Source organism: Cellulomonas sp., assembly GCF_017744555.1.
Taxonomy (GTDB): Bacteria; Actinomycetota; Actinomycetes; order Actinomycetales; family Cellulomonadaceae; genus Cellulomonas.
In genome coordinates this window covers 1-44,424 of sequence record NZ_JAGIBD010000028.1, presented here as the reverse complement: position 1 = coordinate 44,424, position 44,424 = coordinate 1, and the positions used below count along the sequence as shown (strand labels likewise).

40 protein-coding genes, 1 other RNA gene and 2 pseudogenes are annotated in these 44,424 nt (G+C 72.3%); 23 read left to right on the top strand and 20 right to left on the bottom strand.

Features of this window, described 5'->3' with window-relative positions; genetic code table 11:
• Positions 1–263 (bottom strand): annotated as a pseudogene (locus J7523_RS15940) (hypothetical protein); the annotation flags it as partial.
• 176 nt (positions 264–439) lie between these two features.
• Between J7523_RS15940 and J7523_RS15935 the strand changes: the two are divergent.
• From J7523_RS15935 to J7523_RS15920, 4 genes are all read left to right on the top strand, one after another.
• Positions 440–2,206 (top strand): trypsin-like peptidase domain-containing protein, encoded by a 1,767-nt coding sequence (locus J7523_RS15935; RefSeq protein WP_291888737.1) that lies wholly within the window; start codon positions 440–442, stop codon positions 2,204–2,206.
• A 184-nt stretch (positions 2,207–2,390) separates the two neighbouring features.
• Positions 2,391–2,759, top strand: a transfer-messenger RNA (tmRNA) gene (gene ssrA, locus J7523_RS15930).
• 110 nt (positions 2,760–2,869) lie between these two features.
• Complete coding sequence (locus J7523_RS15925; protein ID WP_291888739.1) at positions 2,870–4,252, top strand: ATP-binding protein; 1,383 nt, start codon at positions 2,870–2,872, stop codon at positions 4,250–4,252.
• The gene (locus tag J7523_RS15920) at positions 4,245–6,260 is read left to right on the top strand and encodes a VWA domain-containing protein (RefSeq protein WP_291888734.1); all 2,016 of its coding nucleotides are present in this window, start codon (positions 4,245–4,247) and stop codon (positions 6,258–6,260) included. Before J7523_RS15925 ends, J7523_RS15920 begins: the two co-directional genes overlap by 8 nt.
• Positions 6,261–6,269: 9 nt before the next feature.
• Here J7523_RS15920 and J7523_RS15915 read toward each other — a convergent pair whose 3' ends face one another.
• The 3 genes from J7523_RS15915 to J7523_RS15905 are packed head-to-tail and all read right to left on the bottom strand — an operon-like array spanning position 6,270 to position 8,297.
• The gene (locus J7523_RS15915) at positions 6,270–7,043 is read right to left on the bottom strand and encodes an SCO1664 family protein (RefSeq protein ID WP_291888731.1); all 774 of its coding nucleotides are present in this window, start codon (positions 7,041–7,043) and stop codon (positions 6,270–6,272) included.
• A complete protein-coding gene (locus J7523_RS15910) occupies positions 7,040–7,588 on the bottom strand; it encodes a DUF3090 domain-containing protein (protein ID WP_291888729.1) in 549 nt (182 codons plus the stop codon). Before J7523_RS15910 ends, J7523_RS15915 begins: the two co-directional genes overlap by 4 nt.
• 10 nt (positions 7,589–7,598) lie before the next feature.
• A complete protein-coding gene (locus tag J7523_RS15905) occupies positions 7,599–8,297 on the bottom strand; it encodes an MSMEG_4193 family putative phosphomutase (RefSeq protein ID WP_291888726.1) in 699 nt (232 codons plus the stop codon).
• Between the two features lie 113 nt (positions 8,298–8,410).
• Here J7523_RS15905 and J7523_RS15900 point away from each other — a divergent pair, with 113 nt between their 5' ends.
• Positions 8,411–11,170 (top strand): LuxR family transcriptional regulator, encoded by a 2,760-nt coding sequence (locus J7523_RS15900; RefSeq protein WP_291888724.1) that lies wholly within the window; start codon positions 8,411–8,413, stop codon positions 11,168–11,170.
• Here the strand turns inward: J7523_RS15900 and J7523_RS15895 are convergent.
• The gene (locus J7523_RS15895) at positions 11,130–11,864 is read right to left on the bottom strand and encodes an alpha/beta hydrolase (RefSeq protein WP_291888722.1); all 735 of its coding nucleotides are present in this window, start codon (positions 11,862–11,864) and stop codon (positions 11,130–11,132) included. The genes J7523_RS15900 and J7523_RS15895 overlap by 41 nt on opposite strands.
• Before the next feature lie 20 nt (positions 11,865–11,884).
• Entirely contained in the window at positions 11,885–12,661 is a 777-nt protein-coding gene (locus J7523_RS15890; protein WP_291888718.1) for an SDR family oxidoreductase, read from the bottom strand.
• Between the two features lie 143 nt (positions 12,662–12,804).
• On the opposite strand from J7523_RS15890, the gene J7523_RS15885 reads away from it, so the two are divergent.
• From J7523_RS15885 to J7523_RS15875, 3 genes and pseudogenes are all read left to right on the top strand, one after another.
• Positions 12,805–13,617 (top strand): alpha/beta hydrolase, encoded by an 813-nt coding sequence (locus J7523_RS15885; RefSeq protein ID WP_291888715.1) that lies wholly within the window; start codon positions 12,805–12,807, stop codon positions 13,615–13,617.
• Positions 13,618–13,753: 136 nt separating this feature from the next.
• Positions 13,754–14,467: pseudogene (locus tag J7523_RS15880) on the top strand (SDR family NAD(P)-dependent oxidoreductase); the annotation flags it as partial.
• 7 nt (positions 14,468–14,474) lie between these two features.
• Positions 14,475–14,648: an SDR family oxidoreductase gene (locus tag J7523_RS15875; RefSeq protein ID WP_291888712.1), complete on the top strand. Its 174-nt coding sequence runs from the start codon at positions 14,475–14,477 to the stop codon at positions 14,646–14,648.
• A gap of 62 nt (positions 14,649–14,710) precedes the next feature.
• Here J7523_RS15875 and J7523_RS15870 read toward each other — a convergent pair whose 3' ends face one another.
• Positions 14,711–15,652 carry a patatin-like phospholipase family protein gene (locus tag J7523_RS15870; protein WP_291888709.1) on the bottom strand — a complete coding sequence of 314 codons (942 nt, stop codon included), beginning with the start codon at positions 15,650–15,652 and terminating at the stop codon, positions 14,711–14,713.
• A 301-nt stretch (positions 15,653–15,953) separates the two neighbouring features.
• Between J7523_RS15870 and J7523_RS15865 the strand changes: the two genes are divergently transcribed.
• A complete protein-coding gene (locus J7523_RS15865) occupies positions 15,954–17,384 on the top strand; it encodes a glycoside hydrolase family 18 protein (RefSeq protein ID WP_291888706.1) in 1,431 nt (476 codons plus the stop codon).
• Between the two features lie 54 nt (positions 17,385–17,438).
• Here J7523_RS15865 and J7523_RS15860 read toward each other — a convergent pair whose 3' ends face one another.
• On the bottom strand, positions 17,439–18,263 hold the full coding sequence (locus tag J7523_RS15860; protein WP_291888703.1) for an alpha/beta hydrolase: 825 nt from the start codon (positions 18,261–18,263) through the stop codon (positions 17,439–17,441).
• 215 nt (positions 18,264–18,478) lie between these two features.
• On the opposite strand from J7523_RS15860, the gene J7523_RS15855 reads away from it, so the two are divergent.
• From J7523_RS15855 to J7523_RS15835, 5 genes are all read left to right on the top strand, one after another.
• On the top strand, positions 18,479–19,219 hold the full coding sequence (locus tag J7523_RS15855) for a type IV toxin-antitoxin system AbiEi family antitoxin (protein WP_291888700.1): 741 nt from the start codon (positions 18,479–18,481) through the stop codon (positions 19,217–19,219).
• Positions 19,220–19,297: 78 nt separating this feature from the next.
• Entirely contained in the window at positions 19,298–20,785 is a 1,488-nt protein-coding gene (locus tag J7523_RS15850; RefSeq protein ID WP_291888697.1) for an amino acid permease, read from the top strand.
• Positions 20,786–20,913: 128 nt separating this feature from the next.
• Entirely contained in the window at positions 20,914–21,477 is a 564-nt protein-coding gene (locus J7523_RS15845; protein WP_291888694.1) for a type IV toxin-antitoxin system AbiEi family antitoxin, read from the top strand.
• 29 nt (positions 21,478–21,506) lie between these two features.
• Complete coding sequence (locus J7523_RS15840; RefSeq protein ID WP_291888691.1) at positions 21,507–22,232, top strand: nucleotidyl transferase AbiEii/AbiGii toxin family protein; 726 nt, start codon at positions 21,507–21,509, stop codon at positions 22,230–22,232.
• A 40-nt stretch (positions 22,233–22,272) separates the two neighbouring features.
• Positions 22,273–23,166, top strand: a complete 894-nt coding sequence (locus J7523_RS15835; RefSeq protein WP_291888688.1) for an HNH endonuclease — start codon at positions 22,273–22,275, stop codon at positions 23,164–23,166.
• A 15-nt stretch (positions 23,167–23,181) separates the two neighbouring features.
• On the opposite strand, the gene J7523_RS15830 is transcribed toward J7523_RS15835, so the two are convergent.
• From J7523_RS15830 to J7523_RS15800, 7 genes are all read right to left on the bottom strand, one after another.
• Positions 23,182–23,910 (bottom strand): nuclease-related domain-containing protein, encoded by a 729-nt coding sequence (locus tag J7523_RS15830; protein ID WP_291888685.1) that lies wholly within the window; start codon positions 23,908–23,910, stop codon positions 23,182–23,184.
• Positions 23,911–24,009: 99 nt separating this feature from the next.
• Positions 24,010–24,132: a hypothetical protein gene (locus tag J7523_RS15825; protein WP_291888683.1), complete on the bottom strand. Its 123-nt coding sequence runs from the start codon at positions 24,130–24,132 to the stop codon at positions 24,010–24,012.
• Positions 24,133–24,184: 52 nt separating this feature from the next.
• Positions 24,185–25,009, bottom strand: a complete 825-nt coding sequence (locus J7523_RS15820; protein ID WP_291888680.1) for a CoA ester lyase — start codon at positions 25,007–25,009, stop codon at positions 24,185–24,187.
• Positions 25,006–25,485 (bottom strand): MaoC family dehydratase, encoded by a 480-nt coding sequence (locus tag J7523_RS15815; RefSeq protein WP_291888677.1) that lies wholly within the window; start codon positions 25,483–25,485, stop codon positions 25,006–25,008. The genes J7523_RS15820 and J7523_RS15815 overlap by 4 nt, the downstream gene beginning before the upstream one ends.
• Complete coding sequence (locus J7523_RS15810) at positions 25,482–26,657, bottom strand: acyl-CoA dehydrogenase family protein (RefSeq protein WP_291888674.1); 1,176 nt, start codon at positions 26,655–26,657, stop codon at positions 25,482–25,484. The genes J7523_RS15815 and J7523_RS15810 overlap by 4 nt, the downstream gene beginning before the upstream one ends.
• The gene (locus tag J7523_RS15805) at positions 26,654–28,666 is read right to left on the bottom strand and encodes a biotin carboxylase N-terminal domain-containing protein (RefSeq protein ID WP_291888672.1); all 2,013 of its coding nucleotides are present in this window, start codon (positions 28,664–28,666) and stop codon (positions 26,654–26,656) included. Before J7523_RS15805 ends, J7523_RS15810 begins: the two co-directional genes overlap by 4 nt.
• A gap of 5 nt (positions 28,667–28,671) precedes the next feature.
• Positions 28,672–30,276: a carboxyl transferase domain-containing protein gene (locus J7523_RS15800; protein ID WP_291888668.1), complete on the bottom strand. Its 1,605-nt coding sequence runs from the start codon at positions 30,274–30,276 to the stop codon at positions 28,672–28,674.
• 106 nt (positions 30,277–30,382) lie between these two features.
• On the opposite strand from J7523_RS15800, the gene J7523_RS15795 reads away from it, so the two are divergent.
• A complete protein-coding gene (locus J7523_RS15795) occupies positions 30,383–30,991 on the top strand; it encodes a TetR/AcrR family transcriptional regulator (protein ID WP_291888667.1) in 609 nt (202 codons plus the stop codon).
• Here J7523_RS15795 and J7523_RS15790 read toward each other — a convergent pair.
• Genes J7523_RS15790 through pdhA form a run of 3 tightly spaced genes read right to left on the bottom strand, consistent with a single transcriptional unit; the run spans position 30,988 to position 34,582 of the window.
• Positions 30,988–32,433, bottom strand: coding sequence for a dihydrolipoamide acetyltransferase family protein (locus J7523_RS15790; RefSeq protein ID WP_291888665.1), 1,446 nt, complete (start codon positions 32,431–32,433; stop codon positions 30,988–30,990). The two genes, J7523_RS15795 and J7523_RS15790, sit on opposite strands and share 4 nt — an antisense overlap.
• Entirely contained in the window at positions 32,433–33,440 is a 1,008-nt protein-coding gene (locus J7523_RS15785) for an alpha-ketoacid dehydrogenase subunit beta (RefSeq protein WP_291888663.1), read from the bottom strand. Before J7523_RS15785 ends, J7523_RS15790 begins: the two co-directional genes overlap by 1 nt.
• A complete protein-coding gene (pdhA, locus tag J7523_RS15780) occupies positions 33,440–34,582 on the bottom strand; it encodes a pyruvate dehydrogenase (acetyl-transferring) E1 component subunit alpha (RefSeq protein WP_291888661.1) in 1,143 nt (380 codons plus the stop codon). The genes J7523_RS15785 and pdhA overlap by 1 nt, the downstream gene beginning before the upstream one ends.
• 187 nt (positions 34,583–34,769) lie before the next feature.
• Here pdhA and J7523_RS15775 point away from each other — a divergent pair, with 187 nt between their 5' ends.
• From J7523_RS15775 to J7523_RS15745, 7 genes are all read left to right on the top strand, one after another.
• Positions 34,770–35,543, top strand: coding sequence for a CoA transferase subunit A (locus J7523_RS15775; protein WP_291888659.1), 774 nt, complete (start codon positions 34,770–34,772; stop codon positions 35,541–35,543).
• The gene (locus tag J7523_RS15770; RefSeq protein ID WP_291888657.1) at positions 35,540–36,196 is read left to right on the top strand and encodes a CoA transferase subunit B; all 657 of its coding nucleotides are present in this window, start codon (positions 35,540–35,542) and stop codon (positions 36,194–36,196) included. Before J7523_RS15775 ends, J7523_RS15770 begins: the two co-directional genes overlap by 4 nt.
• A complete protein-coding gene (locus tag J7523_RS15765; RefSeq protein ID WP_291888653.1) occupies positions 36,193–37,380 on the top strand; it encodes an acetyl-CoA C-acetyltransferase in 1,188 nt (395 codons plus the stop codon). Before J7523_RS15770 ends, J7523_RS15765 begins: the two co-directional genes overlap by 4 nt.
• Before the next feature lie 221 nt (positions 37,381–37,601).
• Entirely contained in the window at positions 37,602–38,633 is a 1,032-nt protein-coding gene (locus tag J7523_RS15760) for a hypothetical protein (protein WP_291888650.1), read from the top strand.
• Position 38,634: 1 nt separating this feature from the next.
• On the top strand, positions 38,635–39,168 hold the full coding sequence (locus J7523_RS15755) for a hypothetical protein (RefSeq protein ID WP_291888647.1): 534 nt from the start codon (positions 38,635–38,637) through the stop codon (positions 39,166–39,168).
• A gap of 7 nt (positions 39,169–39,175) precedes the next feature.
• Positions 39,176–39,565 carry a hypothetical protein gene (locus J7523_RS15750; protein ID WP_291888644.1) on the top strand — a complete coding sequence of 130 codons (390 nt, stop codon included), beginning with the start codon at positions 39,176–39,178 and terminating at the stop codon, positions 39,563–39,565.
• A gap of 461 nt (positions 39,566–40,026) precedes the next feature.
• Positions 40,027–41,463 (top strand): dicarboxylate/amino acid:cation symporter, encoded by a 1,437-nt coding sequence (locus J7523_RS15745; protein WP_291888641.1) that lies wholly within the window; start codon positions 40,027–40,029, stop codon positions 41,461–41,463.
• Positions 41,464–41,544: 81 nt separating this feature from the next.
• Here J7523_RS15745 and dinB read toward each other — a convergent pair whose 3' ends face one another.
• Entirely contained in the window at positions 41,545–42,744 is a 1,200-nt protein-coding gene (gene dinB, locus J7523_RS15740; RefSeq protein ID WP_291888639.1) for a DNA polymerase IV, read from the bottom strand.
• A gap of 52 nt (positions 42,745–42,796) precedes the next feature.
• Positions 42,797–43,156 carry a VOC family protein gene (locus J7523_RS15735; protein WP_291888636.1) on the bottom strand — a complete coding sequence of 120 codons (360 nt, stop codon included), beginning with the start codon at positions 43,154–43,156 and terminating at the stop codon, positions 42,797–42,799.
• 154 nt (positions 43,157–43,310) lie between these two features.
• Here J7523_RS15735 and J7523_RS15730 point away from each other — a divergent pair, with 154 nt between their 5' ends.
• Positions 43,311–44,027 (top strand): alpha/beta hydrolase, encoded by a 717-nt coding sequence (locus J7523_RS15730; RefSeq protein WP_291888634.1) that lies wholly within the window; start codon positions 43,311–43,313, stop codon positions 44,025–44,027.
• The last annotated feature ends 397 nt before the right edge of the window (positions 44,028–44,424 follow it).

Here is a 44,424-nt window from a genome sequence, read left to right as displayed (position 1 = left end):
TACATGTACAGCTCGATGAAGTAGCGCGCAGTCGCCGCTGCCCCGTCGGCACTCGGTTGCGCCATCTCCGGGGTCGGGGTCGGCTCGACCACTCCCGGCGTGGTGGGGCTTGGACTGATCGTCGGCGACGCCGACGCGCCAACGGTCGTCGACCCGGTTGCCGACGGTGAGGCCGTGCTCGTTCCCGGCCCTGTGCAGCCCGCGGCCGCCAGCCCGATCACGGCCAGCGCCATCACTCCCGATGCCCCCTGGCGAATCCGCATGGCGGGGAACCTATCGAAACCGGACACGGCGGCGCTGGCGAATCTCACCGCCTGTGGACAAGCTGGCCGAGCGCACATTCACAGCGGGCTCTCTGTCTGCGTCCGGGGTGCGTCCGGGTTCGGGGCGTTGCCTAGGTGCAGGGGCGCCAACCAGGCGCCTGGAGGAGGCGACAGAGATGGACGACCAGACGACGCCGAGCGCAGCGCCCGAGCCCACGAGGCCCGCGGGCGAGTCGGCCGACGCGACGACCCCGACCCCCGTCGCGCCACAGCAGCAGCCCGCCGAGCAGGCAGATGTGGCTGCGACCCAGCCGCTCCCGCCGACGACCGACGCGCCGACCGCCGCGCTGCCGCAGCACCCCGCCGCGCAGACGGTCCAGAGCCAGGCTCAGACCCCGGCATCCACCCAGCCGCTCCCCGCTGCGGGCGTGTCACCGGCGGCCGCCCCGCATCAGCCCGCCACGCCGCCGGCCGCGCCCCACCCGCAGGCACCCGCCCCGTCGGCCGTGTACCCGTCGGCCCCGATGCCCGGCGCGCCGTACCCGCTGGGCGCGCCGCACGCCCCGTACCCGGCACCGAGCCACGGGCCGCAGCACTACGGCCCGTACCCGGTCGCGTCCACCCCGCAGGGCCACGCGCCCCACCAGGCCGGCCCGCAGGGACACCCGGCCGGCGCACCGCAGGGCCACTACCCGCCCGGCGCGAGCTTCGGCCCGTACGGCCCGGCGGCGACCGCACACGCCCCGAAGGCCCCCAAGCCCCCGCTTCGCGTCAAGCGTGGCGCGGCGGCGGGTGCCCTCTCGGGCGCGCTCGCGCTCGGCCTCCTGGTCGGTGGCGGCGCGGCGTGGGGCATCGCGTCCCTGCACGACGCGTCGAACGACCGCTCCGGGGTCCAGGACGCCGACTGGCCCGACGGCCAGACGTGGCAGGGGCCGAACGGCGAGCTGCCGAACCCGGGTCAGGGCCCGCAGCGCGGGAACGGCTCGGACGGGTCAGACGGGCAGAACGGCCCGGGCACGACGAGCAGCCAGACGACGAGCCCGGCGACCGACGCCCAGCAGGTGGGTGTCGTGACGATCGCAAGCACGCTCGGGTACCAGGGGGGCGAGTCGGCGGGCACGGGCATGGTGCTGACGTCGGGCGGCCTGGTGCTGACGAACAACCACGTGGTCGAGGGCGCGACGGCGATCGAGGTCACGGTTGAGTCCACGGGCAAGACGTACGAGGCGAGCGTGGTCGGCTACGACGCGACGCACGACGTCGCGCTGCTGCAGCTCAAGGACGCGTCGGGCCTCAAGACGGTCACGCTCGACGACGACGGCGGCGTGTCCACGGGCGACACCGTGACAGCCGTCGGCAACGCCGAGGGCGGTGGCGATCTCGTCGCCGCCTCGGGCGACGTCACGGGCACCGACCAGACGATGACGGCGCGGACGTCGTCGAGCTCGGGGGAGACCCTGAGCGGGCTCATCGAGTTCTCGGCGGCGGTCGTCTCCGGTGACTCCGGCGGGCCGCTGGTGGACGACGAGGGCGAGGTCGTCGGCATCACGACGGCCGCGTCGGTCGGTGGCACGACGACCGTCGGCTACGCGATCGACATCGTCGACGCGATGGCCGTCGTCCACCAGATCGAGTCAGGCACCGAGACCGGCACCGTGCAGATCGGTCTCCCGGCGTTCCTCGGCGTCGGTCTCGCGCAGGACAACGGCTCCGGCGCCGTCGTGCAGGGCGCGCTCGACGGCACCCCGGCCGCGACCGCCGGGATCGGCGCGGGCGACGTCATCACCGCCGTCGACGGCACCGCGATCACGTCGGGTGACGACCTGCAGAAGGCTCTGAGCTCGCACCAGCCGGGCGACTCCGTGACGCTGACCTGGACCGATGCGCAGACCGGCTCCAGCCAGCAGGCCACGGTGACGCTCATCGAGGGACCGGTCGGCTGACCCGCCTCACCCCCTGGGTGGGTCCGACCCCCTCTGCGGCCGCCGGTCGACCCCTGCGTCGGCCGGCGGTCGCCCGCGCCCACGAGCCGGGGGAATCATCGCGACCGGCTGCTCGTTGGGAGGTATGCTGCCGAGGCTGTCCGCGGGCGAAAGCGCGCACGGCAGCGGCTTGAAAACTGAACATGGGGGTGATCGGTTTCGACGGTGATCGTCGAGCCAGGAGAAGCGGGTCGAGGACGCACGGTTATCTCGTCAACGCTCCGTGCAAATCATAGGTGCCGATAACACGCGCACCGACTTCGCCCTCGCCGCCTGAGCGAGCCTCGAAGTCCGTCGGCCTAAGTACGCTCTCGACTTAGTTCCCGGCGTCATCTAGAGAGCCACTGCTGGTAATCCTCGTCAGTGGGGTTATCGGGACTTCTAGCTGACTGGGCCTGTCCACCTTCTCGTCCGTGGGAGTGGTGGGGGCCGAGAAAATCCATCACGGACTGCACCCGGAGAATCCCTGGTTCCACGTCATCGGACGCGGGTTCGATTCCCGCCACCTCCACGTCGACGACGAGGCCCGTCCCGCTGCTGCGGGGCGGGCCTCGTCGTTCTCCGGGGGGCTCCGCGAGGCTGCCGCAGCGCATCGGCCCGGCCAGGCTTACGCTCGACCGGGTGATGCGTCCCACGGCGAGAACTGTCGGCGAGCTGCGCGAGTCGGGCCACGTGCTCCGGTCCGTGCACGAGGAGATCCGCGCCAACCTCCTCGCGTCCCTGAGAGCAGGGCGAGACCCCTGGCCGGGCATCCACGGGTTCGACGACACGGTCGTCCCGCAGCTCGAGCGTGCGCTGATCGCCGGGCACGACGTCGTGCTGCTCGGGGAGCGAGGGCAGGGCAAGACGCGCCTGCTGCGGACCCTGGTCGGCCTGCTCGACGAGTGGTCGCCGGTGATCGCGGGGTCGGAGATCGGGGAGCACCCGTTCGCGCCGATCACGGTGGTCAGCAGGCGCAGGGCCGCCGAACTGCACGACGGCCTCCCCGTCGAGTGGCGGCACCGCGACGAGCGGTACGTCGAGAAGCTCGCGACCCCGGACACGAGCGTCGCGGACCTCATCGGCGACGTCGACCCGATGAAGGTCGCCGAAGGGCGGGCGCTCGGCGACCCGGAGACGATCCACTTCGGACTGGTCCCGCGCGGGCACCGGGGCATCGTCGCGATCAACGAGCTGCCCGACCTGGCCGAGCGGATCCAGGTCGCGATGCTCAACGTGATGGAGGAGCGCGACATCCAGATCCGCGGCTACGTGCTGCGGCTGCCGCTCGACGTGCTGGTGGTGGCGACGGCGAACCCGGAGGACTACACGAACCGCGGTCGGATCATCACGCCGCTCAAGGACCGCTTCGGGGCCGAGATCCGCACGCACTATCCGACGGAGCTGGCCGACGAGATCGCGGTCGTCCGACAGGAGGCCGCGCTCGTCGCGGAGGTGCCGGACCATGTCGTCGAGGTGCTGGCGCGGTTCACGCGGGCGCTGCGGGAATCGGGTGCCGTCGACCAGCGCAGCGGCGTGAGCGCGCGGTTCGCGATCGCGGGGGCGGAGACGGTCGCGGCGTCGGCGCTGCACCGGGCGGCGCGGCAGGGCGAGGAGCACGCGGTCGCCAGGCCCGTCGACCTCGAGACGGCGGTCGACGTGCTCGCGGGGAAGATCGAGTTCGAGTCGGCCGAGGAAGGGCGCGAGGACGAGATCCTCGACCACCTGCTCCGCACGGCGACGGCCGAGACGGTCCGCGCCCACCTGCGCGGGATCGACTTCGGGATCCTGGTGGACGCCATCGGCAACGGTGCGGTCGTGTCGACCGGGGAGCAGGTCACGGCGCGCGACGTGCTGACCGGCCTCCCGGCGCTCGGCGAGTCGGAGCTGTACGACGAGATCTGCGCGCGGCTCGGCGCGACCAACGACGGCGAGCGGGCCGCCGCGATCGAGCTCGCACTGGAGGGGCTGTACCTCGCGCGCCGGATCAGCAAGGAGTCGGGGGGCGGCGAGACGATCTATGGCTAGGCGCAACCGTCGCCTGACCCGGCGGTCCCGATACACGCCGTACGTCGACGGGCCCGACCCGCTCGCGCCGCCGGTCGACCTGGCGGAGGCGCTCGACGCGATCGGCGAGGACGTCATGGCGGGCTCGTCGCCCGAGCGTGCGATGCGCGAGTTCCTGCGGCGCGGGGGCCGCGACCGGACCGGGCTCGACGAGCTCGCGCGCCGGGTCGCCGAACGGCGCCGCGAGCTGACCCGCACGCACCGCCTCGACGGCACCCTGCAGGAGATCAAGGAGCTGCTCGACCGCGCTGTGCTGGCCGAACGCAAGCAGCTCGCGCGGGACGTCGACATGGACGACGGCGACCGGGCGCTCCGGCAGATGCAGCTCGACAACCTCCCCTCGTCGCCGGCGGCGGCCGTCACCGAGCTCAGCGGCTACGACTGGCGCAGCACCGAGGCCCGGCAGGAGTTCGAGAAGATCAAGGACCTGCTGGGCCGTGAGGTCCTCGACCAGCGCTTCGCCGGGCTCAAGCAGGCGCTCGAGAACGCGAGCGACGAGGACCGCGCGGCCCTCAACCAGATGCTGGGCGACCTCAACGACCTGCTCGACGCCCGTCGGCGCGGCGAGGACACGCAGGAGCAGTTCGACGACTTCATGGCGAAGCACGGCGACTGGTTCCCCGAGCAGCCCGGCACGCTCGACGAGCTGCTCGACACCCTCGCCGACCGGGCCGCCGCCGCGCAGCGGATGCTCAACTCGATGAGCCGCGAGCAGCGCGACGAGCTCGCTGCGCTCATGCAGCAGGCGTTCGGCTCGTCGGCGCTCGCGGACCAGCTCGGCCGGCTCGACGACTCCCTGCGTTCCCTGCGACCCGGCGAGGACTGGGGCGGCGCGGAGCGCATGCAGGGGGAGAACGGGCTCGGGCTCGGCGACGGCACCGGGGTGTTCCAGGACCTCGCCGACCTCGACGCGCTCGCGGAGCAGCTCGCGCAGTCGTACGAGGGCTCGCAGCTCGACGACCTCGACCTCGACAAGCTCGCACGCCAGCTCGGCAAGGAGGCGGCCGTCGACGCCCGCACGCTGCAGCGGCTCGAGAAGGCGCTGCGCGACTCCGGCACGCTGCGACGGGGCTCGGACGGTCGTCTGGCGCTGACCCCGAAGGCCATGCGACAGCTCGGCAAGGCCGTGCTCCGCGCCGTCGCCGACACCATGTCCGACCGACCGGGCGGCCACGACGTCCGCCGCTCGGGCGCCGCGGGGGAGCCCTCGGGGTCCACACGTGCGTGGCAGTACGGGGACACCGAGCCGTGGGACGTCACCCGGACGATCAGCAACGCGCTCACACGGCGCGCCGCGGAGGGCCGGACCGACGGCGCCGTGCGGATCCTCGTCGACGACGTCGAGATCCAGGAGACCGAGGCCCGCACGCAGGCGTGCGTCGCGCTGCTCGTCGACACGTCGTTCTCGATGGCGATGGAGGGCCGGTGGGTGCCGATGAAGCGCACCGCGCTCGCCCTGCACACGCTGGTGACGAGCCGGTTCCGCGGTGACGAGCTGCAGCTGATCGCGTTCGGGCGCCGTGCGTCCGTCATGCAGGTCGACGAGCTCGTCGGGCTCGACGCGCTGTGGGAGAAGGGCACCAACCTGCACCACGCGCTCCTGCTCGCCAACCGACACTTCCGCAAGCACCCGAGGGCGCAGCCCGTGCTGCTCATCGTCACCGACGGCGAGCCGACGTCCCACCTGGAGCCCGACGGGGAGGTCTTCTTCGACTACCCGCCGCATCCGCGGACCGTCGCGCTCGCGGTGCGTGAGCTCGACGCCTCGACGCGGCTGGGCGCCCGCACCACGGTCTTCCGGCTGGGCGACGACCCGGGCCTCGCGCGGTTCGTCGACGGCTTGGCGCGCCGGGCCGGGGGCACGGTCGTCACGCCGGAGACGGACGACCTCGGCGCGGCGGTCATCGACTCGTACCTGAGCGCGCGCCGCAGCGCGTTCGGTGGGTGGGGTCGCGACGAGGAGTGGTGACGGGTCCCGTCAGAAGAACGGCCACGGGAACGCCGGCATGTCGCCTGACGGTCCGGGGAACGTCCCCCGGCGGAGCAGACGGTCGCAGCGCGCCGCCAGTGCCTCCACCTCGGCGTCGGTGAGCAGCTCGGCCAGCGCCCGACCGAGGTCGCCGTCGACGGCGCCCCGCACGCGCTCCACGCCCGCGAGCTCGTCGGCGTCGAGCTCGTCGCCCCGCCATCCCCACAGGACGGTCCGCAGCTTGTGCTCGACGTGGAACGTGACGCCGTGGTCGACCCCGAAACGGTGACCGGCGGCCGTCGGCAGGATGTGGCCGCCCTTGCGGTCGGCGTTGTTCACGACGACGTCGAGCACGGCCATCCGGCGCAGCGCGGAGGAGTCCTCGTGGACCAGCACGACGGGCCGGTCACGCTCGTCGCTGCCGTGGAACACGGTGCGCCACCCGTCGGACGGCACGGCTCGCGCCGGCACGACGTCCACGGGGTCCTGCGACGCGTCCGGCTCCTGCCAGCGCTGCACCATGCCGGGGCCGAGCGGCCCGTCGCGCAGGAACGTGAGCGGCACGACGTCCCACCCGAACGCCTCCGAGACCAGGTAGGCGGCCACCTCGCGGTGTGCGAGCGTCCCGTCGGGGAAGTCCCACAGCGGCCGCTCGCCGGCGACGGGCTTGTAGACGACGTCGACGCCTCCGACCCGCGCGAGGAACGTCGCGTTCGAGGCGGTCGTGACGCGGCCGACGAGCTCGAGCTCACCGGCGACGAGGTCGACGTCGGCGGCCGTCACGCCTGGTCGAGCACCCCGCAGACGTGGCCGTCGGCGTCGACCGGCCGACCGCACAGCGGGCACAGCGGACGGCCCGACGCGACGACCTGCCGGGTCCGCTCGACGAACGCGCGCGCGGTGCCGACCGGCATCCGCACCAGGAGCATCTCGTCGGGCTCGACCTCGGTCCCGTCCGATGCCTCGTCGTCGTCCTCGACGAACGGGAACGCCTCCACGACGACCTGCGCGGTGGCGGGGTCCCAGCCCAGGCGCACCAGGCCCGCGCGGAACTCCTCCTCGACGGGCTGGTCCAGCGGCTCGTCGTCGACGAGCTCCGCGGCGGTGCCGGCGGGGACGCTGTACCGGTTGCCGTCGTCGGCCATGAGCGCGTCGAGGATCTCGTCGATCTTCTCGGCGAGCATCGCGGACTGCTCCTTCTCCAGCAGGACGCTCGTGCGCCGGGCGCCGTCGCGGACCTGCAGGTAGAAGGCGCGCGACCCGGGGGCGCCGACGGTGCCGACGACGACGCGGTCGGGCCAGTCGTACTGGTGGACACGGGTGGGCATGTCACCCACCTTACGAGTCGGCGGCGGCGTCGTCCGGGCCGGCGCCGCCCCCGACGGGCGCGTCGTCGGCCGGACCGAGGCTGCGCAGCCACGACAGGTCGCCCGCGTCGGTGTTCGTGGCCACGACGGCGGGGCGGGTGGTCCCGTACCGCACCACCGAGACGGACCCGGGGTTGACGACGATCCGCTGGAACAGGTCGAGCCCCAGGCCGAGCGCGTCCGCGAGGAGCGACTTGATGACGTCGCCGTGCGTGACCGCGACCCACACCGCACCGGCGCCGTGCTCGGACTGCACCGCGGCGTCGTGCCGCCGGACCGCCTCGACCGCGCGCGCCTGCATCGCTGTCAGCGACTCGCCGCCCGGGAACACCGCGGCCGAGGGCTCGTCCTGCACGACCGACCACAGCGGCTCCTGGGCGAGCTCGCTCAGCGGCCGGCCCTGCCACTGCCCGTAGTCGCACTCGGTGAGGCCGTCCTCCAGCCGGACCTCGTGGCCCCGGCCCTCGGCGATGATCGTCGCCGTCTCGCGGCAGCGCTCGAGCGGGCTCGAGACGACGGCGACCAGAGGTACCCCGGCGAGCCGCTCCGCGACCCCGGCCGCCTGGCTGCGACCGACCTCGTCGAGGCGAACCCCGGGGGCACGCCCGGTGAGGATGCCCGCGACGTTCGCGGTGCTGCGGCCGTGCCGGACGAGGACGACGGACGGCACGTGGTTCCTCCTGGGTCAGGCTGGCTACAGCGGACTGTATCCGCACCGGAGGACGGCACCCAGTTCCGGGCTGCCCATGGACGGATCACCGCTCTGAACTGGATGCTCACCGTGTGACCACCACGAGCGAGCCGCAGCTCATCGGGCGTGACGAGGAGCTGGCCGCCCTTCGGTCGCGCCTCGACGGCGTCGGCACCGGGCCCGCCGTGACGGGGATCGTCGGCGCACCCGGCACGGGCAGGACGGCGCTCCTGGTCCGCGTCGAGCAGGACGCACGCGACCGCGGCTTCACGGTGCTGGCCGCGCGCGGCGTGGACTCGGAGGCGCACCTGCCGTTCGCCGCGCTGCACCAGCTGCTGCGGGCGCGGCTCGGCGACGTCGACCAGCTGCCCCTGCAGCAGCGCGAGGCGCTCCTCGCGTGCTTCGGACAAGGCGACGCGGTGGCGGTCAACCCGTTCTTCACGTCGCTGGCCACGCTCGAGCTCGTCGTGGAGCGCTCGGTCGAGACACCGGTCCTGTTGTCGCTCGACGACGTCGACCGGATGGACCAGCCCTCGGTCGACGTCCTGGCGTTCGTGGTCCGCCGCCTCGCCGGCGAGCGCGTCGCCGTCGTCTGCACGGCGGGCTCGCCCGCGGTGGTGCTGGGTGACCCGGCGCCCCTCGTGCTGGACGGGCTGGACGAGCCGTCGTCGACGACCCTGCTGCGCTCGCGGGCGCCCCTGCTCGCACCCGCGCTCGAGGAGCGCGTCGTGCGGCAGGCGGGTGGGAATCCGCTCGCGCTCGTCGAGTTCGCGGCGGCGCTGCAGGACGGCCGGCAGTCGTGGACGGAGCTCGACGAGGACCTGCCGATGACGACGCGCCTCGAGCGCGCGTTCGCGGCGCGTGCCGCTGACCTCGACGCCGCGGGACGTGCGCTCGTCGACGTCGCTGCGGTGGACGACGGCGACAGCGTGGCCGACCTGCTCGCCGCGGCCCAGATCCTGCACGGCTCGCCCGTCCGGATCGACGACGCCCACCGGCTGGGCCTGGTGGCCGTCGTCGGCGACCGCTATCGGGTCGCGAGCCCGCTCATCGGGCCGGCGCTGCGTCGGGCGATGCCGGCCGACCGGCGGCACAGCGCGCACGCCGCGCTCGCGCAGGTCCACGCGTCCGACCGGGACCGGGCGACCTGGCACCGGGCCGCCGCCGCGCCCGGCCGGGACGAGCAGGTGGCCGCGGACCTGGAGCGGGCGGCCGCGGACGCACGACGACGCGGCGCGGTGACGACCGCGGTGGCGTGGCTCGAGCGCGCCGCCGCCCTCAGTCCCGATCCTGGGGCGCGTGCCTCCCGGCTCCTCAGCGCGGCCGAGCTGGCCTACGAGCTCGGCCGGTTCGGCAAGGTCGAGGAGCTCAAGCAGCGCGTCGCGGGGACGGCACTGCGGGCGCGCGACCGGTCCCGGCTGACCCTGCTCGACGGCGCGTTCCACGACGGGGCGTCGAGCGAGCCGTCGGAGATCCGCCGCATCGTCGGCCTCGCGCAGGACGCCACCCGCGACTCGGACGCCGACCTCGCCGTGCAGCTGCTGTTCGGGGCCGCCCGGCGGGTGTGGTGGCGCGACCCCGGACCGGAGATCCGGTGGGAGATCGTGCGGTCCGCGCGCCAGGTGCCGCTGCCGCCGCATGACCCGCGGATGCTCGCCACGTTCGCGCTCGCCGAGCCCTTCGAGCTGAGCGCCACGATCGTCGCGGACCTCGGGCGCTGGCCCGCGGACGCCGACGGGCGTCCCGACCTGGCCGGGCTGCTCGGCATCGCGGCGTTCTGCGTCGGGCAGTTCGACCGGGCGGACACGTTCCTGACGGCCGCGGTCCAGGAGCTGCGCGCACAGGCCCGGCTCAGCCTGCTGGCCGAGGCGCTGGCCATCCGCTCGTGGGCCGAGCTCAACCTGGGGGTCTTCGACCCGGCGCGCTCGGGCGAGGAGGCCGTCCGGCTCGCGGACGAGACCGGCCAGGCCGTGTGGGCCGCGAGCGCCCGGATCGCCGTCGCGTTCGGCGATGCGGTCGCCGGTCGGTGGGACGCGCGGCACGTGCTGCTGGGGGAGGCGGAGCAGACGGCGGTCCGCACGCCGAACGCGAGCTCGTCGCTGCTCTCGGCCGTCCAGCTGGTCCGGGGGCTCGGCGAGCTCGGCTCGGACCGTCCCGGCCAGGCGTACGACGAGCTGCACCGTGCGTTCGAGGAGGCCGACCCGGCCTACCAGCGCGTGCAGCAGCTGTGGGCCGTCGGCTACCTCGCGGACGCGGCGGTGCGCGCCGGACGCCGCGAGCCCGCGCGACACCTGCTCGACGTCTGCGCGGAGCTCGCCGGACCGACCCCCGCGCTCGGCTCGCAGATCGCGCTCGAGTACGCCGGAGCCGTGCTCGCGGACGACGACACCGCCGACGACCGGTTCGCGGCCGCGCTCGCGGGTGCCGCGCACGCCTATCCGTGGCACCGGGCGCGCCTGCACCTCGCGCAGGGGGAGTGGCTGCGCCGGCAGCGTCGCGCCGTCGAGTCGCGCGACCCCCTGCGCTCCGCCCGGGACGCGTTCGCAGCGCTGGGGGCCGGGTCGTGGGCCGACCGGGCCGACCAGGAGCTGCGAGCCACCGGCGAGCAGGGCACGCGACCGGCGTCGTCCTCGGGCGAGGAGCTCTCGGCGCAGGAGTCGCGCATCGCGCAGCTCGCCGCCCAGGGGCTGTCCAACCGGGAGATCGGCCAGCGCCTGTTCCTGTCGCACCGGACCGTCGGCTCGCACCTCTACCGGGTGTTCCCCAAGCTGGGCATCACGAGCCGCAGCCAGCTCGCCGGTGCGCTCGGCGTCACGCCACGGACTCTGCCGCCGCCAGCACCGTCGCGGTGACCGCCTCGGGTCGGGACACCATCACGGCGTGCGACGACGTCGTCGAGCTGACGGTCGCGCCCGCCCGCTCCGCCATCCAGCGCTGACCGGCCGGCGGGATCGCGTTGTCCTCCTCGGCGACGAGGGCCCACGACGGGAGGGTCTTCCACGCGGGCTCCGCGGCCGCGGTCCCCGTGAAGGCGCTGAGCGAGAGCGGTCGCTGCTCGAGGAACATGAGCCGGGCGCGCGCGGCCCCGACGTCGGCGGCGAACACCTTCGCGAAGTCGGCCTCCGTGATGAACAGGTCGGCGTCGTGGCCGTCGGGCGCGGCGGGGTTCGCGAACGGGCGGGCGACGGTCGTCTCCGGGCCGAGCAGACCGCCCGGGAAGCGGACCGGGTCGAGGACGGTGGCGATCGACTCGCCCTCGTCGAGCACGTACGCCGCGACGAAGACGAGCGCCCGGACGTTGGCGGCGCCGCGCGCCGCCTCGCCGATCACGGCACCGCCGTACGAGTGCCCGACGAGCACGACGGGACCGTCGATCGTCGCGAGCACCGACCGGACCTGGTCGGCGTCGGCGGCCAGGCCGCGCAGCTGGTTGGGGACCGCGAGGACGCGGTGGCCGCGGCCGTCGAGGTCGGCGAGGGTGCTGGACCAGCCGCTGGAGTCCGCGAAGGCGCCGTGGACGAAGACGAGGGTCGGGCGGGTGCTCATGAGGGGTCCTTCCGGTCGGGTCAGAGCGTCGGGATCAGGCCGCCGTCGAGGTCGATCGCGGCGCCGGTGAGGTTCGGCCATCGACCGGACGCGAGCACGACAGCGAGGTCGGCGACCTCCTGCGGAAGGGTGAACCGTCCGGTCACCATGGCGGCGGCCGCACCCTGCTGGACCGCGGCGGGATCCTGCCCGGTCGCCGCGCCCACGACGTCCGCGACCCCGCCGGACCCGAGCCACAGGTCGGTGGCGACCGGACCCGGGTTGATGGTGTTCACGCGGATGCCGCGGCCGCCGAACTCCTTCGAGACGGACTTGGCCAGGTTGACCTGGGCGGCCTTCGCGGCCGAGTAGTCCACGACCAGCGGGTCGGGCAGCTGGGCGTTGACGGAGCCGATCGTGACGACGCTGCCGCCGCCCCGGGCCACCATCACCGGCAGGGCGGCGCGCAGCGTCCGGACGTGGCTCAGCAGGTCGATCTCGAGCGTCTGTCGCCACAGGTCGTCGGTCACGCTGCCGAACCCGTCCGGCCGCGGGTGCACGGCCCCGACGTTGTCGACGAGGACCGCGAGGTCGGCGCCGGCCGCGGCGACCAGCTCCGCGGGACCGTCGGGCGTCGCGAGGTCGACGAGCACCACCTCGACCCCGTCGTCCGCGAGCGCCGTGAGCTCCGCGGTCGACGACCGCGACCCCGCCACGACGCGGGCGCCCTCCGCCACGAAGGCACGGACGGTCGCGAGCCCGATCCCTCTGCCCGCACCGGTCACCACGACGGTCGTCCCTCTCAGTCCCAGGTCCATGCCGGTGACGCTACGAGCGGGGCCGGCAGCGCGGCTTCGGTCAGATGACTGAGTCGGGCCGACGTCAGTCATCTGACCGAAGCCCGGCACGGGCGACGAGGCCACGATCGGACCGATCGCCCCATCACCGCTGGAGGAGCACCATGACCGACGCCCGACGCCCCGTCGTCTTCATCCACGGCCTCTGGTTGCACGCGACGTCGTGGCAGCCCTGGGTCGACCTCTTCGAGAAGGCCGGCTACGCCGCCGTCGCCCCCGGCTGGCCCGGCATCGCCGACACCGTCGAGGGTGCCCGGGCGAACCCCGACGACATCGCCGACAATGGCATCGACGACGTGGTCGACCATTACCTCGCCCTGTTCGCCGACCTGCCGCGCAAGCCGATCCTCGTCGGCCACTCGTTCGGCGGGATGATCGCGGAGAAGCTGCTCGGTCTGGACGCCGCCGAGGCGGCCGTGGCGATCGACGCCGCGCAGATCAAGGGCGTCCTGCCGCTGCCGCTGTCGTCGCTGCGCGCCACGCTGCCCGTCTTCAAGAACCCGGCGAACAAGCACCACGCCGTCTCCCTGACCAAGGAACAGTTCCGGTACAGCTTCGGCAACGCGGTCTCCCAGGAGGAGTCGGACCAGCTGTTCGACCGGTGGACGATCCCGGCGCCCGGCAAGCCGCTGTTCGAGGCGGCGGCGGCCAACTTCTCGCTGCACTCCCCGGCGAAGGTCGACACCGACAACCAGGACCGTGGGCCGCTGCTGCTCATCACGGGTGCGCAGGACCGCACCGTCCCCGAGGTGATCACGCGGTCCACGCTCCGGCAGTACCGGCACTCGAACGCGGTGACGGAGCTGCTCGAGTTCGCGGACCGCGGGCACTCCCTCGTGATCGACAGCGGGTGGGAGGAGGTCGCGACGACGTCGCTCGACTGGCTGGCGAAGCAGGGGCTCGGACCGCAAGTCTGAGGCGTCGACTGCGCCCGAGGCACCATGTCGCGTCGGGCGCAGTCAGAGAACGTTCTACTTCGCGGCACGTCGGTCGTCTCGAGCGCGAGCCTGTGCGGGGAGACTGTGTCCCGCCGGTACCCGCGAAGGAGATCCGATGTCTGATCAGCTCACGTTCGACAACCCCGTCGAGCGCCACTCGCACATCAAGCCGCACGCCTCGTGGCAGCCGCTGCCCGGGCTCGACGCCGAGCTCGACCCCAAGGCCGACCACGGCGAGACGTCGTACCGCGGCACGGGTCGCCTGCCCGGTCGCAAGGCGCTGATCACCGGGGGCGACTCGGGCATCGGCGCGGCAGTGGCCATCGCGTTCGCCCGCGAGGGCGCCGACGTGGCGCTCAGCTACCTGCCCGAGGAGCAGGTCGACGCCGAGGCGATCGCGGAGGTGGTGCGCGCCGAGGGCCGCAAGGCGATCCTGCTGCCCGGCGACATCCGGGACCGGGAGTTCTGCCGGACGCTCGTCGCGGACGCGGTGGAGGGGCTCGGTGGGCTCGACATCCTCGTGAACAACGCGGCGCACCAGGTGTACCACCAGACGTTCGACGAGCTCGACGAGGACGACCTGCACCGCACGATCCAGACGAACATGTACGCGATGTTCTGGATCACGCGCGACGCGCTGCCGCACCTCGGCCCGGGCGCGACGATCATCAACAGCACGTCGGTGCAGGGGTACAACCCGTCGCCGATGATCGTGAACTACGCGTCGACGAAGTTCGGGATCATCGGCTTCACGAAGGCGCTCGCCGCCGACCTCGCACCTCGCGGCATCCGCGTGAACGCCGTCGCGCCCGGGACCCGTCTGGACGCCGCTGCAGGTGTCCGACGGGCAGCCGCCCGAGAAGCTGAACGGCTTCGGCGACTCGTCGTGGCTCGGCCGGACGAGCCAGCCCGTCGAGCAGGCGCCGGCCTACGTGTTCCTCGCGTCGCCGGAGTCGAGCTTCGTCGTCGGTGAGGTCATCAACGTCAACGGCGGGGCGCACGTGCCCTGACGGGCCGTCGACGTCTCCGGGGTGGTCGTCCGCGCCACGCGGACGACCACCCCTGTCTCGCGTCAGCGCCAGAAGGTCGTGAGCCGGGCGGCGAGGGCTCGGCCCTGGTCGAAGCCGGCTCGTGCGGCGGGCGGGCGCGTCGCCGGGTTCATCATGTTGTCGCCGAACGCCTCGAGAGAGGCCTCGTCAGGCAGGATCGACTCCACCGTGCTGCCGCTCGCGCGGAGCTCGTCGACCTGCGTCGCGAGCTGCTGACCCCAGTCCGGCGGCGTCAGGGTCCTGCCACCGAGCGGCGACAGCACGAGGACCCGCGCGTACCCGGCCGCCAGGTCGGCGTTCTCGTTGCGCCGGTAGCCGCCGTCGAGGTAGCGGTGGTCGCCGATCCGGTAGGGGCCGGATCCGAGGCCGTTGGACGTGCTGGCGGCGACGGCGTCGACGAGGTCGACCCCGCTGTGCCGGTCGAGGACGACCGGTGTGGCGGTGTCGGCGTCGATCGCCGTGAGGAGGATCGTGCGGTCCGGCCAATCGAGGCTCGGCAGCCGCGGTGTGACGATGGCGCGCCACCGGTCCGTGCCGCCGCCGTCCGATGCGCCCTCCAGCTCGAGCGTTGCCGCGCTGATCCGCCTGCGGTAGTCGGCGGGGTCGTCGGAGGCGGCGATCAGACGCTGCAGCGTCTCCAGCGGGTTCGCGCCGGACCCCGCGATCGGGCGACCCCGACGGACGCCGGTCTGGAGCGGGGTGGCGTCGAGGGTCTGTGCGAGGAGCTCGGGCAAAGGCGCTGCGGTGACCTGCGCCGCGGCCGTCGCTCCGGCCGACGTGCCGATGATCAGATCGGTGTCGGTGACGTCGAGGCCGCCGTCGGACAGACCGGCGAGGACGCCGATCAGCCAGGCGTTGCCGGCCGATCCGCCGCCGCCGAGAACCAGGGCGCGCTCACCTGCGGGGATGCGGTCGGTGGCGTCGATCTGCGGGCTCGTCTGAGCCGAGGAGGGTGTGGTGTTCATGGGAGTTGCCTCTCGCGATGGTGCGTGGAGGGCGCTCCGGTGGCGACTACCTGCGTCGCTCGATCGTGGACTGCGGGGGAGCACCCGTGGCCGACACTGCGTTCATGGGTCTCACCTCCTGACGTCCGATCACGATCGGGAGAACGGTCGCACACGCCCGTCGTCGGCGGCAAACGACTTCTCGCGGGATCGGACTCTTGACGCGTATCGGACGGGTGGCCGTAGGGTGGGCGTACCGCCAATTTGGTAGGAATGCTTACATATTCCGGTCAGTGTCGCCCGAGTTGTCAGGGAGTGCGTCATGCGTCGTCCCCGCCGGTTGTCCGTGTCCGCCGCGATCGTCGCCGGCGTCAGCCTCGCGCTCGTCGCGCCGCTGCCCGCCCAGGCGTCACCGAAGCCGCCCAGCGACGCGCCGAACAAGGTCGTGTCGGCGTACTACGCCGACTGGGACGTCTACGGCCGCGGCTACTTCGTCAAGGACATCCCCGTGACGAAGCTCAACGTCATCCAGTACGCGTTCGGCGTGCCGACGTACGACCCGGCGACCGGCGCCGCAAGCTGCGACGTTCTCGACCCGTGGGCTGACTACCAGCAGGTCTACTGGACCGGCGACAACACCGTCGACGGCGTCGCCGACGACCCGTCGAACCCCGACCAGCACCTGTTCGGCAACTTCAACCAGCTCCGCAAGCTCAAGGCTGCGAACCCGGGGCTGAAGGTCGAGATCTCGCTCGGCGGCTGGACGAAGTCGACGTGGTTCTCCACGCTCGCCTCGACGCCGCAGCTGCGGCAGGCGTTCGTGTCGTCGTGCATCGACACGTTCATCAAAGGCAACCTGCCCGGCGGCGGCTGGCCCGAGAACGCCGGGGGAGCCGGCGCCGCTGCGGGCGTGTTCGACGGCATCGACCTGGACTGGGAGTACCCGACCCAGGTCGCCGACGGGAACGTGAACCCGACCCCGGCCGACCGGCACAACGCCACACTGCTCGCCGCCGAGTTCCGCCGCCAGCTCGACGCGCTCGGCGCGGAGACCGGTCAGCACTACCTGCTCACCGCGGCGCTCCCCGCAGCGACCAGCTCGACGAAGTACTACGAGCTCAAGCAGTTCGTGAAGCACCTCGACTGGGCGAACGTGATGACCTACGACTTCAACGTCGCCAGCGGGCCCAAGGCGTCGCACAACACCCTGTTCACGCCCGACCCCCGCGACCCCGGCTTCCCGAACCTGACCTGGAACACCACCGGAACCGTCGCCTACTACCTGACGCAGGGCGTGCCGGCGAACAAGATCGTCGTCGGGGTGCCGTTCTACGCGCAGCAGTACCTGCGGACGTCCACCGCGAACCACGGGCTGTACTCGGCGTTCGACAACACCGGGACCGACCCGAACTCCCTGACCGTCGACGTCGCGCCGCAGCCCAGCTATCACGCGCTGGTCGACGAGGGCGGGTACGTGGACGCCGCGGGGGTGACAGGTGGGGCCGGGTACACCGTGTACTGGAACCCGCTGGCCGGAGAGCCGTACCTGTTCAACCCGGCTGCCCTGCACCCGAACCTCACCACTGGCCCGGCGACCGTGCCGACCGTCATCGCGTTCTCCAGCCCGCGGTCGATCGGGGAGCGGGTCACGCTCATCAAGTCGCTGCACCTGCGGGGGGCGATGGCCTGGGAGCTGAGCCAGGACTCGAACAGCGGGGCGCTGATCTCGGCGCTGGCGCCGGTGCTGCAGTAGCCGGGCGCGCCCGCGCACCGTCGTCATGCACGTCGACGGTGCGCGGGCGCAGCCTCACGACTGGATGAACGCCAGGAGGTCCGCGTTGATGGTGTCCGCCTGCGTGGTCGGCATCCCGTGCGGGAACCCGGCGTACGTCTTGAGCGTCCCGTTCTGCAGGAGCTTCGCCGACAGGGGCGCGGAGTCGGCGTACGGGACGATCTGGTCGTCGTCGCCGTGCATCACCAGCACCGGCACCGTGATCGCACGGAGGTCGTCGGTGAAGTCCGTCTGCGAGAACGCGACGATCCCGTCGTAGTGCGCTTTGGCGCCGCCCATCATCCCCTGCCGCCACCAGTTCTCGATGATCGCCTCGGACGGCTCGACGCCGTCGCGGTTGAAGCCGTAGAACGGCCCCGAGGGCAGCGCCCGGTAGAACTCGGAGCGGTTGGCGGCGAGCTGTGCCTGGAGGTCGTCGAACACGGACTTGGGCAGGCCGCCGGGGTTGGCGTCCGTCTGGACCATGATCGGCGGCACCGCGCTGATGATGGCGGCCTTGGCGACGCGGGACTCCCCGTGGCGCGCGATGTAGTGGACGACCTCGCCGCCGCCGGTCGAGTGGCCGATGTGGACCGCGTCGCGCAGGTCGAGGTGCGCGGTGAGCGCGGCCAGGTCGTCGGCGTAGTGGTCCATGTCGTGGCCGTCGCTCGTCTGCGTGGAGCGGCCGTGGCCCCGGCGGTCGTGCGCGATCACGCGGAACCCGCGCTGCACGAAGTACAGGAGCTGGGCGTCCCAGTCGTCGGCCGACAAGGGCCAGCCGTGGCTGAAGACCAGGGGCTGTCCGGTGCCCCAGTCCTTGTAGAAGATCTCGGTGCCGTCGGTCGTGGTGATCGTGCCCATGCGTAACCCCCGGTCTGAGGTGCGGACGTGTCTTCGAAGCATGCGGTGAACGTGGTCCCGGCGCCTCACGGAGTGCCGCGAGTTCATCGAGTGTTCCGCTGGGGGGCCACGGGACGCCGTCGGCCGACTGGCCGACCTCGGCGCGCTGGCACACCAAATATGTGCGATGTGTAGCGTTGCGGGCTACACTTCGAACCGAATTTGAGGAGGAAGTGATGGCCGAACGCGAGGGGATGCGCCTCGCGGTGCGTCCGATGCGGACCGTCCGTCCGGCCGACCTGGACGGTGCCTACGTCAACCCCCGCGCGGTGCTCCGGGACCGGGCCGCGAAGGGGATGGTGCACCGGGTCGCCTACGGCACCTACGTCGCTGTTCCCGACGACGCGCACGACCGGGCCCGATGGCGTCCCGCGCTGGAAGCGGCGGCAGCCGCCGTCGCCACGGCGATCTTCGGCGACCGCGGCGCGGCGCTCATGGGCATGACCGCTGCGCGCCTGCTCGGCGCCGCACCTCGCGCGCGCGGGGACGCCGTGGTTGCGGCCCCACGTCGTCATCGGGACGTGACGCTCGTCGATCGCCGAGATGCCGCGGTCCGGTTCGTCCAGAGGGACCTCGACGAGATCGACACCCAGCCGATCGCCACCGAGCTCGGCGTCGCTCTGGTGACCACTCCCGAGCAGACGCTCGTCGACCTCGCCCGCGACCGTACTGTCAACGACGCCGACAAGCACGACGCCATGCTTGCGCTCGGCCGGACCGCGGACTGGGACCGCGTCGAGGCGCTCGCCGCCGGCCAGCGCGGGCGGACCGTCGCCGAGCCGGTGCTGCGGAACGTGCGGCGTGAGGTCGCGCGATGGCGTGCGGCACTCGGGCACCAGACGATCCTCGACGTCACCGCCGCCGAGGCCGCCGACGTCGTGGCCGGCGCCTGGGCTGCTGTCGGGTCGGAGACGTAGAGGGCTGCTCACCGCGCGCCGCCCCTCGCGCGCGGCCAGACTGGCGAGGACCCGTCCCACCGTCGAGGGGCCTCACCCGTGAGCATCCTGCGGACCAAGAGCATCGAGCAGTCGCTGGCCGACGCGGACGAGCCGGAGTACCAGCTCAAGCGCAGCCTCAGCGCCCTGGACCTGGTCGTGTTCGGTGTCGGCGTCGTGATCGGCGCCGGCATCTTCACGCTCACCGGTAGAGCGGCCCACCAGGTGGCCGGCCCGGCGATCGTCCTGTCGTTCGTCGTCGCGGCGATCTGCTGCGGCCTCGCGGCCATGTGCTACGCCGAGTTCGCCTCGACGGTGCCGGTGTCGGGGTCGGCGTACACGTTCAGCTACGCGAGCCTCGGCGAGCTGTTCGCCTGGATCATCGGGTGGGACCTGCTGCTCGAGATGCTGCTGGGCGCGAGCGTGGTCGCGCAGGGGTGGAGCGCGTATCTCGGGGTGTTCCTGGAGAACCTCGGCATCACGATCCCGGAGTCGATCGGGTACGGCGGCACGGTCGACCTGATGGCCGTCCTGCTCGTCGCGGTGCTCGGCGTGCTCATCACGGTGGGCATCAAGGAGTCGCTGCGCGTCAACATGGTGCTCGTGTCGATCAAGCTGTTCATCGTGCTGTTCGTCATCGTTGCGGGCATCGGGTTCATCGACGCGGCGAACTACAGCCCGTTCGTCCCGCCTGCCCAGGCGACCGAGGCGACGACGGGTCTGACGCAGCCGCTGATCCAGGCGCTCCTGGGCCTGTCGCCGTCGACGTTCGGTATCGGCGGCATCTTCGCCGGTGCGGCCCTCGTGTTCTTCGCGTTCATCGGGTTCGACGTCGTGGCGACCACCGCCGAGGAGACCCGCAACCCGCAGCGTGACCTGCCCCGGGGCATCATCGGATCGCTCATCATCTGCACCGTCCTGTACTGCGCGGTCTCGTTCGTCGTGACCGGGATGGTCAGCTACGACAAGCTCGACCCCGCCGCGGCGCTCGCGAACGCGTTCGAGGTGCACGGGCAGGAGTGGGCCGCGACGCTCATCTCCGCTGGTGCGGTCGCGGGCCTGACGACGGTCGTCCTCACGCTGCTCATCGGCGCGAGCCGCGTCGTGTTCGCGATGGGCCGCGACCACCTGCTGCCGCCGCAGATCGCGCGCGTGCACCCGAAGTTCCGCACGCCGCACGTCATCACGATCATCATCGCCGTGCTCACGATGGTCGTCGCCGGGTTCACGCCCGTCGGGGTGCTCGAGGAGATGGTGAACATCGGGACGCTGAGCGCGTTCGTCGTCGTCAGCATCGGCGTGATCATCCTGCGGCGGACGCGGCCCGACCTGCCGCGCGCGTTCAAGGTGCCGTGGGTGCCGGTGCTGCCGATCATCTCCGCAGCGATCTGCGTCTACCTGATGATCAACCTGTCCGTCGAGACGTGGCTGCGGTTCCTCATCTGGCTCGTCATCGGGCTCGTCATCTACTTCACGTACTCGATGCGCCGCTCGCGACTCGCGACGGGCGAGGGGCAGAGGCCGCACTCGGTGCAGACGAACGCCTGACGCGGCCGACGGTAGTCCCCCGGGAAACTATGCAGTTCTTAGTCGTCGCGACTAAAGTGTGCATAGTGAACACGGAACGGGAGGCCCTGAGGCTCATCAGCCGGGCGCCACTGCGCACGGTTCGAGCGATGGACCTCGCAGGGATCTACGCGCACCCCGGGCCGGAGCTCGCGATCCTGCGGCGACGTGGCGTCGTTCACCGGCTGGCGCACGGCATCTACTGTGCCGTGCCGCCAGAGCACGTTGGCGGCGGCTGGCGACCGACGATCGAGGCGGCAGCCGCTGCGGTCGCGACAGCCCTCTACGGTGATGGCGTTCCGATCCTCACCGGTCTGACGGCTGCCCGCATGCACGGCGCGTTCCCGCGCGCGACGGGCACCGCGTACGTCGCCGTCCCGACGCAGCGCCGCCCCATGAACCTGGCGGACCGCGACGGTGAGATCCGCTTCGTCATGCGCGACGTCGCGGCGCTCGATGCGGTCCTCGTCCAGACCGACCTGGGACAGGCGCTCGCCACGACGCCCGAGCAGACCGTGCTGGACCTCGCCCGAGCCGATCCCCGTGGAGAGGACGTCGACGCCCAGGAAGCAATCGACGCGCTGTGGCCGCTGTGCGACCATGACGTCCTCATGGACATCGCGGGCCGGCAGCGGATGAGGGCCACGTTCGAGCGCGTCGCCGCAGGGCGATGAGCGACACACAGCACGACGAGTTCGACGCCGTGGCGGAGCGGTTCGGGGTCGACCTGGAGCAGGTCCGTCGCGATCATCTGGTCTCGCACGTGCTCGGGGCGATCGCAGCGCACGTGCCGACAGACGACGTCGTGTTCTTCGGCGGGACGGCACTCTCGCGGACGTTCCTCACGGACGCCCGGCTGAGTGAGGACATCGACCTCCTCGCGGTCGGTCCACGCGCCCGCCGTGCCGAGCAGATCGAGGCCGCGGTGCGTCGTGGGCTCGCTCGCTCCCACGGACGTCCGACGTGGCGGCCTGCGCTCGCGGCGACCTCGGGAGCCCAGCCTGCCGCCCTCGTCGTTGACGGTGTGGCAGCGGTCCAGGTGCAGCTCGTTGGTGGCGAGGGGTATCTCTGGCCGACCGAGGTACGTGACATCGAGCAGCGATACAGCGACGCGCCCCCAGCTCGCCTGCGCACGCTGACTGCTGCAGGGTTCGCCGCATCGAAGCTCGCTGCCTGGATCGATCGCGGCGCGGCGCGGGACCTGTACGACCTGTGGGCGTTGGGCGAACGTGGGCTCATCGGCGACGACGCCGCAGAGGTGTTCGTCCGCAAGGGGCCGACCGGTCACATGCCCACCGCATGGGTCTTCGATCGCGCGCCAGACGAGCTGGGCTGGCGTCGGGCGCTCGGCCATCAGACGCGCCTGCGTATCACGGCGGCAGAGGCCCTCGCCTCGGTGCGGAGTGCATGGGAGTCCTGTGCCGCGTGAAGACGTTGTGGCTGCGTACGAAAACTGGTGAGCTGCGCTCGTGGACACCGTCGTCGAAGCTGCGATCCGCGACCACATCATTCGCTGGGTGCGTGAGCGAGCCGAGGCCAACGGCGGGTTCCTGCACCGCGACGAGCTCCTGGGCTTCACGTTCGACGGCTCGCGGCTGCCGATCATCGACTACTCGCGAGGTATCAGGAATCCGGCCGGATTCAGTTCGACACTCGCGATCGTGTCGTCCGTGCACGGGCCGTATGACGACGTCGAGAGCGAGTCCGACGGGCTGCTCCACTACGCGTACCGGGACGGTGACCCGTTCGGTGGTGACAACGTCAAGCTGCGGACCGCCATCACGACCGGGATGCCGCTCATCCTGTTCCGCAAGGAAGTGCCGAACTTCTACACGCCCGTCGCGCCCGTGTATGTGGTCGACGACTACCCCGAGGAGCGCACGTTCCTCGTCGCGCTCGACGAGTCCTTCCGATTCATGGGGGATCTCAAGGAACTCAGCCTCGAGCAGCGCGCCTATGCAGTGCGACTGGCGAAGCAGCGACTGCATCAGCCGGCATTCCGCACGCGCGTGCTGCTTGCGTACGAGACGCGGTGTGCGATGTGTCGGCTCGCGCACGGGTCGCTGCTCGATGCCGCGCACATCGTTCCGGACGGCGAAGAGCTCGGAGTTCCGACGACCGCCAACGGGCTGTCGCTGTGCAAGATCCACCACGCGGCGTACGACCAGAACATGCTGGGCGTGAGTCCTGACTACACGATCCATCTCGACCGTGCGCTACTCGATGAGGTGGACGGCCCCATGCTGCGGCACGGACTTCAGGAGATGCACGGGAGTCAGATCACGCTGCCGCGCCGACCGTCGGACGCGCCGTCTCGGGAGCTGCTGGCGTGGCGTTGGGAACGATTCACCGGAGCGCGCTGAGCTTGTCCGGCGATGTCAGGCGACGGGGAACGTCATCGCCAGCGTGCGGTGCGTCTCGTCAATGCGGGAAGCCGCAATCGGACCGGGGGAGACGAGACGCTCGATCGCCTTCTTGGGCCAGAGAACGTCGACGCCTTCGATGACGAAAGCGCCACCGATCAAGGGCCAGTCGGCGTCGACGAAGCAGAGCATCGCGTGTACAGGAATGTCAGCGAGGCCGGCACGCTCAAGGGCGCCGCGCACGAGTGCGGTCTGCCGGTGGACGCCCTGGACGAGTGTCGTGCAGTCCCGGGACCCCACCATCAGTCTTGACGTGCGTGGGCGGAGAAGCCCGCCTTCGACGCGGAGAGCGGGGCGACCTCTGTAGCGCTTCGCGTCGATGACGACGACGCCCGAAGGGCCGACCGCAATGTGGTCGATGTTCGCCCGGGTGCGTGGAATGCGTCGGTCGTGGAGCAGTCGGACGCCGTGATCAGCGAGCGCGTCGAGGCGTCGGCCGAGCACCTCTTCACCGCGAGCGCCCCGTGCCCACGCGGACGTGCTCTGGGGTTCATCGGTGAGTGCGAGGATCACGCCGCCGAGTCGTGGGTGAGCGTCGCGGATGCGCGAGTCGCGCTGGGCACGCCGACGTTCGTACTCGCGCTGCGCTGAACGCCCGGCGGTCCCGCTGTCGACCTGGCCCGAGCCGGTACCCGTGCCGCCCTCGTCGTTTGGTGTCGCCATGTTCGGGACATCGGCGGGCACGTCCCGACGCTCAAGCGCCATCAGCGATCGGCCCGACCGTCCTCGTTGAGGTCGGGCCGATCTGCCGGCGGGGGCGCGTGCTGCCGCCCGGTCGGAAGGTCAGTCGACGAACGGCGGGAGCTGGTCCGTGTCCGTGTCCTCCGCGTTGCGGTTCGTGTCGGTGTAGGTGCTGATCGAGGTGTAGGTCTGCGACGGTGCGGGGCGCCACCACGGTGCGTTCATGGCTTCGATCCTCCCCGCGCGATCGTCTCGAATCCTGGGACGTTGGCCCTGTTCAGCGGGTGACATCGGGACCTTCTTCCTGCCTGCGGAGGATCTGTTCGGCGTGCCGGAGGATCGGGCCGTCGACCATGCGGCCCTCGAAAAGGAACACCCCGTGCTGGCCGGAGGCGGCGGCGAGGACGCCACGGGCCCACGCGACGGTCGCGGCGGCGGGCCGGTAGGCGTCGCGGATGACGTCGACCTGGGACGGGTGGATGCACGCGGAGGCGGTGAAGCCGCAGGCCGCGGCGTCGGTGGCCTCGTCGCGCAGCCCGGACAGGTCGCCGATGTCCATGTGCACGGCGTCGATGGCGGCGCGGCCGTGGGCGCCGGCGGCGAGGAGGACCGTCGATCGGGCGTGCACGGCGACGTCACGGTAGCGGCCGTCGGCGAAGCGGCTCGACGTGCCGCCGAGGGAGGCGACGAGGTCGTCAGCACCCCACATGAGGGCGACGACGTTGGGGACGGCGGCGATCGCGGCGGCGCTGACGACGCCGGCGGCGGTCTCGACGAGCGCGACGACGTCGTACTCCGCGAGCTCGCGCACCTGCGCGGCGGAGGCCGTCTTGGCGAGCATGACGGTCCGGTACGGGGTGCCCCGCAGCGCGACGAGGTCGGCGGCGAAGTCGGGGGTGTCGGCCGGGTTGAGCCGGACGATCGTGCGCGACGGGTCGAGCGCGACGGAGGACAGGGCCGCGCGTGCCGACGCCTTGTCCGCCGGGCCGACCGCATCCTCCAGGTCGAGGATCACCCCGTCGGCCACGGAGGCTGCCTTGGCGTACCGGTCGGGCCGGTCGGCCGGGCAGAACAGCAGCGCGGGGCCCAGTGCGAACGTCATCGGACCGCGTCCTGGCACCACCACAGCACCGACCGGGTGGCCTCGGCGACGACGACCCCGTCCTGGTTCTCGCCGGTGTGCGCGAGCGTCACGACGCCCTGCCCGGGGCGCGACGACGACAGCCGCTTCGACGTCACGACGGTGGACGAGTACAGCGTGTCGCCGTGGAACAGCGGGTGCGGGAACCGCACGTCGGTGAACCCGAGGTTCGCGACGATCGTGCCCTGCGTGAGCTGCGCGACGGACGACCCGACCAGCACGGACAACGTCATGAGCGAGTTGACCAGGCGCGCCCCGAACGGCTGTCCCGACGCCCACGCGGCGTCCAGGTGCAGCGCCTGCGGGTTCATCGTCAACGTCGAGAACAGCACGTTGTCGGCCTCGGTCAGCGTCCGCCCGGGCCGGTGCACGTACCGCACGTCGACGTCGAGCTCCTCGTACCAGAGCCCCCGCTGCACGACGTCGGACGACGTCACCGCGGCGCCCCGGCGAACCCGAGCTCGCGCGCGATCACCATGAGCTGCACCTCCGTGGTCCCCTCGCCGATCTCGAGGATCTTCGAGTCGCGGTAGTGCCGCGCGACGGCGTTCTCGTTCATCACGCCGTTTCCGCCGAAGATCTGCGCGGCGTCGTGCGCGTTGGCCATCGCTGCCTCGGATCCGATGAGCTTGGCGAGGCTGGCCTCGAGCTTGAACGGCTGGCCCGCGACGAGGCGCTGGGCGGCGTCGAGCCACGCCAGACGGGCCGAGTGGGCGCGCGCCTCCATGCGGGCGAGTGTGAACGCGATGTGCTGGTTCGAGCCGATGGGCTGCCCGAACACGTTGCGGCTGCGCGCGTACCGCACGGCCTCCTCCAGGCAGCCCTGGGCGGCCCCGGAGCACAGCGCGGCGAACGCGACGCGGCCTTCGTCGAGCGTCTGGATGAACTGCGCGAACCCGCGGCCGCGCTCGCCGAGCAGGTTCGCGGCGGGGACGCGGACGTCGGAGAACAGCAGGGGGTGCGTGTCGGACGTGTGCCAGCCGACCTTGTCGTACGCGGGCAGCACCGTGAATCCCGGGGTCCCGGCCGGGACGAGGATCGCGGTGAGCTCCTTCTTCACCGAGCCGTCTGCCCGCTCCGACATGCCGGTCACCGCCGTGATCGTCACGAGCCGCGTGATCGCCGTCCCGGAGTTGGTGATGAACTGCTTGGTCCCGTTGATCACCCACTCGTCGCCGACGAGCTCCGCCGTCGTCTTCGTCCCCCCCGCGTCCGACCCCGCGTCGGCCTCCGTCAGGCCGAACGCGGCGAGCGCCCGGCCGGACGCGAGCATCGGGACCCATTCGTCCTTCTGCGCCTCCGTGCCGTGTCTCCAGACCGGCATGGCCCCGAGCCCGACCCCGGCCTCGAGCGTCACGGCGATCGACTGGTCGACGCGCGCGAGCTGCTCGACCGCGAGGCACAGGTCGACGTAGTCGCGGCCCTGACCGCCGTGCGAGCGGGGGAACGGCAGCCCGAACAGTCCCATGTCGCCCATCTGGGCGAGGATCTCGTACGGCAGCTCGCGCTTCGTGTCGTACTCGTAGGCCGCGGGCGCGACGACGGTGTCGGCGAAGTCGCGCACCTCGTCGCGGAGTTTCTGCTGCTCGGGGGTGAGGTCGTGGCTCATTCCGGGGTCCCTTCGTGGGGGTGGCCGTGGATGGTGGCCACCACGTGGTCGAGCGCCACCCGGTCGGTCGGTCGGACCGCGAGGGTGACGATGCCGTCGCCTGGGGCGACGACCCGGTGCTCCATCTTCATGGCCTCGATCACGAGGAGCGTCTGCCCGGCGACGACCTCGTCGCCGGACTCGACGTCGACCGAGACGACGATGCCGGGCATAGGGGAACGGACCACCGGGTCCGCCGGTCGGTCGCCGCGGACGACCGAGGCGACGGCGTCTGCGACGCGCTCGGCGCGCGTGCGGAACCGCAGGTCGGTCGACGTGCCGCCGGCGCCGACCCAGGTCACGTCGCCGACGGTGGCGAGGCGGACGGGGTGGACGACGCCCGCGATCTCGACATCGGCTGAGTCCGGGCCGTGGGGTCGCAGTGCGGCCGCGATCGAGGCGCCGCCGTCGATCGTCACGGCCGCCTCGGAGGGCGGACCGAGGACATCCACCCCGACCACCGCGTCGTTGCCCGTCGCGATCTCGTACCGGACGGGGCGCGCGTCGCCGAGCCGCCAGCCGTCGGACCGCCAGGCGGCGTTCGACGTGCCCGGGAGCGACATGTGCCGCCACAGCACCGCGGCGACGAGCGCGACGTCGTCGACCGGCCGCGTCGTGGTGACGCTCGGGATCAGACGGGCGAGAAGCCCGGTGTCGAGGCGTCCGGCGCGCACGTCGGGGGAGGCGAGCACCGAGCGGAGGAACGCGACGTTCGTCCGGACGCCGAGGATCGTCGTCCGCTCCAGGGCACCGTCGAGGCGTGCGAGCGCCTCGTCCCGGGTCGGCGCCCACGCGACGACCTTCGACAGCATCGGGTCGTACGCGGACCCGATCTCGAGCCCGGGGCGGAGCGAGGTGTCGACTCGCACGCCGTCGCCGGTCGGCTCGTCGAGCAGCAGCACGGTCCCGGTGGTCGGCAGGAAGTCGCGCGACGGGTCCTCGGCGTACACGCGCGCCTCGACGGCGTGCCCGTCGAGCCGGACGTCGTCCTGCCCGAACGCGAGGGGTTCACCGGCGGCGATGCGGAGCTGCCACTCGACGAGGTCGAGTCCGGTGACGAGCTCGGTCACGGGGTGCTCCACCTGCAGCCGGGTGTTCATCTCCATGAAGAAGAACTCGGTGGGGTCGTCGTCGGACACCAGGAACTCCACGGTCCCCGCGCCGACGTACCCGACGCTGCGCGCGACGTCGCAGGCTGCCGACCCGATCCGGACGCGCGTCTCGGCAGAGAGGAGCACGGACGGCGCCTCCTCGATGACCTTCTGGTGCCGCCGCTGCAACGAGCACTCGCGCTCGCCGAGGTGGACGACCGCGCCGTGCGTGTCGGCGAGCAGCTGCACCTCGATGTGCCGTGGCGCGTGCACGTACCGCTCGATGAGCAGCGTGTCGTCGCCGAACGCGGCACCGGCGACGCGTCGGGACGCGGTCAAGGCGTCCGCGAGGTCCGACGGCGACGAGACGACGGTCATGCCCTTGCCGCCCCCACCGGCCGAGGGCTTCACGAGCACGGGGTAGCCGACGCGGTCGGCGGCCGCCGCGATCTCGTCGTCCGAGAGCCCGGGCAGCGCCGCCCCCGGGATCACCGGGACGCCGGCCGCCGACACGTGCTTCTTCGCACGGATCTTGTCGCCCATGACCGCGAGCGCGTCGATCCCGGGCCCGACGAACACCACGCCTGCCGCCTCGCACGCCTTCGCGAGGTCGGGGTTCTCGGACAGGAACCCGTACCCGGGGTGGACGGCGTCGGCGCCGGACGCCAGGGCGGCGTCGATGACGGCGTCGACGGACAGGTAGGACGCGCGCGGCTCGGCGGGACCGAGGCGGACGGCGGTGTCCGCGAGCGCGACATGCCGGGCGTGCCGGTCGGCGTCGCTGTACACCGCGACGGACCGGATCCCCATCCGCCGCAGCGTCGCGATGACCCTGCAGGCGATCTCGCCCCGGTTGGCGACGAGCACGGTGTCGAACATCGCGGTCACATCCGGAAGAGCCCGAAACGGGGCTCGTCGAGGGGGACCGTCGCGCACACGTCGAGCGCCATGCCGAGCACACGCCGGGTGTCGAGGGGGTCGATGATGCCGTCGTCCCAGAGCCGGGCCGTCGAGTAGTACGGGCTGCCCTGCGTCTCGTACTGCGCGCGCAGCGGCGCGCGGAACGCCTCTTCGTCCTCCGCGGACCAGGTCTCGCCGCGGGCCTCGAGCTGCTCGCGACGGACGGTGGCGAGCACGGACGACGCCTGCACCCCGCCCATCACCGAGATCCGGCTCGCGGGCCACATCCACAGGAACCGCGGCGAGTACGCCCGCCCGCACATCGAGTAGTTGCCGGCCCCGAACGACCCGCCGATCACGACCGTCAGCTTCGGCACCCGCGTCGTCGCGACGGCCGTGACCATCTTGGCGCCGTGCTTCGCGATGCCGCCGGCCTCGTAGTCGCGGCCGACCATGAAGCCGGAGATGTTCTGCAGGAACACCAGCGGGATGCCGCGCTGGTCGCAGTCGACGAAGTGCGCACCCTTGAGCGCGGACTCGCTGAACAGCACACCGTTGTTCGCGACGATCCCGACGGGGTGCCCGTGCAGGCGGGCGAAGCCGGTGACGAGCGTCGAGCCGTAGTCCTTCTTGAACTCGTGCAGCTCGCTGCCGTCGACGAGCCGGGCGATGACCTCGCGCACGTCGTATGCCGTCTGCAGGTCGGTGGGGACGACGCCGTACAGCTGTTCCTCGTCGACCTTGGGCGCCCGCGTCTCGACGACGTCCCACGCGGTGCTCGTCGGCCGCGGCAGCGTCGAGACGATGTCCCGGACGATCTGCAGCGCGTGCGCGTCGTTCTCCGCGAGGTGGTCGGTGACGCCCGACGTGCGCGCGTGGAGCTCACCGCCGCCCAGGTCCTCGGCCGTGACGACCTCGCCGGTCGCGGCCTTCACGAGCGGCGGCCCGCCCAGGAAAATCGTCCCCTGACCGCGCACGATCACGGTCTCGTCGCTCATCGCCGGCACGTACGCGCCGCCTGCGGTGCAGGACCCCATGACGCACGCGATCTGCGGGATCCGCTCGGCGGACATCCGGGCCTGGTGGAAGAAGATCCGGCCGAAGTGGTCGCGGTCCGGGAACACCTCGTCCTGCTTCGGCAGGTACGCGCCGCCGGAGTCGACGAGGTAGATGCAGGGCAGCCGGTTCTCGAGCGCGATCTCCTGGGCGCGGAGGTGCTTCTTCACCGTGAGCGGGTAGTACGTGCCGCCCTTCACGGTCGCGTCGTTCGACAGCACCATCACGTGCCGGCCGTGGACCAGGCCGATGCCTGCGATGACGCCCGCGCCCGGGGCCTCGTCGTCGTACAGGCCGTGCGCCGCGAGCGGCGCGACCTCGAGGAACGGGCTGCCGTCGTCGAGCAAGGTGTCGATGCGTTCGCGGGGGAGCAGCTTGCCGCGGGCGACGTGGCGCTCGCGGGCCCGCTCGGGGCCGCCTCTCGCGGCTGCACGCAGCGTGTCTCGCAGGGTGCTGACGAGCGTCCGTTGCGCGTCGTCGTTCGCGACGAACGCGGGCGCGGTCGGGTCGGCGGCGGTGCGCAACGTCTCCATCGACGGGGTCTCCGGGGGATGACGGAGTGGAACTGAGTTAGTGATCGCTAACTGAAATGACGCTAGTCTGCGTGCACGCGGTTGTCCACGGCTGGAGGGGGTGCAGATGGCCGAGCCGGTCGCGGCGCCCACGACCGCCCCCACCACGGCGCGGCTGCGCGCGAAGGCCGAACGACGCGCCGCGCTCCTGACGGCCGCCGCGACGCTGTTCGCCCGGCACGGGTTCGACGGGGTGTCGATCGAGGACCTCGGGTCGTCCGCCGGCGTCAGCGGGCCCGCCGTGTACCGGCACTTCCGGAGCAAGCAGGCCGTGCTCGGCGCGCTCCTCGTCGAGGTCAGTGAGCGGCTGCTGACCGGAGGACGAGCCGTGGTGGCGTCGACGCCGGACGCCGCGGCCGCGCTCGCCGCGCTCGTGCGGTTCCACGTCGACTTCGCGCTCGCCGAGCCCGACGTCATCCGCGTCCAGGACCGCGACCTCGCCGCTCTGTCCGATCTCGACCGCGACGCCGTGCGCGACCTGCAGCGCCGCTACGTGGAGGTGTGGGTCGATGTGCTGACCCGTCTCCACCCGACCGTCGACCGCGCCGAGCTCCGGCTGCGCGCCCAGGCGACGTTCGGCCTGATGAACTCGACCCCGCACTCGGCCCGGTCGTTGACGGGCGCGCGCACGCGGACGGTGCTGGAGCAGATGGCGCTCGCGGCGCTCGGTCGCTAGACCATCCGCAGCACCGATCCCGGGTTCGCGAGGATCGCGCCGACGTCCGTGAGGAAGTGGGCGGCCTCCGCGCCGTCGACCACGCGGTGGTCGAACGACAGGGTCAGTGTCATCACGTGCCGCAGCGCGATCTCGTCGCGGTACTCCCACGGCCGACGTCGCACGGCACCGGTCGCGAGGATCGCCGCCTGGCCAGGCACCAGGATCGGGGTGCCGCTGTCGACGCCGAGCACGCCGATGTTGGTGATGGTGATGGTGCCGCCCGCGAGGTCCGCAGGCGTCGTCGTGCCGTCGCGGGCGGACGAGGTCAGGGCGGTGATCGCGTCGGCCAGGTCGGCCAGCCGCAGCCGGTCGGCGTCCTTGATCGTCGGGACGAGCAGCCCGCGCGGCGTGGCGGCGGCGAGGCCGAGGTTCACGTAGCGGTACTCGACGATCTCGCCGGCGGCCTCGTCCCAGTGCGTGTTGAGCGACGGGTTGTGCGCGACCGCGACAGTCAGGGCCTTGGCGACGATGGCGAGGAGCGTGATGCGGTGACCGTCGAGCGCGGGGTCGGCCCGGAACTGGTCGAGCAGCTCCATGGTCGGCGTGACGTCGACCGTCAGGGACGTCGACGCGTGCGGGGCGGTGAACGCGCTGGTCACCATGGCGGCGGCCGTCTGCTTGCGGACGCCCGCGACGGGCGTGCGGACCTCGCGCGGATCGGCCGTGCGAGCCGGCGCCGGCGGGGCGGAGTCCGGGCGGTGCACGGCCGGCGGGAGCCCGTGCGACGGGCGCGCGGCCGTCGTCGGCCGGTGCGCTCCGGGCGCCGCGACGCTGCTCGACACCACGTGCAGCACGTCCTCCCGCGTGATCGTGCCGTCGTGCCCGGTGCCCTGGACGCGGTTGAGGTCGACGCCGAGGTCGTGCGCGAGCTTGCGGACCGGCGGGAGCACCTTCGGCCCGACCGGGTGTCCGGCGAGCGCCATGCCCGCGGCATGCTCGGCGACGGTGTGCGCCGCGATCCACTCAGGCGAGCGGGAACGGCGGTGCGGCCGTTCGGACGAGTCGACGAGAGGACCGTACCCCACGAGCACCGAGGTGCGTTCGGGCGCGGGCCTCGCTTCGGATTGCGTGGCCGGGGGCGCGTCCGTGGCGGTCGTCGCCGCCGCGGAGGCAGACGGCGCCGAGTGCTGGGGGGCGGACTCGGCGCCGCTGCGGTCCTCCACCGCGATGGTCATGATGGGCGCCCCCACGGCGACGGTGGTCCCCGGCTCGACGGCGAGGGACGACACGACCCCCGCGTACGGGCAGGGGAGCTGGACGAGTGCCTTCGCGGTCTCCACCTCGGCGACGACCTGGTTGAGCGCCACGGTGTCGCCGACGGCGACGGTCCACTCGACGAGGTCGGACTCGGTGAGCCCCTCGCCGAGATCGGGCATGGTGACCTGCTTGTCGGTCGTCATCACGCGCTCCATCCGGTCAGGGAGTGCTGGCGGCCCATGACCTGGTCGACGGCGTCGAGCAGCCGGTCGAGGTCGGGCAGGAAGTGCTCCTCGAGCTTCGCGGGCGGGTAGGGCACGTCGAAGCCGGTGACGCGGACGGGGGCCGCGTGCAGCAGCGAGAAGCAGCGTTCGGTGATGCTCGCGGCGATCTCGGCACCGAGCCCGCCGCTGCGCTGGGCCTCGTGCGTGACGACGAGCCGGCCGGTCTTGCGGACCGACGTCTCGACGGTGTCGAGGTCGAGCGGTGACAGCGAGCGCAGGTCGATGACCTCGATCGACAGCCCGTCGTCGGCCGCGGCCAGCGCCGCGTCGCGGGCGGTGACGACGAGCGGGCCGTACGCGACGAGCGTGACGTCGGTGCCCTCGACGACCACGCGTGCCCGGTCGAGCGGCAGCGCGTCGTCGAGCACCTCGTCCTCGACCGAGCCCTTGACCCAGTACCGGCGCTTCGGCTCGAAGAACACCACGGGGTCGTCGCACGCGATGGCCTGACGGATCATCGTGTGCGCGTCCTGCGGCGTCGCGCAGCTCACGACCCGCAGGCCGGGGGTGTGCGCGAAGTACGCCTCGGGCGACTCCGAGTGGTGCTCGACGGCGCCGATGCCGCCGCCGTACGGGATGCGGATCGTGACAGGCATCCGCACGGTGCCGCCGGTGCGGTAGTGCAGGCGCCCGACCTGCGTGACCATCTGGTCGAGCGCCGGGTAGACGAAGCCGTCGAACTGGATCTCGACCACGGGCCGGAAGCCCCGGTAGGCGAGCCCGACGGCGACACCCATGATCCCGGCCTCCGCCAAGGGCGTGTCCATGACGCGGTCGGCGCCGAAGTCGCGCTGCAGCCCGTCGGTCACGCGGAACACCCCGCCGAGCCGGCCGATGTCCTCGCCGAGGAGCACCACGCGGGGGTCGTCCTCCATCGCGCGCCGCAGCCCGGAGCCGAGCGCGGCCGCCATCGTCGTCGTCGCCATCACTCGTCACCCCCGGACGTGCCCTCGAACATCGCGAGATACGCGGCGTACTGGCTGCGCTGCCGTTCGAGCTCCGCAGACGGCTGGACGAGCACGTGGTCGAACACGGTGAGCGGCTCGGGGGCCGTCATGCCGTACGTGGCGTCGCGCAGCTCCATCGCGAACGCCTCGGCGTGCTCCTTGACCTCCTGCGCGCGGTCCTCAGAGAGGGCGCCGCGGGTGTGCAGGTGCTGCTCGACGCGCACGATCGGGTCCTGCGCGGCCCACTGCTCGCGGACCTCGGGGTCGGCGTACCGGGTCGGGTCGTCGGACGTGGTGTGCGGGCCCATCCGGTACGTGACGGCCTCGATGAACGACGGGCCCTCGCCGCGTCGGGCCCGGTCGAGCGCGACACGCGTCGCGGCCATGACGGCGAGCACGTCGTTCCCGTCGACCCGCACGCTCGGGATGCCGTAGCCGAGCGCGCGGTCCGCGAGGGGGTGGCGGCTCTGCAGCCCGACCGGCTCGGAGATCGCCCACTGGTTGTTCTGGCAGAAGAACACGACGGGTGCGGCGAAGCTCGACGCGAAGACCATCGCCTCGTGCACGTCGCCCTTGCTCGTCGCGCCGTCACCGAAGTACGCGACGGCCACCGAGTCGACGCCGTCCTTCGCGCAGCCGAGCGCGTACCCGGTGGCGTGCAGCGTCTGGGCGCCGATCATGACCTGCGGCGTCGCCATGCCGATCGCCCAGGGGTCCCAGCCGGCGAGGGCGTTGCCGCGCCACACCCGGACCAGGTCGACGGGTGCGGCGCCCCGGCAGTACGCGACGCCGTTCTCGCGGTAGCTGGTGAACACGAAGTCGTCGGGACGCAGCGCGCGGGCGGAGCCGATCTGTGCCGCCTCCTGGCCCAGCAGCGGCGGCCACAGCCCGAGCTGTCCCTGGCGCTGGAGCGCGACCGCCTCCACGTCGAAGCGGCGCGCGACGACCATGTCCTCGTAGAGGGACAGCAGGCGCTCGGCGTCGACGTCCTCGACCCACGCGTCGTAGACGGGGTCGGCGCGGCGGGTGCCGTCGGGGGCCAGCAGCTGGACCAGCTCGGGGTCCGGCGGCTCCTCGGTCGTGGGCAGGGCGCGCCCGTCTGACACATCTGAACGCAACATGTTTCGCTCCGTCGGTCGGCGGAGCCCGTCGCTCTTGTGAAGCTGAGGCCCCATTGCCTGATGTCCCGCCAATGTAAGTCCGCAAGGGACCTTGTGCCCATGCGCGCCCCGGGTGAGTCGTGCTGCACGCACCCCAGCGGGCCTTGACCCGACGGCGCACAATGACGACGTCGACAGGAGGCAGACGATGGACAAGGTTGTCCGTTCCGCCGTCGAGGCGGTCTCCGACATCCCCGACGGGGCGACCCTCGCGGTCGGTGGATTCGGTCTGTGCGGTATCCCGAGCGTGCTGATCCGCGCTCTGCTCGACTCCGGCGTCAAGGACCTGGAGGTGGTCAGCAACAACTGCGGCGTGGACGACTGGGGGCTCGGCCTGCTGCTGCAGGAGCATCGGGTGCGGCGCGTCGTGGCGTCGTACGTGGGCGAGAACAAGGAGTTCGCGCGGCAGTTCCTGGCCGGCGAGCTCGAGGTCGAGCTGACGCCGCAGGGCACCCTCGCGGAGCGTCTTCGTGCAGGTGGCAGCGGCATCGCGGCGTTCTACACCCGCACCGGCGTGGGCACGCAGGTCGCGGAGGGCGGGCTGCCGTGGCGGTACGACGCCGACGGACGTGTGGCGGTGGCGTCGCCCCCGAAAGCCGTCGAGACGTTCGTGGTGCGCGGCGAGCCGCAGGAGTTCGTCCGCGAGGAGGCGATCACGGCCGACTTCTCGCTCGTGCGCGCCGCGGTCGGCGACCGCGCCGGGAACCTCGTCTTCCGCTCGTCGGCCCGCAACTTCAACCCGCTGTGCGCGGCGGCCGGCCGGGTCGCGGTTGCCGAGGTCGAGCGCCTCGTCCCGGTCGGCTCGCTGGACCCGGACGCGATCCACCTGCCGGGCATCTTCGTCGACCGCGTCGTCGAGCTGACGCCCGAGCAGGCCGCCGAGAAGCGTATCGAGCGCCGGACGCTGCGGGTGGGGTCATGAGCCTGACCAGGGAGCAGATGGCCGCGCGGGCGGCCCAGGAGCTGCCCGACGGCGCGTACGTCAACCTCGGCATCGGCCTGCCGACCCTCGTGCCGAACTACCTGCCGCCGGGCGTCGAGCTCGTGCTCCAGTCGGAGAACGGCGTGCTCGGAGTCGGCCCGTACCCGCGGGACGACGAGGTCGACCCGGACCTCATCAACGCCGGCAAGGAGACCATCACGGTCGCACCCGGGGCGTCGTACTTCGACTCCGCGACGAGCTTCGCGATGATCCGCGGCGGCAAGGTCGACGTCGCCGTCCTCGGCGCCATGCAGGTGTCCGCCAGAGGGGACATCGCGAACTGGATGATCCCCGGGAAGATGGTCAAGGGCATGGGCGGCGCGATGGACCTCGTGCACGGCGCCCGCCGGATCGTCGTCCTCATGGAGCACGTGGCCCGCGACGGGTCGCCGAAGGTGCTGCCCGAGTGCACGCTGCCGCTGACCGGCAAGGGCGTCGTCGACCGGATCATCACCGACCTCGCGGTCATCGACGTGACGCCCCTCGGGCTCGTGCTGCGTGAGCGTGCACCCGGCGTCTCGGTGGACGACGTCGTCGCGGCGACCGCGGTGCCGCTCACGGTCGGGGACGTGCGGGAGATGGTGCTCTCATGACCGACCGCGAGGTGGTGCTGCTGTCGTTCGCCCGGACGCCCATGGCGCGGCTCAACGGTGCGCTGTCGGCACTGTCGGCGGCGCAGCTGGGGGCGGTCGCGATCCGCGAGGCGATCGTGCGCGCGGACGTGCCCGCCGGGCTCGTCGACCAGGTGATCATGGGCCAGGTCGTGCAGGCCGGCGCCGGGCAGAACCCCGCCCGGCAGGCCGCGCACCTGGCGGGCCTGCCCTGGACGGTGCCCGCGACGACCGTCAACAAGGTGTGCCTGAGCGGACTCACGGCGATCGTCGACGCAGCCCGGCTCATCCGTACCGGCGAGGCCGACGTGGTCGTCGCCGGTGGTCAGGAGTCGATGAGCCAGGCGCCGCACCTGCTGCCCGGCTCGCGCCGCGGCTGGACGTACGGCGACCTGCAGGCCGTCGACTCCCTCGCCTGGGACGGGCTCACCGACGCGTTCGACCACGAGTCCATGGGCGCGTCCACCGAGCGCGGCAACACGTCCCTGAGGATCGGACGGCGTGAGCAGGACGAGGTCGCGGCGGCGAGCCACCGACGCGCGGCCGCCGCCGTCGAGTCCGGGGTGTTCGCCGCGGAGATCGTCGCGGTCGACGTGCCGCAGCGACGCGGCGCGCCCGTGCGCGTCGAGTCCGACGAGGGGATCCGGCCCGACACGTCCGTCGAGTCGCTCGCCGCGCTACGTCCGGCGTTCGCGGCCGACGGGACCATCACGGCCGGCAACGCGTCGCCCCTGACCGACGGGGCGGCGGCCGTCGTCGTCGCCGCGCGCGAGGTCGCCGAGGCGCGGGGGCTCTCCTGGCTCGCGTCCGTGGGTGCGTCCGGGCAGGTCGCCGGGCCGGACACGTCACTGCACTCGCAGCCGTCCGCCGCGATCACGGCGGCGCTCAAGCGGTCCGGGTGGTCGCTGTCGGACGTCGACCTCGTCGAGATCAACGAGGCGTTCGGCTCCGTCGTCGTGCAGTCGCTCGCCGACCTCGACTACCCGCTCGAGCGGACCAACATCCACGGCGGTGCCATCGCGCTCGGCCACCCGATCGGCGCGTCCGGTGCCCGCCTCGCGGGGCATGCCGCGACCGAGCTCGCCCGCCGAGGGCACGGCCGTGCCGCCGTCGCGCTGTGCGGCGGGGGAGGGCAGGGAGAGGCGCTCCTGCTGTGGCGCGAGTGAGGCGGACTTTCTGGACCGTCGTCCAGTATTTTCGTTGAAACTTGCAATTGTCGTCGACAATTCATCGGGCCGACACTGCGCTCTTCCCGGCGTTTCCTGCGACACGCCGGGCCGCATAGCAGCGCCATTGTGCTCAGCACAAGGCTTGTCCCCGGAACGAGCCCGCCGATACGTTCGCCCCGCAGATTTCCCTGCATCACAACCGAATCCAGGGGGCATGAATGTCGCACTCCCGTGCGCGCACGACCCGTCGTCGCGCCACCTCCGTCACCGTGGCCGTCGGGGCCGCCATGGTGGCGTGTCTCGGCCTGACGACCTCGGCGCAGGCCGTCGACGACTCGAACGAGGCACCGGCCCAGATCATCAGCAGCGAGACCGTCACCAGCAACGAGAGCGTCTCCGGACCGGCGGTGACGGCCGAGACCAGCAAGGTCGGCGTCACCGTCTCGGCCGACGGGTGGGTCCACTACGACTCCTCGCTCAGCACGGTCGGGGCGACCGGCACGACCACGACGGTCGTCGGCGTCCGGGACGCCGACGGCGCGTGCACGTACTCCGGGTCGGGCAGCGCTGCCGCCGGCGACAAGCGCGCGACGTACACCGAGGAGGTCGCGTACAACCCGGCGACCTGCGAGTCGACCCTCCTGACGGCTCCCGTGACGGACGCGCAGCTCGCGACGCTCACGGGCGTCACCGGCGAGGTGAGCCGCTCGACGACCTCGAGCCTCGCGCCGATCGCCTCCACCGACCCGGTCACCACCTCGCGGACGTTCTCGTCGACGACGCTCGCCACCACGGTGTACCAGCGCTATCTCAAGACGTCGTGGATCGACCCGATCAACATCACGATCAGCACCCAGAAGGCCGGCCTGCGGTGGACCAGCACCTCGTGGCGTAACTGGGCGGTCTCGCGCGACTCGTTCAAGGGCTGCATCGGCGGCGTGTGCCTCGACAAGACGTACATCGTCAGCTCGTCCGCACCGTTCGGCTCGGTCACGGGCGGCTGGAAGATCACCGGCAACGTGCACTTCCGCAACACGAGCTTCGCCAAGTGGGTCGTCGCGGTCCTCGGCCCGACGGGCTGGGCCGCGTGCGGCTTCCCGACGAGCTCGCAGGCGGACTTCTACCACAAGGACGCCGTGACCGGGAAGAAGACCGGTGCGTCGTCGTGGTCCTGGAGCGACAGCAAGAGCGGCGCGTGCACCAACCTCGTGCACCACGGTGACGCGACCGGCGCGTCGTACCCGTTCTGACGTGCGGCTCGACCTGCCCGGCGGACGGCATGCAGCCGTCCGCCGGGCGGCGGGCGTCCTCGGGACGCTCGTCGTGATGGCACTCGCCGGCTGCTCGGCCGCACCCGACGGCGACACGCCGTCCGCGTCGGCTGCGCCCGTGACGGCCGCGCCCGGCAGCCCGGGCGACGTCGCGCTGAGGTACATGGTCGACGTCGCGCGCGGCGACTTCACGTCCGCCGCGCAGTACGTGCTCCCGGGCGAGGAGGGGATGGTCCAGGCGCTCGCGCTCGGCGACGGGACTGGCGTCACGCCGCGGGTGTGGGGCGACGTCGCGCTCGGTACCGTCGAGTCGTCGGGGGACTCGGCCACCGTGACGTTCGTCGGTCGGCTGTGCCGCAGCGCGTCGGGTGCCCCCGGAGATTCCCCGCCGGACGCAGAATGCATCGAGGAGCACGACGAGAAATCGTCGTCCCCCTATTTTCTGCTCCACCTCGCCCGCACGCCGTCGGCGGAATGGCGGGTCACGTTCTATCCGTCGGAACAAGAGGAATGAGAGCGCGATGGTCGACCAGGTGAATGAGGTCCGGACGGCTCGGGTCGCGCCGTGGGCGTACGGGTGGTGGGTGCTCGTCGGAGCGCTCGCGGGTCTCGGCGTGGCGGGGCTCCTGACGATCGGCGTCGTGTTCCTCGCGGTCGCGGTCGTCCTCGTGATCGTGGGACTGCGCGTGCCTGCGCTGCGGGGGTCGGCTGCTCTCGGCGCGATCGGCGGGCTCGCCGCCGCGCCGCTGTACCTCGCGTGGCTCAACCGGTCCGGCCCGGGGCGGGTCTGCACGACGAGCGGTGTCGACACGACGTGCGCCGACCAGCTCAGCCCGTGGCCGTTCGTCGCGGTCGCCGTGGTGCTCGTCGTCGTGTGCGTGGTGCTCGTGCGCCGGAGCCGGACGGCCTGACCGCGAGCGGGGCGCCCGTCGCGAGTGGGGCGAGCATGGTCTGGCGTCCTCGGCGACGTGCGGTGCGGGGCAGGGCGGGGCGGGGCCGGTGGGTCGACGTGACGTCGGTCTCATCGGCCCGTCGCCGTTCCTGACGGGAAGAATCGTCTGCCTACCCTGTGTTGCGATGTGCGGCCGTCATGCAAGGGCGGCTCGCGCCACACCACCCTGGGAGCTGCACCACGTGAGCACGTGGAACCTGACCGAGTGCCGTTGCGTCGACCTTCGCCGGGTCGCCAGCGCGCTCTGTCGTCCCAGCCGGGGTCGCTGACCCGCCGGACGCCGTTCCGGACCTGGCCGCCACTCGACGGCCCTCTGCCCCTCGCCCGTCGCGGCGAGCCGGGCGACCTGACGTCACCGCGTGACGTGTCCCCCTCGCACCAGACCTCGGCACGCCTCCGTGTGCCCTGAAAGGCCTCTTCGTGTCTGACACCACCACGAAGCAGCAGCGCCGGCTGCGGCTTCCCTCGTTCTCCGTCCAGGTCCTGCTCGGCCTCGGGCTCGGCGTGCTGCTCGGTTGGGTCGCCCTCCAGATGGGCGACACCGCGTCCGGCGAGCCGAACTGGCTCGCGACCACGCTCGACACCATCGGCTCGTCGTTCGTGACGCTGCTCAAGGCGATCGTGCCGCCGCTCGTGTTCCTCGCGATCGTCACGTCGATCGCGAACCTGCAGCAGGTGACCAACGCCGCGCGGCTCGCCTGGCAGACGCTCCTGTGGTTCGCCATCACCGCGGCGATCTCCGTGGCCGTCGGCATCGGGCTCGGCCTCGTGTTCAATCCCGGCGCGAACTCGACCCTGAGCACCGAGGGTGCGGAGGCGGTCGGCACGACCGGGTCGTGGCTCGACTTCCTCAACGGGCTCATCCCCGGCAACTTCCTCGGCCTCGGCGCCGGCACGCAGCTCACGCCGGGCGACGGCGGCGACCTGACGGCGAAGACGTCGATCTCGTTCAACGTGCTGCAGATCGTCGTCATCGCGATCGTCGTCGGCATCGCGGCGCTGCGCTCCGGCAAGGCCGCGGAGCCGTTCCTCTCCGTCACCCGTTCCGCGCTGGCGATCGTGCAGAAGGTCCTGTGGTGGGTCATCCGCCTCGCGCCGCTCGGCACCCTCGGCCTCATCGGCCACGCCGTCGCCACGTACGGGTGGGACCTGCTCGCGCCGCTCGGGTCGTTCGCCGTCGCGATCTACACCGGCCTCGCGATCGTGCTGTTCGTCGTCTACCCGGTGATCCTGCGCACCAACGGGCTGCGGATCTCGAGCTTCTTCCGCGGTGCCTGGCCCGCCATCCAGCTCGCGTTCGTGTCGCGCTCGTCGGTCGGAACGCTGCCCCTCACGCAGCGGGTCGTCGAGCGGAACCTCGGCGTGCCGCGGTCGTACTCGTCGTTCGCCGTGCCGCTCGCCGCCACGACGAAGATGGACGGCTGCGCCTCGATCTACCCGGCGATCTCGGCGATCTTCGTGGCGCAGATCTTCGGCATCCACCTGTCGATCACCGACTACCTGCTCATCGCGTTCGTGTCCGTCGTGGGCTCCGCCGCGACCGCCGGTCTGACCGGGGCCGTCGTCATGCTGACGCTCACGCTGTCGACGCTCGGTCTGCCGCTCGCCGGTGTCGGGCTGCTCCTCGCGATCGACCCGATCCTCGACATGGGCCGCACCGCGGTGAACGTCGCCGGTCAGGCGCTCGTGCCGACCGTCGTCGCGAAGCGTGAGGGCATCCTCGACCAGCGGCAGTACGACTCGGCCTCCGCGGAGGACCTGTTCCAGGACGACGTGGACGCCGATGCCCTCGAGGTGCCGTCTGCGGCGTCCGACGACGTCGCGTCCGACCGCCGGGAGCCCGTCGCCGTCTCCTGACGACCTCCACGGCCGACGCCCCGGTCCCGCTCGACGCGAGCGGCGACGGGGCGTCGTCGTCTGCGGGTCGGGCGCCGACGATCAGTCGGGCAGCTGGGGCACCGCGAAGCCCTCGCCGGTCCGCAGCAGGCTGCCGCGCACGAGCGTGCCCTTGCCGAACCTCTCGGACACCGCGTCGACCGCGGCGTCGAGCTGCCCGAGGTCCGGGCCGTCGAGCGGCAGGGCGGGCTGCACGACGGCGTCGGACTCCAGCCGGGTCAGCGCGATCCCGACGAGCGTGACGCCGCGCTCGCGGATCAGCGGCTCCGCCGCCTCGAGCAGCGCGACCGCCGCCGCGGCGACGTCGGCGCCGGACGTGGTGTTGTGCAGGAACGACCGCGACCGGGTCGCGCGCGTGTAGTCGTCGAACCGCAGCCGCAGCACGACCGTCCCCGTGGTCCGGTGGGCCTTGCGCATCCGGCGGCACACCCTGTCGACGAGCCCGAGCAGGGCGGCCCGCACGAACTCGGGGGAGTGCGGGCCCCGCCCGATCGCTCGCTGCGCGCCGATCGAGCCGCGGGCCTTGCCCGTGACGACCCGTTCGGGCGTCCGACCGTGCACGACGGCGAACAGGTGCCGCCCCGCCGCCCGGCCGAGCGCCCCGGCGAGCACCTGCTCGGGGAGCGAGGCGACGTCACCCGCGGTGACGAGCCCGTACCCGTGCAGCTTGCGGGCCGTCACGTCGCCGACGCCCCACAGCTGCTCGAGCGGGAGCGGGTGCAGGAACGCCTCCTCGCCGTCGGGCGGCACGAGCAGCAGCCCGTCCGGCTTCGCGACCCGGCTCGCGACCTTCGCCAGGAACGGCGTGCGAGCGACGCCAACCGTGATGGGCAGCCCGACCTCCTCGCGCACCTGGGCGCGCAGGCGCGCGGCGATGTCGACCGGTGGCACGTCGATGCGGTGCAGGCCCGCGACGTCGAGGAACGCCTCGTCGATCGACACGCCCTGCACCTGCGGTGTCGTGCGGTGGAACAGGTCGAACACGGCGCGGCTCGCCTCGACGTACGCGTCGAACCGCGGGCGCACCTCGATGAGGTCCGGGCACAGCATCCGCGCCTCGCGTCCGCTCATCGCGGTCTTCACGCCGCAGCGCTTGGCCTCGTACGACGCGGCGAGCACCACGCCGCCGCCGACGGCGACGGGCCGGTTGCGCAGCCGGGGGTCGTCGCGCTGCTCGACGGAGGCGTAGAACGCGTCGAGGTCGGCGTGCAGGATGGCGGCGGTGCGGGGTGCGTCGGACACGAACACATGTTCGACCCGACCTCCGACATCCGTGCGCGGACGGGTGACGCCGTCAGCCCCAGCAGAGGCAGAACGGGTGCCCGGCAGGGTCGGCGTACACCTGGAAGCCCTCCTCGGCCGTCAGGTCGGCGGATCGCAGCAGGCGGGCGCCGAGCGCGACCGCCTCGTCGTGCGCCGAGGCCACGTCCTCGACGTACAGGTCGAGGTGGATCTGCTGCTGCTCACCGTCCGGCCAGTCGGGCTGCACGTGGTTCGGTGCGAGCTGGAAGCCGAGCCGGGGCGCGCCGTCGACGAAGACGGTGTGCCAGTCGTCCTCGGCCTCGACCGTGCCGCCGAGGAGCCCGGCCCAGAACGTGCTCTCGGCGGAGAGGTCGGCAGCGTCGAACACGGTGATCTGCTTGGTGATCTTCATGCCGGGATGCTTCCAGCGACCACCGACATCCAGGCCCGTGCCCCGTCCGGGTGCGGGTCGGCGCGGTCCGTTCATCCCATGCGGGTGATCTGCGCGGCCGGCGCATCCGCTCGGATGGGACTCGTCACCCGCCCCACGACCCCGAGGATCACCCATGAGCGACAAGCCCACCATCGTGCTCGTCCACGGCGCCTTCGCCGACGCCTCCGGCTGGGGCGGTGTGATCACCCGCCTGCAGGCGCAGGGTTTCCCGGTGTACGCACCCGCCAACCCGTTGCGCGGCATCGCCACGGACGCGGCCTACGTCCGGTCCTTCCTCAGCACGATCGAGGGCCCGGTGGTCCTGGTCGGCCACTCGTACGGCGGCGCGGTCATCACCAACGCGGCGGTCGGGGCGGACAACGTCCGGGCGCTCGTCTACGTCGCGGCGTTCGCGCTCGCGGAGGGCGAGTCGGTCGCCGACGCGCTCGCGCTCGGCGGCGACCCCGTTGACCTCGGCCCGGTGTTCGTCGTCCGTCCGTTCCCGGGTGCGGGGGAGGGGAACGCGGACGGGTACATCAACCCGGCGGTCTTCTCGCAGGCGTTCTGCCAGGACCTCCCCGAGGACGTCGCAGCGGTCATGGCGGCGTCGCAGCGCCCCGCAGCGCTCGCGGGCCTGAGCGAGCCGTCAGGCACGCCCGCGTGGAAGACGGTGCCTAGCTGGTACCTCGTCGGCGTCCAGGACCACCTCATCCCCGCCGCCGCCGCCCGGGCGATGGCCGCGCGTGCCGGCGCGACCACCGTCGAGGTCGACAGCTCGCACGTCGCCATGATCAGCCACCCGGACGAGACCACGGCGCTGATCCTCGCGGCCGTCGACGCGACGGCCTGACGACGCGGCCTGACGACGGCGTCAGGCGACGCGGACGCCGCCGCCCCCGGACGGGGTGGGCGGCGGCGTCCGTCGTCTCACAACGGACCCGGCAGCGACCGCGGTGCGTCACCGATGCTCGGGTTGCGCCGGCGCGGGTTGCGACCGGCCGGGCTCTTCGGCACCCGCCCGCCCCGCCGCTGTGACGCCGTTCACTTGTAGGCCCAGGCAACGGGTGAAGGCGCAAGGCCAGGCGGCTGAACGTTGTGGACAAATCGCCGTCGGCGTTCGCGATGCCGGTTAGCGTTCCCCGCGCGGCGCCGGTCCGCACCCGGTGCGCCCGGGGTGAGCGTGGAGGTTTCGATGGCCAACCTGAACGTGTCGTACCAGGAGATGCGGGACGCGGCGACGCGCCTGA

What these genes read in the sequence shown, in the direction of transcription:
- J7523_RS15935 (WP_291888737.1), top strand. Translation starts at nt 440, where the DNA reads ATGGACGACCAGACGACGCCGAGCGCAGCGCCCGAGCCCACGAGGCCC.
- J7523_RS15925 (WP_291888739.1), top strand. Translation starts at nt 2,870, where the DNA reads ATGCGTCCCACGGCGAGAACTGTCGGCGAGCTGCGCGAGTCGGGCCAC.
- J7523_RS15920 (WP_291888734.1), top strand. Translation starts at nt 4,245, where the DNA reads ATGGCTAGGCGCAACCGTCGCCTGACCCGGCGGTCCCGATACACGCCG.
- J7523_RS15910 (WP_291888729.1), bottom strand. Translation starts at nt 7,588, where the DNA reads ATGCCCACCCGTGTCCACCAGTACGACTGGCCCGACCGCGTCGTCGTC.
- J7523_RS15895 (WP_291888722.1), bottom strand. Translation starts at nt 11,864, where the DNA reads ATGAGCACCCGCCCGACCCTCGTCTTCGTCCACGGCGCCTTCGCGGAC.
- J7523_RS15890 (WP_291888718.1), bottom strand. Translation starts at nt 12,661, where the DNA reads ATGGACCTGGGACTGAGAGGGACGACCGTCGTGGTGACCGGTGCGGGC.
- J7523_RS15885 (WP_291888715.1), top strand. Translation starts at nt 12,805, where the DNA reads ATGACCGACGCCCGACGCCCCGTCGTCTTCATCCACGGCCTCTGGTTG.
- J7523_RS15870 (WP_291888709.1), bottom strand. Translation starts at nt 15,652, where the DNA reads ATGAACACCACACCCTCCTCGGCTCAGACGAGCCCGCAGATCGACGCC.
- J7523_RS15865 (WP_291888706.1), top strand. Translation starts at nt 15,954, where the DNA reads ATGCGTCGTCCCCGCCGGTTGTCCGTGTCCGCCGCGATCGTCGCCGGC.
- J7523_RS15860 (WP_291888703.1), bottom strand. Translation starts at nt 18,263, where the DNA reads ATGGGCACGATCACCACGACCGACGGCACCGAGATCTTCTACAAGGAC.
- J7523_RS15855 (WP_291888700.1), top strand. Translation starts at nt 18,479, where the DNA reads ATGGCCGAACGCGAGGGGATGCGCCTCGCGGTGCGTCCGATGCGGACC.
- J7523_RS15845 (WP_291888694.1), top strand. Translation starts at nt 20,914, where the DNA reads ATGGACCTCGCAGGGATCTACGCGCACCCCGGGCCGGAGCTCGCGATC.
- J7523_RS15825 (WP_291888683.1), bottom strand. Translation starts at nt 24,132, where the DNA reads ATGAACGCACCGTGGTGGCGCCCCGCACCGTCGCAGACCTACACCTCG.
- J7523_RS15820 (WP_291888680.1), bottom strand. Translation starts at nt 25,009, where the DNA reads ATGACGTTCGCACTGGGCCCCGCGCTGCTGTTCTGCCCGGCCGACCGG.
- J7523_RS15810 (WP_291888674.1), bottom strand. Translation starts at nt 26,657, where the DNA reads ATGAGCCACGACCTCACCCCCGAGCAGCAGAAACTCCGCGACGAGGTG.
- J7523_RS15805 (WP_291888672.1), bottom strand. Translation starts at nt 28,666, where the DNA reads ATGTTCGACACCGTGCTCGTCGCCAACCGGGGCGAGATCGCCTGCAGG.
- J7523_RS15800 (WP_291888668.1), bottom strand. Translation starts at nt 30,276, where the DNA reads ATGGAGACGTTGCGCACCGCCGCCGACCCGACCGCGCCCGCGTTCGTC.
- J7523_RS15795 (WP_291888667.1), top strand. Translation starts at nt 30,383, where the DNA reads ATGGCCGAGCCGGTCGCGGCGCCCACGACCGCCCCCACCACGGCGCGG.
- J7523_RS15790 (WP_291888665.1), bottom strand. Translation starts at nt 32,433, where the DNA reads ATGACGACCGACAAGCAGGTCACCATGCCCGATCTCGGCGAGGGGCTC.
- J7523_RS15785 (WP_291888663.1), bottom strand. Translation starts at nt 33,440, where the DNA reads ATGGCGACGACGACGATGGCGGCCGCGCTCGGCTCCGGGCTGCGGCGC.
- pdhA (WP_291888661.1), bottom strand. Translation starts at nt 34,582, where the DNA reads ATGTTGCGTTCAGATGTGTCAGACGGGCGCGCCCTGCCCACGACCGAG.
- J7523_RS15775 (WP_291888659.1), top strand. Translation starts at nt 34,770, where the DNA reads ATGGACAAGGTTGTCCGTTCCGCCGTCGAGGCGGTCTCCGACATCCCC.
- J7523_RS15770 (WP_291888657.1), top strand. Translation starts at nt 35,540, where the DNA reads ATGAGCCTGACCAGGGAGCAGATGGCCGCGCGGGCGGCCCAGGAGCTG.
- J7523_RS15765 (WP_291888653.1), top strand. Translation starts at nt 36,193, where the DNA reads ATGACCGACCGCGAGGTGGTGCTGCTGTCGTTCGCCCGGACGCCCATG.
- J7523_RS15760 (WP_291888650.1), top strand. Translation starts at nt 37,602, where the DNA reads ATGTCGCACTCCCGTGCGCGCACGACCCGTCGTCGCGCCACCTCCGTC.
- J7523_RS15750 (WP_291888644.1), top strand. Translation starts at nt 39,176, where the DNA reads ATGGTCGACCAGGTGAATGAGGTCCGGACGGCTCGGGTCGCGCCGTGG.
- J7523_RS15735 (WP_291888636.1), bottom strand. Translation starts at nt 43,156, where the DNA reads ATGAAGATCACCAAGCAGATCACCGTGTTCGACGCTGCCGACCTCTCC.
- J7523_RS15730 (WP_291888634.1), top strand. Translation starts at nt 43,311, where the DNA reads ATGAGCGACAAGCCCACCATCGTGCTCGTCCACGGCGCCTTCGCCGAC.